Origin of the sequence: Klebsiella sp. P1954 (assembly GCF_018199955.1) — a bacterium.
GTDB lineage: Bacteria > Pseudomonadota > Gammaproteobacteria > Enterobacterales > Enterobacteriaceae > Klebsiella > Klebsiella pneumoniae.
In genome coordinates, this window is record NZ_CP073373.1 from 2,799,904 (window position 1) to 2,857,574 (window position 57,671).

The window sequence follows — 57,671 nt, forward strand, 5'->3', positions numbered from 1 at the left end:
GATGAACAGCGTCGACAGCAGCCAGACCACCAGCAGCCCGCTAAATTGCATTAACGTCATGCCTGCCCCTCCGCCGCTAACCGTAGCGCCCGCCGCCAGCCCGTCAGATAGTTCGGCCGGAAGAAGGCGATAGCGGATTTATCCACGCTCGCCAGCTGACGCTGCGCTTCGCGCACCACGCTGACGTCCAGCGCGTCGCTGGTGAACAGCACCGGCACATGCTGCTCGGCCATATCCTGCCAGAACGGGTTTTCCCGATTGAGCACGCAGGGGATGCCCGCCTGAATCAGCAGACACAGGGTGCCGATCCCCTGCTGGCGGGCAAACAGAAAATAGCCCAGATCGCAGCGGCGCAGCAGCGCCAGATAATCATGAAACTCCAGCTTCTCGCTGAGGATCTGCAGATGCTCACCGCTAAACAGCGCCGCCCCCGCCTCGCGAACCTCATTGATATAGGCGTCGTTTTTCGCTGGATAGCCCATCGGCACGATGACGTTTACCGTATCGCCAAACTGCTGATGGATTGCCTTCAGCGCGGCAATATGTTCATTGCTGCGATCCCCGGAGTTGCCCACCAGAATAGTCAGGGTATCACCGCGCGGAGCGTTAACGGCCAGGGTATTCAGCGCCGGATCCATACGGGTCGGGAAGTAGAGCAGCTCGCCCGGGACGCGCGGATGGCGGTTAGCGAACCAGCTGAGATCGCCGCGGGTGGCGAAAACGCGCCCTACCCGCCCCTGCGCCATACGGCGCAGCGGATAGAACAGGCGAAACTTCAGGCTGGCAGAATTTTCATACAGATCCGCCCCCCAGATATGCCAGTTAAACTGCGACGGGCGGATGCCGCCGCTCAACAGCGCCAGCCACAGCCCGGTATTAAACTGGCCGTGGAAGAAAAAGCGCTGCTGGCGGTTGGCTTTCGCGGTAGCAATCACTGCCTGCGCCAGCGATTTCTTCCCCGGATAGCAGGTGATGTCCAGCGCCGGATACCCATCACGCACGCTGGCCTCATCACCGACGATCATAAATCTCCTGGCCTGCGGGTCGGCGGCCAGTTCGTCGTTAAAGAACCGCAGTACGGTCTGGTTATGATGCGGGATATCCGATCCCAGTACATGTATCAGTGCTGTCATGCCCGTTTACGCCAGAGTAAAAACACGCCACTACAAAGGGCGAAATAAACAATATAAGTGGCCATATATGCCTGCGCCGCGCCAACCGCGCCGTGCGCCGGTATAAGCCAGTGTGAGAATGTGGTCAGCAGTGCGAACTGGCTGATTTCCGTCAGAATATAAAAACGCAGCGACGCTTTGGCGATCACCAGATAGCCATAGACGTAGGCGCCTACTTTTAAAACGTCGCCCACCAGCTGCCAGGCAAACAGGTCACGCATCGCGGTAAAGCGATCGGAAAACAGCAGCCAGATGGCAAAATCGCGCAGCAGCCAGACCGTCAGGCTCGCCGCCGCTACTGCCGGCAGGACGAATTTCAGCGACTTGACTATCTCGTGGGTGATATCCGTTTTGGCGCTCAGCCGCGACAGCGTCGGCAGCAGATAGACGCTAAACGAGGCGGTAATAAACTGCAGGTAGGCATCGGAGATGCTGCTAACCCCCTGCCAGATCCCGACCGCCTCCCAGCCGTAATGCGCCGCCAGCAGATTACGCATCATCACATAGGCTACCGGCAGGGTCACTGAGGTTATCAGCGCCATCAGGGTAAATTTCGATAGCTGTCCCGCCAGACCGTTATCCCAGCGCGGACGCAGGGCGCTCAGCGGGATATTACCCCGCCGCCAGAGCATAATACCCGCCGGGACCACCACCAGCGCTGGAACTAACGCCAGCCCCAGCAGCGCGCCCTGATAGCCGCCCAACACGTAGCAAGCATAGTAAGCCGCCACGCCGATCAGGCTCCCGGCAATCAGCGAGAAGGCGTTACCCGCCGCATCGCGAAAGCCTTTCATCAGCGCCAGCAGGAAATTCGCCCAGGCGATCCCCATCTGCACCAGCGCCACCAGGCGTACCAGCCCCTGATAGTGCGTATGGCCGAACAGCCCCTGGCTTATCGGCGCCGCCGCCAGTAAAAATACCAGCGCCAGCAGGGTGGAAAAGCCAAGCACCATCGCCGACGAGGTGCCCACCACCTGCTTCAGGCGCGGGGGATCGTCGTGATGCTGCGCCACCAGCTTCGTGACGCCATTAAATATCCCGGCCCCGGCCAGCACGCCGAGTACGGTGACCAGTTGCCGGAAGTTACCGGCCTGGCCAACGCCCGCCGGCCCAAACGAGACGGCCAGCAGCTTGACGACCAGCAGACCGGCGCCGATTTTGACCAGCGTCGATGCCGCCGTCCACAGTGAGGCTTTTGCTAACGACATATCAGGAGAAGTAGCTCAGCAGCGAGTTAATCACCGTCCGCTGGTTCACCACAGACAGATTGTAAAACAGCGGCAGGCGTACCAGACGCTCGCTCTCCTGAGTGGTGTAGCGGTCTTCACCGCGGAATTCGCCGAACTGTTCGCCTGCCGGGCAGCTGTGCAGGGGAATGTAATGGAATACCGCGAGGATCTCCGCCTCTTTCAGCCAGGCGATCAGTCTGCTGCGATCCTCGATATCACGCAGCTTAATGTAGAACATGTGCGCGTTTTGCCCGCAGTCGGCCGGAACCGTCGGCAGTTCGATACGCCCGGCGCGCGCCAGCGGCAGCAGCGCATCATAGTAGTTCTGCCACAGGGCCAGGCGCTGCTGGTTGATGCGCTCCGCCGCTTCCAGCTGCGCCCACAGATAGGCGGCCTGCAGGTCGGACATCAGATAGCTGGAGCCAATGTCCCGCCAGGTATATTTATCCACCAGGCCGCGAAAGAACTGGCTGCGGTTGGTACCTTTTTCGCGAATAATCTCCGCGCGTTCCACCAGCGTGCGATCGTTGATCAGCGTCGCCCCGCCCTCACCGCCGGCGGTGTAGTTTTTGGTTTCATGGAAGCTGAAGCAGCCGATATGGCCGATGGTGCCCAGCGCGCGCCCCTTGTAGGTGGACATCACCCCCTGTGCGGCGTCTTCCACCACAAACAGGTTGTATTTGTCGGCGATGGCCATGATGGTGTCCATCTCGCAGGCTACGCCGGCATAATGCACCGGGACAATCGCCCGGGTTTTATCGGTGATGGCGGCTTCGATGAGCGTTTCGTCGATATTCATCGTATCGCGACGGATATCAACGAAGACGATTTTCGCCCCGCGCAGCACAAAGGCGTTGGCGGTGGAGACAAAGGTATAGCTGGGCATAATCACTTCGTCGCCCGGCTGGATATCCAGCAGCAGCGCGGCCATCTCCAGCGAAGCCGTGCAGGAAGGGGTCAGTAGCGCTTTTGCCGTGCCAAATCGCTGCTCCATCCACTGCTGGCAGCGGCGCGTAAAGCCGCCGTCGCCGCACAGCTTGCCGCTGTTCATCGCAGACTGCATGTAATCAAGCTCGGTTCCAACCACCGGCGGCGCGTTAAATGGGATCATGGGGGTCACCTGTATAGCCAGTAGGCGGTGCTTTCCACGTTAGCACCGCTGAGAATATAACGTTTAAGCGCGGCGGTGTTGCCCATCTGGGTCGCCACCCGCAGTGTAGAAAGTCCGCGCGAGGCGGCCCAGTACCGCGCCGCCTGCATCAACTGCGCCCCGGCGCCGCGTCCGGCCAGCAGGCCGATACGCGCTTCGGTCGCAGTGATCTGCCGCAGGGAGACAAAGGCGCGAATATCGCCCTCAGGATGGCGGTAAATCAGGCACTGATGATCGAAGGTGCCGCGCACCGCATTTTCAATCCACTGGGCATAGAAGCGGCCGCTGGCGTCGGCAGCGTACCAGGGCGCGCGAAAGCGGCTCATGGCAAATGCCTGCGCCGCCTGCTCGCGCAGCGGCGCAATATCCGCTTCCACGGCGACGTCTGCGCCGGCATCTGCAGGGCTGCCCACCGGCAGCGCCAGATCGACCTCACCTTCCACCAGCTGAAAACCCAGCCGCTGCAGCGCGTCCAGCCGGACGGTGTCGCTGGCGGCGATCTTCGCCTGCACTCGCGACCACCCCGCCAGCGCCTCAGGCGTCAGCCGCGGCGCGTGCTCGTCAAAGCGCACGATCGCGCTGTTCACGGCAAAGAAGCGGTTCTCCCACTCCAGGGGGTCAATACTGGCGCGGACGGGCACGGAGCAGATCCAGCAGATATTGGCCGTAGCCGGTTTTTTCCAGCTGCTTCGCCGCACGTTTGACGCCGTCGTCGTCCAGCCAGCCGTTACGCCAGCCGATCTCTTCCAGACAGGCGATTTTAAAGCCCTGGCGCTTCTCGACGGTCTGCACGAACATGCTGGCCTCGATCAGGCTATCGTGGGTGCCGGTGTCCAGCCAGGCAAAGCCGCGTCCAAGCAGTTCGACGGTCAATGCGCCATCCTCCAGATACATCTGGTTGATGGAGGTGATTTCCAGCTCGCCGCGCTCGGATGGTTTGACCCGTTTGGCATACTCCGTCACCTTGCCATCGTAGAAATAGAGACCGGTGACCGCCCAGTTCGACTTCGGCTGCTTCGGCTTCTCTTCCAGCGATAGCGCACGGAAGTTATCATCAAACTCCACCACGCCAAAGCGCTCAGGATCCATCACCTGATAGCCAAAAATCGTCGCCCCTTCCGTGCGGGCAGCGACGCTGCGCAGCTTCGGGCTAAAGCTTTGGCCGAAGAAGATATTGTCGCCTAACACCAGACACGCCGGTTCGCCGTTAAGAAAGGCTTCACCGATGATAAACGCCTGGGCTAAACCATCCGGCGTCGGCTGTACGGCATAGTGCAGCGCAATGCCAAACTCTGAGCCATCGCCGAGCAGACGCTGGAAATCACGTAGGTCGTCCGGCGTGGTGATAATCAGGATCTCACGGATCCCGGCCAGCATTAATACCGACAGCGGGTAGTAGATCATCGGCTTATCGTAGATCGGCAACAGCTGCTTCGATACGCCGCGGGTGATGGGATGTAGCCGCGTTCCGGAACCGCCCGCCAGAATAATACCTTTCATCATTCCCCCCAGAGATGATTAGCTTTGCAGCCCAAGACGCTCGCCCTGATAGCTTCCGTCCTGAACCCGACGCCACCAGGCCTCGTTCGCCAGATACCACGCCACGGTCTTACGCATACCGGAGGTGAAAGTCTCTGCCGGCGTCCAGCCCAGCTCGCGGGCAATCTTCGAGGCATCAATGGCATAGCGCAGATCGTGGCCCGGACGATCGGCAACGAAGGCGATCAGATCGCGATAGTGCGCCACGCCCTGCGGCTTATCCGGCGCCAGCTCTTCCAGCAGCTGACAAATGGTTTCCACCACCTCGATATTTTTACGTTCGTTATGACCGCCGATATTGTAAGTTTCGCCCGGTTCGCCGCGGGTCGCCACCAGATACAGCGCTCTGGCGTGATCTTCCACGTACAGCCAGTCGCGGATCTGTTGTCCATTGCCATACACCGGCAGCGGCTTGCCCGCCAGCGCGTTAAGGATCGTCAGCGGGATCAGCTTCTCGGGAAAGTGATACGGGCCGTAGTTATTTGAGCAGTTGGTGATAAGCGTCGGCAGGCCATAGGTTCGCAGCCAGGCGCGCACCAGGTGGTCGCTGCTGGCTTTCGAAGCCGAATAGGGGCTGCTTGGCGCATAGGGCGTGGTCTCGGTAAAGAAATCATCGCTGCCGTGCAGATCGCCATACACTTCATCGGTGGAGATGTGATGGAAGCGAAACGCCGATTTTTGCGCCGTAGCCAGGGTATTCCACCAGCTACGGGCCGCCTCCAGCAGCGTATAGGTGCCCACGATATTGGTCTCGATAAACGCCGCCGGGCCGTCAATCGAACGATCGACATGGCTTTCCGCCGCCAGGTGCATCACCGTATCCGGTTGATGCTGACGAAAAATGCGATCCAGCTCGGCGCGGTCGCAGATATCCACCTGTTCAAAGGCGAAACGCGCATCCTGCGCCACCGGCGCCAGCGACATTAAATTGCCGGCGTAGGTCAGTTTATCCACCACCACCACGCGATCGGCGGTGTGCTGGATAATCTCCCGCACTACCGCCGAACCAATGAAGCCCGCGCCGCCGGTGACCAGAATGGTTCTCACCGCCACACTCCTTTGGTGTCGACGATAAACGCCTGGGTGACGCTATCGCCGCTAACGGCTTTAAATTGGTTATGATCGACCAACATCACCAGCACATCGGCGCTGGCCAGCGCCGCCTCAAGGGGCGCCAGCGTACACAGTCCATCGAGTTTCTTCGGCAGCGCGTGAATGTTGGGCTCAACCACCTGGGTCGTGCCGCTGTGCCAGCGGGCAATCTGCGCGGCAATTTCCATCGCCGGACTTTCGCGCAGGTCGTCAATATTCGGTTTAAAAGCGAGGCCAAAACAGGCGATCGTCAGTTCGCTGGCCCGCTTGTTGGTGGCATTCAGGCAGTCCGCCACCTGCGCTTTCACCTGTTCGATAACCCATTCCGGCTTGTGGTCGTTGACCTCGCGAGCGGTGCGGATCAGACGCGCCTGCTGCGGGTTTTGCGCCACGATAAACCATGGGTCGACGGCGATACAGTGGCCGCCAACACCCGGGCCCGGCTGCAGGATATTGACGCGCGGATGGCGGTTCGCCAGGCGGATCAGCTCCCAGACGTTAATCCCCTGGTCGGCGCAAATCAGCGACAGCTCGTTGGCAAAAGCGATGTTGACGTCGCGGAAGCTGTTTTCCGTCAGCTTGCACATCTCGGCGGTGCGCGAGTTGGTCACCACGCATTCGCCTTCAAGGAAGATTTTATACAGCTCGCTGGCGCGAGCGGAGCAGACCGGCGACATGCCGCCGATAACGCGGTCGTTTTTAATCAGCTCGACCATCACCTGACCGGGCAATACCCGCTCCGGGCAGTAGGCGATATTCACGTCCGCCGCTTCACCCACCTGCTGGGGGAAGCTAAGATCCGGGCGCATCTCCGCCAGCCACTCGGCCATCTGTTCGGTCGACCCGACCGGCGAAGTGGACTCGAGGATCACCAGCGACCCTTTCTTTAACGTCGGCGCAATAGATTTGGCGGCCGACTCGACAAACACCATATCCGGCTCGTGGCGATCTTTAAACGGCGTCGGCACGGCAATCAGGTAAGCATCCGCCTCCACCGGGGTGGTGGTGGCGCTTAAATACCCCTGCTCGACCGCGGTCTTCACCACGCTCGCCAGATCTGGCTCCACGATATGAATCTCTCCACGGTTAATGGTCTCCACGGCATGTTGATTAACATCAACGCCGACCACCCGCTTCTGCCGGGAGGCGAACGCGGCAGCGGTTGGCAGCCCGATATAGCCAAGGCCAATCACTGAAATGGTAGAAAAACTCATAGCGTTACCTGATTATTTTTAAGTGCAGACAAAATGCGACGACATGCTTCGCCATCGCCATAGGGATTATGCGCGCGGCTCATCGCCTGGTATGCAGCATCATCCTCCAGCAGTCGCGTCACTTCCGCGACGATGCGCTGGCTGTCGGTGCCCACCAGACACACGGTGCCGGCGGCCACCGCTTCCGGACGTTCGGTCATATCGCGCATGACCAGCACCGGCTTACCCAGCGAGGGGGCCTCTTCCTGAATGCCGCCGGAATCGGTCAGGATCAGCCAGGCGCGATCCATCAGCCAGACGAACGGCAGGTAATCCTGCGGTTCAATCAACATCACATTGTCAATATGACCAAGAATACGATTCACCGGCTCGCTGACATTAGGATTCAGGTGAACCGGATAGACAATCTGCACCTCAGGGTGGGTATGGGCTATCTCGGCCAGCGCCTGGCAGATCTGTTCAAAACCAAGCCCAAAGCTTTCCCGCCGGTGGCCGGTAACCAGAATCATCTTTTTACCGTGGCTGATGAAAGGATAGCGCTGCAGCAGGGTCTCCCGTAGCGCTTCATCACCCAGCACCCGATCCCGCACCCAGAACAGGGCGTCAATGACCGTATTCCCGGTAACCGTGATGCGACTGTCGGCAATATTTTCCCGCAGCAGGTTCTGCCGCGAGGTTTCCGTGGGGGCGAAATGGTATGTCGCCAGATGGCCGGTCAACGTACGGTTGCCTTCTTCCGGCCACGGCGAACTTAAATCGCCGGTGCGCAGGCCGGCCTCTACGTGACCCACCGGTATCCGCTGGTAAAACGCCGCCAGGCTCGCCGCCATGGTGGTGGTGGTATCGCCATGCACCAGCACCACGTCGGGTTTAAACGACTCCAGCACCGGCTTCAGCCCTTCAAGGATGCGACAGGTGATCTCGGTCAGCCCCTGCCCCGGCTTCATGATGTTGAGATCGTAGTCCGGGACAATAGAGAAAAGTTTCAACACCTGATCGAGCATCTCCCGATGCTGCGCGGTCACGCATACTTTCGCCTCAAAATGAGGATCCTTTGCCAGCGCATGGACCAGAGGCGCCATCTTGATGGCTTCCGGCCTCGTGCCAAATACAGTTAGTACTTTCACATCGATTCTCTTCGATTAGGCGATGAAGGTCATCTGCCCTTCACCACAGGCCGCAATCACAGGACACGACGACGCGATAACGCCACGCCTGCGCCGATGAGCGCACCCACAATCCCCCACATCACCATCAGAAATACACGGCGCGGGCTATCGCGTTTTACAGGTTCTTCCGGCGTCCGCAAATACCGGTAAGTCTGAAAACGCGGATCTAACGTTGGACCGACGTTCAACGTGCTCAGCATGGCGCGGTTCTGGTCGTAATCGAGGTCATATTCCGGCCCGACGGCCTGCAGGTTTTCCAGCCTGGCCTGCAGCATCGGCCTGCCCAATAAAAATAGCTCTGAATCCGGCAACTGATCGGCAGGAACATCCGTTTCGCTACGTGAAATATTGTGCTGCTGAGCCACCTTCAGCGCCTGCTCCACGCTGTGCGTCCGGCGGTTGAAGATGGCCTCGGCCACCTCTTCCTGGCGCTTCACCTGCGCCTTCATCTGCACCGTCCGCGCCGCCCAGGCGCCTTTAAGTTCGTCGTTAAGATGGCCTGCCGCCCGCTGGCTGGCGAAGGCCACATACTGACGCAACAGATTATTGGCATCCTGCCCGGTCTCGGCGGTCAGTTTGACGCTGTCGTTAATGCTCTTGGCCGCATCGCCTGGCATAAACTGGATATTGTTAATCAGGTCATCCAGCATCGCCGCATCAGCGCGGGCATTACCCGACTGACGCTGCTTGTAGTAGTCCGTTTGCAGCCAGAAATCGCGCCGGGTATCCCAGGAGGCCAGCTGCATGATGAACTCTTTATACGCTTCATCCATGGCGGAAGGCTGGTCGACCGAGGCGAGGTCGGCTTTAATGTCCAGATTGCGTAAGAACTGCTGTTGGGAATAGTATCCCCCCAACATATTGACAGTAGGCCGATCGGTGATCGCCGTGGCGCTCCACTCCTGGCGAGCAAAGAAGGTGTACACCAGCACGATGGCGGCGAAGAGTACGGCGCCGCCGACTATCCAGCCTTTTCCTGCCCATAAAGCGCGAAACAGCCCGCGAATATCCAGCTCGTTCTCAACGTTCACTGCTTGTGCTCCCGGTAATGGTTGAGTCATCACATCCCCAGCTCTACTTGGTTAGTTTCGGATTATTGCCGCTGTGTCGCCGAATTCTGCGTCTGATGCGCTTAACCAGGCGCGCCACTTTCCAGGCGCGCTTAATACAGTAGCCATAAAGAAAGAAGGCTACCAAAAAGAGAATTAACATCACCCATTCCGGCACAATGCGGGTGTATTCCGCCACGACGCCAACCAGCGCCAGCAGGGCGGCGGCCAGGGTAATCAGGACAAACGCCTGGCGGGAAGTAAACCCGGCGCGCATGATCAAATGATGAATATGCTGACGGTCCGGTGAGAAAGGACTCATGCCTTTGCGCAGGCGGCGATACATAATCGCCACCATGTCCATCAGCGGGATAGCGATAATCCACAGCGCGGTCACCGGGCTAATGGGATGCGTTTTACCTTGCGTGGTTTCCAGCAGGATCCAGATGATGGTGAAGCCAATCATCGTGCTGCCAGCGTCACCCATAAAGACTTTATAGCGGCGGCCGAGGGCGCCAAGATTGAGAAGAATATAGGGTAGAATGGCGGCGATCATCGCGAAACACCACATCGCCAGGCTGTACTGACCATCAAACCAAAGAATAATCCCGGTCGCCGCAAAAGAGACCGATGACAGTCCGCCGAGCAGGCCGTCGATACCATCGACCATGTTGAACGCATTGATAGCGGCCCAGACGGCAAACAGCGTCAGGAAGAAGCCGAAGGGCCCCAGCACCAGTTCCCACGAGCCAAAAATAAAGCCCAAACTACTCAGATGCAGATTCCCTGCCATCATCATAATCACGGCGATCGCGGCCTGAATGACCGCGCGAATTTTCACGCTGATGTCGAAGCGATCGTCAAGCGCGCCAACCAGCACCAATACCCCCGCGCAGGCCAGATACAGCGAGGCGTGAGGAATATAATAATCGGCGATGGCGAAAGTGAAACAGATACCTGCATAAACTGAGATACCACCGACCAACGGAATCAACCCCTGATGCCGTTTGCGATAGTTGGGTTTATCCACTAACCCGATCTTTTTTGCCACTTTCCGCGCGACAAAAATAAAGAGGGTCGTGAATAAGAAAATACTGATTAATTCAGTAATAGCAGTGAGTAAATTCACAACGCATGTGCTCTCAGCATAGTTAATCCGGGAAGTATAGCGATGATGCCCCAACTCCAGAAGGGGAAAAGCAGAACATTACAAATTTATTGTATAGATTTTAGTCTGTTAAAGCTGTCTCCGCCTGCTATCCGGCGCCATTATACGACAACTTTCGTCCCGCTTTCTCTGTCTCTGGATCATACAAACCCAAAAATGAAAACGCCACGCAAAGGCGTGGCGTTTTTGGCTTTTTTTACCTTACGAGCGCTTCATCATATCGAAGAAGTCATCATTCGTCTTGGTCATTGCCAGCTTATTGATGAGGAATTCCATCGCATCAATCTCACCCATCGGATGGATAATTTTGCGCAGGATCCACATTTTCTGCAGCTCTTCCTGAGTGGTAAGCAGCTCTTCTTTACGGGTACCGGAACGGTTGTAGTCGATAGCCGGGAAGACGCGTTTTTCAGCAATCTTACGAGAGAGGTGCAGTTCCATGTTACCGGTGCCTTTAAACTCTTCGTAGATAACTTCGTCCATTTTGGAACCGGTGTCGATCAGCGCCGTGGCGATGATGGTCAGGCTACCGCCCTCCTCGACGTTACGTGCCGCACCAAAGAAACGCTTCGGACGGTGCAGAGCGTTGGCGTCCACACCACCGGTCAACACTTTACCGGAAGCCGGAACCACGGTGTTGTAGGCACGCGCCAGACGGGTAATGGAGTCGAGCAGGATGATAACGTCTTTCTTGTGTTCAACCAGACGTTTCGCTTTCTCAATAACCATCTCGGCAACCTGCACGTGACGGGATGCCGGCTCGTCAAAGGTGGAAGCAACCACTTCACCTTTCACCAGACGCTGCATCTCGGTCACTTCTTCCGGACGTTCGTCGATCAGCAGTACCATCAGGACACAGTCCGGGTGGTTGTATGCGATGCTCTGCGCGATGTTCTGCAGCAGCATGGTTTTACCGGCTTTCGGCGGCGCGACGATCAGACCACGCTGGCCGCGGCCAATCGGGGAGGCCAGATCCAGTACGCGAGCGGTTAAGTCTTCGGTAGAACCGTTACCACGCTCCATACGCAGGCGAGAGTTCGCGTGCAGCGGCGTTAAGTTCTCGAACAGGATCTTGTTACGCGCGTTTTCCGGCTTGTCGTAGTTAACTTCGTTAACTTTCAGCAGCGCAAAGTAACGTTCACCCTCTTTCGGAGGACGAATCTTACCGGAAATGGTGTCACCAGTGCGGAGGTTGAAACGGCGGATTTGGCTGGGGGATACGTAGATGTCGTCAGGGCCGGCGAGGTAGGAGCTGTCTGCGGAGCGGAGGAATCCAAATCCATCCTGCAGTATCTCCAGTACGCCGTCGCCAAAGATATCTTCGCCACTCTTCGAATGCTGCTTGAGGATGGCAAAAATAATATCCTGCTTACGCATACGAGCCAGGTTTTCCAGCCCCATATTTTCGCCGAGAGTAATCAGCTCAGAAACCGGCGTATTCTTTAATTCGGTAAGATTCATAGTGGTGTGGGTTCTTAAACTCGGGGTAAATCTCGAACTTAATGTTGTGAATGGTATGGCAGGAACTTCCATGCCTGTTAACGGCCTTCATCTCGTGTCTGTACGTTGCCTGGTCACAGGAAAGAACGCAGAACTGAAACGACTAGACGGAATGAGTGAAAAGCCCGGAATTATTAGCTTCACGCGCATTTATGCGGGATGCTTCGGGTAAAACAAGATTCAAACAAGGTATGTTTAAAACGAAGTCTGTGGATTAACTTAGCACGACTCCAGCCGGGCGTCCAGAGTTCCGCAAAAAATAGGAATCTGGACGCCGGAACAGCAATTTGCTTACGCCAGGTTAGCGTCGAGGAACTCTTTCAGCTGACCCTTGGACAGGGCGCCAACTTTAGTGGCCGCCACTTCGCCGTTTTTAAACAGCAGCAGGGTTGGGATACCGCGAATGCCGTATTTCGGCGCAGTGCCCGGGTTCTGGTCAATGTTCAGCTTAGCTACGGTCAGTTTGCCCTGATACTCTTCAGCGATCTCATCCAGAATCGGGGCGATCATTTTGCACGGACCACACCACTCTGCCCAGAAATCGACGAGGGTCAGCCCGTCAGCCTTGAGTACGTCCGTGTCAAAACTGTCGTCAGTCAGGTGAATAATTTTATCGCTCATATTTAACTCCACAGGAATAAGCCTGGTGTGTTGGTGTCGTAGCCATCAACGACGCGCTGCGGCTACGTTATGCACGCTATTCTTCAGGATACCTCAATTCTCTGGCCTGCCAACTGGCGCAATCCATCATGGACTCGCCTGTTGACGCCAGGGTGCCCGAACGCGAACTGCATGCTGCAGATTTATCGCTCCCGACTCGCTTAGTAGTCTAAGCTATCCTGGATTCGTTCAGTTACCGTAGACGTACCTTGAATAATTTCGTACACCGCCAACGAAAGGTTGACGTTATTTCACCGGATACGCTTTCTTAATGCAATAGTTAGCTGATATTCTACCACACTATGAGCAAAACACATTTAACAGAACAGAAGTTTTCCGACTTCGCCCTGCACCCGGCAGTCATTGAAGCCCTTGAAAAGAAAGGGTTTCATAATTGCACACCCATTCAGGCCCTCGCCCTTCCGCTGACGCTGGAAGGCCGCGATGTCGCCGGGCAGGCGCAAACCGGTACCGGTAAAACGATGGCGTTCCTGACGTCAACGTTTCATTATCTTCTCTCTCACCCGGCTATCGCCGATCGCCAGGTTAACCAACCGCGCGCGCTGATTATGGCGCCGACGCGTGAACTGGCGGTACAGATCCACGCCGACGCTGAGCCACTGGCGCAGGCCACCGGTCTGAAGCTGGGTCTGGCTTACGGCGGCGACGGCTACGATAAGCAGTTGAAAGTGCTGGAAAGCGGCGTCGATATTCTGATCGGTACCACTGGTCGTCTGATCGATTACGCGAAGCAGAACCACATTAACCTCGGCGCCATTCAGGTTGTCGTGCTGGACGAAGCCGATCGCATGTACGATCTCGGCTTTATTAAAGATATCCGCTGGCTGTTCCGCCGCATGCCGCCGGCCACTCAGCGCCTGAACATGCTGTTCTCCGCGACCCTTTCTTATCGCGTCCGCGAACTGGCGTTCGAACAAATGAATAACGCCGAGTACGTTGAAGTCGAGCCGGAACAGAAAACGGGCCACCGTATTAAAGAAGAGCTCTTCTACCCGTCCAACGAAGAAAAAATGCGCCTGCTGCAGACGCTGCTGGAAGAAGAGTGGCCCGATCGCGCCATCGTTTTCGCCAATACCAAGCACCGTTGCGAAGATATCTGGGGCCATCTCGCCGCCGACGGCCATCGCGTAGGTCTGCTGACCGGCGACGTGGCGCAGAAAAAACGTCTGCGCATTCTCGAAGAATTTACCCGTGGCGACCTCGATATTCTGGTCGCGACCGATGTTGCCGCTCGTGGTTTGCACATTCCGGCCGTGACCCACGTCTTTAACTACGATCTGCCGGACGACTGCGAAGATTACGTTCACCGCATCGGCCGTACCGGTCGCGCTGGCGCCAGCGGTCACTCCATTAGCCTCGCCTGCGAAGAGTATGCGCTGAATCTGCCGGCGATCGAAACCTATATTGGTCACTCAATTCCGGTCAGTAAGTACAACCCGGACGCGCTGATGACCGACCTGCCTAAGCCGCTGCGTCTGACCCGTGCGCGCCCAGGCAACGGCCCGCGCCGTAACGGTCCACCGCGCAATCGTCGTCGTTCAGGTTAAGAGATCTATGCCATACGCTCAGTCATTCAGAATCTGCCAGGGCGACCTTCCTCTGGCGACCCGCTCAGTGATGTGGATCGGGCCTAAGCGCCCCGCCGACCAGGGAGCCTTCTGAACGATGAAGAGTATGAGCTCCACCTCGCTATATGCCGCCATTGATTTGGGCTCCAATAGTTTCCATATGTTGGTGGTGCGCGAGGTGGCGGGCAGCATCCAGACGCTGAGCCGCATTAAGCGTAAGGTTCGACTGGCCGCCGGCCTGAATAGCGACAACACCCTCTCCGCAGAAGCGATGGAACGGGGCTGGCAGTGCTTACGCCTGTTTGCCGAGCGCCTGCAGGATATTCCGCCGACGCAAATCCGCGTCGTGGCCACCGCCACGCTGCGTCTTGCCGTCAATGCGGGAGAGTTTCTGGCGAAAGCGCAGGAGATCCTCGGCACTCCAGTGCAAGTGATCAGCGGCGAAGAAGAAGCGCGCCTGATTTACCAGGGTGTCGCCCACACCACCGGCGGCGCCGATCAGCGCCTGGTGGTCGATATCGGCGGCGCCAGCACCGAGCTGGTGACCGGGACCGGCGCACAAACAACCTCGCTGTTTAGCCTGTCGATGGGCTGTGTCACCTGGCTTGAACGCTATTTTGCCGACCGTAGTCTGACGAAAGAGAATTTCGATCTCGCCGAAGCGGCTGCGCGCGAGGTGCTACTGCCCGTCGCCGATGTGCTGCGCTATCACGGATGGAAAGTGTGCGTTGGCGCCTCCGGCACCGTTCAGGCTCTGCAGGAAATTATGATGGCGCAGGGGATGGATGAACGAATCACCCTCGCCAAACTCCAGCAGCTTAAACAGCGCGCTATCCAGTGCGGACGTCTGGAAGAGCTGGAGATCGAAGGCTTAACCCTTGAGCGGGCGCTGGTGTTTCCTAGCGGGCTGGCGATCCTGATCGCTATCTTCAGCGAACTGAATATTCAGTGTATGACCCTCGCGGGCGGCGCGTTACGCGAAGGCCTGGTGTACGGCATGCTGCATCTCTCCGTTGAGCAGGACATCCGCAGCCGCACGCTGCGTAATATTCAGCGTCGTTTTATGATCGACACCGAACAGGCCCAGCGCGTCGGCGGCCTTGCCAGTCATCTGCTCAGTCAGTTGGATGGCAGCTGGGAGCTGGATCCGCTAAGCCGTGATTTACTCCTTAGCGCCTGTGCGCTGCATGAGATTGGGCTGAGCGTGGATTTTAAGCGCGCGCCGCAACACGCCGCCTATCTGGTCAATAACCTCGACCTGCCGGGCTTTACCCCGGCGCAGAAGAAGCTGATTGCCACGCTGCTCCTTAACCAGACTAACGCTATCGACCTCTCTTCGCTTCATCAACAGAATGCCGTCCCACCGCGGGTGGCTGAGCATCTGTGTCGTCTGCTGCGACTGGCAATCCTGTTTGCCAGCCGGCGGCGCGACGATCTGTTGCCCGCCATTCAGCTGACCGCTCAAGACGAACAACTGACGCTGATATTGCCGGGAAACTGGCTGGATGAACATCCGCTGGGTCGGGAGATGGTCGATCAGGAGTGTCAGTGGCAAAGCTACGTCCACTGGATACTTCGGGTCGCCAGCGGCGATACGCTGAAATAATATCCAGCCAGGAGGGCGGATGCGGGAAGAACTGGATTTCAAATCGCTACGCTTTTTCTCTGCGCTCTACCGCTTGGGCAATGTTTCCCCAGCAGCGGACGCGCTCGATATCAGCCAGCCCACCGGCAGCCTTTTGCTGAAAAAACTACGAGATCATTTTGCTGACCCGCTGTTTGTCCGGGTCGGGCAGCGGATGATCCCGACGCCGCGAGCGGACGCGATCGCCCCCACCATCTCGACTCTTCTCCAGCTTGCCGATAACGATTTAGCGGTCAAACCTGAATTTCTTCCCCAGCAGAGCCAGCGTAATTTTACGATCGGTATGACCGATATCAGCCAAATGACGCTGCTGCCTTTATTGCAAATTGCGCTCCAGCAGCAGGCGGCGGACGGGATCACCTTTACGGTACAGAATCTGGATGAGCAGACCCTCAACGCCCTCGAATCCGGGAAATGCGATCTCGCGATCGGCTATCTGACGCAGCTTCCGGAAAGCGTCTACCAGCAACATCTCTTCGATCAATCATATGTCTGCCTGGCTGCGGAAAACCATCCTCGCATTCGCGCACAGCTCCGCGCCGAAGACTGGCGCCAGGAAAAGCATCTGGCGATCCGCGTGGAGGGGACTGCCCATGGCGATATGGATAAGCTGCTTGATGAGCACCACATGCCCCGGCGCATTGCGCTAACGTTACCAAGTTTTTTAGGTACCGGTGAGCTGGTGGCCGAAAGCGATATGATTGCCGTCGTCCCGGAACAGGTGGCGCGGCATATCACCCGGCGCTATCCCTGCCGCAGCTGGCCGCTGCCTTTTCCCCTCGCCAAAATCGCCATCCGTCAGGTCTGGCATCAGCGGCTGCACCGCGATCCCGGACATATCTGGCTACGCTCGCTGATCGCTACGCTTGCCGATCCCGCACAGCAGAGTACTTCTATTAAAATCTAAGTAACAAAATACGCCCGTGTATTGGTTTTATTAATAACCCCTATTACGTTTGGTTTATTGCTGGTAATACGTGAAAGCTTTTATTCTCCTCGCATCAAGCCACACTGACTCATATCGCAAGGAAAATATCATGCGCGGAAAAATTGCTTTAGAAGAACACGTATCCACTCCTGAAAATAACCGTCTGTGGGATTCATCTGGTGAAGCAGGTCGTAACGGCACAGAATATATGAAAGATGTTGAACGCCGCCTGCTGGATCGCAGCATTCAGCTGGAAGAAATGGCGCAGCGTCATATTGATCATGTAATTCTTTCTCTGACTTCACCTGGCGCCCAGTCTATTTTAGATAAAGCCAAAGCCGTCTCTTTTGCCCGCGATACCAACGATTTTATCGTTGAGAATTATGTTAAGCCAAATCCGGACAAATTCAGCGCCTTCGCCACCCTGGCATTGCAGAACCCGGAAGCCGCGGCGGAAGAGCTGGAGCGCGCCGTGAAAAAGTTAGGCATGAAAGGTGCGCTGATCAACGGCTACACCAACGTTAAAGATAGCGAGCATGGCCTGTATCTTGATGACGAATCCATGCTGGTATTCTGGGATAAGGTCAACGAGCTGAACGTGCCTGTCTATCTGCATCCTCGTGAACCGCTGGAAGGCCCGGCGCGTGGCATCTATACCGGTTACGAAAGCCTGATCGGCTCTGCCTGGGGCTTCGCTCAGGAAACGGCAGTGCATGCTATTCGTCTGATGATGAGCGGTCTGTTCGATCGTTATCCTAACCTCAATCTGGTGCTGGGTCACCTCGGCGAAGGGCTGGTACATATGCTGCCGCGCACTCAACATCGTCTCTATCGTCAGCGTTTCGGCTGCGGTCTGGGTAAAGCGGAAAAACCGTTAATGCACTACCTGCAGAATAACTTCATCGTTACCACCAGCGGCCATTTCAATACCCATTCACTGAATAATGCTATTGAAGTCATGGGCGCCGATCGCGTGATGTTCTCTGTCGATTATCCGTATGAAGATATTCATCAGGCCTGCGACTGGTTTGATCCTTTAGAACTTGAAGCAGGCCTGAAAGAGAAAATCGCCTGGGGTAATGCCAGCCGCGTATTTAACATTAAATAATTAATTTAAATATTTCAGGGCCTGTATATTCAGGCCCTGATTTTTATTAGGGAAAATAAATTATGGCTATAGGTATATTTGTCTGTAGCGGCTCGCTTCTCGTTGGTGCGCTGGCGGGCGCTTCACTGAATCGTTTTATTCCGGAACATTTCAAAAAAACCTTACCGTTGATCGCCGGACTGATCTCAATCAGTATGGGCATATTCTTTGTCAATAAATTGCATAACCTGCCGCCGATTGCCCTGGCTATTATTGTCGGCACGATTATCGGCGGCCTGTTGAATATTGAAAAATGGATTGAACGAGCCGGAACAACGCTGCGCAGCCCCATTGAACGTATTTTTCCGGCGCAGTCCAGCGCCAGCGTCGGTGCGGAAGATTTTATGAATCAGTTTATCGCCGTGCTGATCCTGTTCTGCGCCAGCGGTACCGGCATCTTCGGCGCCTTAACCGAAGGGATGACCGGCGACCCGACCATTCTGCTGACCAAGTCGATCCTCGACTTTTTTACTGCCGCGATTTTCGCCTCCACGCTGGGGTATATCATCACCGTGATCTTTATTCCCCAGCTGATTGTTTTCGTTATCCTGTTTTTCGCGGCAACCTTTATCATGGCGTTAATCAATCCGTCGATGATCGCCGACTTCACCGCCTGCGGCGGCATCATTATGCTGGCGACCGGTTTCCGTCTGTGCGGGATCCGTGCCTTCCCTACCGCCAATATGCTGCCCTCGCTAATACTGGTGATGCCCTTCTCCGCCGCCTGGCAGCAGTTTATCGCCTGAGACGCTAAGCTTTTTTCGCCTTTGCCAGCATCGCCCGAATATTAGCGACGTTGGCCTGGCCTTTTTGCATCCGCTCTTCAGGCGTAATGGTTTTGCGTGCCTGCTCCCAGATAAGGTCGTCCTGAGGTAGCTCCAGCAGAAAACGACTCGGTTCAGGACGCACCAGTTCGCCATATTGCCGGCGCTCCTTACAGAGCGTAAAGGTCAGCTCTTTCTGCGCACGGGTGATGCCAACGTAGGCTAACCGTCGCTCTTCATCGACGTTATCTTCATCAATGCTGCTTTGGTGCGGCAGCAATCCCTCTTCCATTCCCACCAGATAGACGTAGGGGAACTCCAGCCCCTTTGACGCATGGAGAGTCATCAGCTGCACCTGATCCAGCTCTTCATCCGATTCGCCGCGCTCCATCATGTCGCGCAGGGTAAAGCGGGTGACCACCTGGGTCAGGGTCATCGGCTCATCGATTTCGCTGCCTTCCAGCATCTCGGTCATCCAGGTAAACAGCTGGTTGACGTTTTTCATGCGCATTTCCGCGGCTTTCGGGCTGGGTGAGGTTTCATACAGCCAGGATTCGTAGTCGATCCCGCGAATCAAATCGCGCACGGCGTTGACCGGCTCGCGTTCGGCCAGCTGCTGGATCTCGCGTAGCCAGTGGGTGAAGCGGGTGAGGGATTCATAGCCGCGCCCGGTCAGCGTCTGGCTGAGACCCATATCAAAGCTGGCGGTGAACAAGCCTTTGTTGCGGCCCATCGCCCACTCACCGAGCTTTTGCAGCGTCGCCGGGCCGATCTCGCGCTTCGGCGTGTTGACGATACGCAGGAAGGCGCTGTCGTCGTCCGGGTTGGTCAGCACGCGCAGATAGGCCAGCAGATCTTTAATTTCCGGACGCGAAAAGAACGACGTGCCGCCGGAGATTTTGTACGGGATGCGGTTCTGCATCAGCATCTTTTCAAAGACCCGCGACTGGTGATTGCCGCGATAAAGGATCGCGTAGTCTTTGTAATTGGTTTTATTAATGAAGTGGTGGGCGATCAGCTCCCCGGCCACGCGCTCCGCTTCATGATCTTCATTGTTGGCGGAGAGCACTTTCAGCTCCGCGCCATATCCCAGTTCGGAGAACAGCCGCTTTTCAAAGACGTGAGGGTTATTGGCGATCAAAATATTGGCGGCTTTCAGAATACGCCCGGATGAGCGGTAGTTCTGCTCAAGCTTGATCACCTGCAGCGCCGGGAAGTCCTGGCTGAGCAGCACCAGGTTCTGCGGCCGCGCGCCGCGCCACGAGTAGATCGACTGGTCGTCATCGCCCACCACGGTAAAGCGCGCCCGCTGACCCACCAGCAGTTTCACCAGCTCATACTGGCTGGTATTGGTATCCTGATACTCATCCACCAGCAGGTAGCGGATCTTATTTTGCCAGCGCTCGCGCACCTCCTCGTTGCGCTGCAGCAGCAGCGTTGGCAGCAGGATCAGATCGTCAAAATCGAGGACATTGCAGGCCTTCATGTGCGCGTCGTATAGCCCATAGCAGTGGGCGAAAATACGATCCCGTTCGCCTTTCGCGCCAGCGGCGGCCTGCGCCGGGGTTTTTAGATCGTTTTTCCAGTTGGAGATCGTCGAGATCAGCTGCTGAAGCACCACTTTGTCATCTTCGATCAACCCTTCGGTCAGTTCCTTAAGCAGCGCCACCTGGTCGGTATCGTCGAATAAGGAAAAGTTAGACTTCATACCCAGCGCAGCGTATTCGCGCTTAATGATATCCAGCCCCAAAGTGTGGAAGGTGGAAATCATCAGGCCACGCGCCTCTTTGCGCCCCAGCGTTTGCCCAACGCGCTCTTTCATCTCGCGCGCGGCTTTGTTGGTAAAGGTCACGGCCGCGATATGGCGCGCCTGATAGCCGCAGCCGCGGATCAGGTGGGCGATTTTATTCGTAATAACGCGGGTCTTACCGGAACCGGCGCCCGCCAGCACCAGGCACGGTCCGGTGACGAATTCGACGGCTTGTTGTTGGCCAGGGTTTAAACGCATGGGAGTCTTGCTCAATCTTCGAACGGGGTGGGGATTGTAGCAGAAAGCGGAGCCGAGATTTACTGACTGATGGTAAAGTGTCAGCCACGCAAACCATCCTGAGAATGATGTCATGGCAAAAAGCGCAGCGGCCCTGCATATCCTGGTCAAAGAAGAGAAACTGGCGCTGGAGATCCTCGCCAAACTGGAGCGGGGCGTCAGCTTCGATCATCTGGCGAAACGCTATTCTAAATGTCCGTCTGGCCGCAACGGCGGCGACTTAGGCGAGTTTCAGCAAGGCGCGATGGTCGGTCCGTTTGATCAAGCCGTCTTCAGCTGTCCGCTGCTCAAACCCTATGGCCCGGTGAAAACCAAATTCGGCTACCACATCATCAAGGTGCTGTATCGCCGCTAGCGCGTGATACTATGGCGCCCTGATTTATCCCAACTCACTCAAGGCGCAATCATGGCTAAAACCGCGGCAGCACTGCATATCCTGGTAAAAGAAGAGAAACTGGCGCTCGATCTGCTCGAGCAGCTCAAAAACGGCGCCGATTTCGGCAAGCTGGCAAAGAAACACTCCATTTGTCCGTCAGGCAAACGCGGCGGCGATCTGGGTGAGTTCCGCCAGGGCCAGATGGTACCGGCCTTCGATAAAGTGGTCTTCTCCTGCCCTGAACTGGAGCCAACCGGCCCGCTGCATACCCAGTTCGGCTACCACATCATCAAAGTGCTGTACCGGAAATAATAAAAAACCCGGGGATCTTAATCTCCGGGTTTTTGCCTGATGGCGCTTCGCTTATCAGGCCTACTAAACAAATCCATGCCTCTATGGATTTCGGCTTGCCGGAAGGCGGCAAGGAAGTACATCCCCAGGAACAAAGATTACTATGTGACTGGGGTGTACGTACCGTAGCCAACGCATCGGCAAGTCGAAAGACGACGAGGAATTAGCCGGCTACCGCGATACGCTTCATATCGGTCATATAACCGCGCAGTTTCTTACCAACCTGCTCGATAGCGTGGCTGCGAATCGCTTCGTTCACATCGCGCAGCTGCGCGTTATCTACCGCGCCTTCGGCAATCGCTGTGCCCAGGTCGCCGGTCTGCAGGGTGGTCATGAACTCTTTCAGCAGCGGTACGCAAGCGTAAGAGAACAGGTAGTTACCATATTCAGCGGTATCGGAAATAACCACGTTCATCTCATACAGACGCTTACGGGCGATGGTGTTGGCGATAAGCGGCAGCTCATGCAGTGATTCGTAGTAAGCAGACTCTTCGATGATGCCGGAGGCCACCATGGTTTCGAAGGCCAGCTCAACGCCCGCTTTCACCATCGCGATCATCAGAACGCCTTTATCGAAGTACTCCTGCTCGCCGATTTTGCCTTCATATTGCGGCGCGGTTTCGAAGGCGGTTTTGCCGGTCTCTTCACGCCAGGTCAGCAGTTTCTTATCATCATTCGCCCAGTCCGCCATCATGCCGGAGGAGAATTCGCCGGAGATAATGTCGTCCATGTGTTTCTGGAACAGCGGCGCCATGATCTCTTTCAGCTGCTCGGACAGCGCATAAGCGCGCAGTTTCGCCGGGTTGGAGAGGCGATCCATCATCAGGGTGATGCCGCCCTGCTTCAGCGCTTCGGTGATGGTTTCCCAGCCGAACTGAATCAGTTTTTCTGCATACGCCGGATCGGTACCTTCCGCCACCAGCTTGTCGAAGCACAGCAGAGAACCCGCCTGCAGCATGCCGCAAAGGATGGTTTGCTCGCCCATCAGGTCAGATTTCACTTCCGCCACGAAGGAAGATTCCAGCACGCCCGCGCGGTGGCCGCCTGTCGCCGCAGCCCATGCTTTGGCAATCGCCATGCCTTCGCCTTTCGGGTCGTTTTCCGGGTGTACCGCGATAAGCGTCGGTACGCCGAAACCGCGTTTGTACTCTTCACGCACTTCGGTGCCCGGGCACTTCGGCGCCACCATCACCACGGTGATGTCTTTACGGATTTGCTCGCCCACTTCCACGATGTTGAAGCCGTGGGAGTAACCCAGCGCTGCGCCGTCTTTCATCAGCGGCTGTACGGAGCGCACAACGTCTGAGTGCTGTTTGTCCGGCGTCAGGTTAACCACCAGGTCGGCCTGCGGGATCAGCTCTTCATAAGTGCCGACTTTGAAGCCGTTTTCAGTCGCTTTACGCCAGGAGGCGCGCTTCTCAGCGATCGCTTCTTTACGCAGCGCATAGGAGATATCCAGGCCGGAGTCACGCATGTTCAGACCCTGGTTCAGGCCCTGCGCGCCGCAGCCGACGATGACCACTTTTTTACCCTGAAGGTAGCTTGCGCCATCGGCGAATTCGTCGCGCGCCATAAAGCGGCATTTGCCCAGCTGTGCCAGCTGCTGGCGCAGGTTCAGTGTATTAAAGTAGTTAGCCATGTCTGTAACTCCGTGATGTTGTGTCGTGCTTATTGTTCGGTTCGCTTTTGCGAGAATGAACTTACTATATGACAGGAATTTTATTGCGGAAATTGATATATTCACAACGTCACGTTGCATTTTATGAAATACAAAACCGGGGAGTACGCGCCGTGGATTTACGCGATCTGAAAACCTTTCTGCATCTGGCGGAAAGCCGCCATTTTGGCCGCAGCGCGCGGGCCATGCACGTCAGCCCGTCGACGCTTTCGCGCCAGATCCAACGTCTGGAAGAGGACCTCGGCCAGCCGCTGTTCGTGCGAGATAATCGCACGGTGACCCTTACCGAAGCCGGGGAAGAGTTACGTACCTTTGCCCAACAGACTTTATTGCAGTATCAGCAGCTTCGTCACGTCATCGATCAGCAGGGCCCTTCGCTCTCCGGCGAGCTGCACATCTTCTGCTCTGTCACCGCCGCCTATAGCCATCTGCCGCCGATCCTCGACCGCTTTCGCGCCGCGCACCCCTCGGTGGAGATCAAGCTCTCGACCGGCGACGCCGCCGACGCTATGGAGAAGGTCGTCACCGGCGAAGCCGACCTGGCGATTGCCGGTAAGCCGGAGACTCTGCCAGGGTCGGTGGCGTTTTCGATGCTGGAGAACCTCGCCGTGGTGTTAATTGCCCCGGCCCTTCCCTGCCCGGTGCGCAACCAGGTGACCGTCGAGCGCCCCGACTGGTCGACAGTGCCCTTTATCATGGCCGACCAGGGGCCGGTACGTCGGCGCATCGAGCTGTGGTTTCGGCGGCATAAAATCAGCAATCCGTCGATCTACGCCACCGTCGGCGGGCACGAAGCGATGGTGTCGATGGTCGCCCTGGGATGCGGCGTGGCGCTGCTGCCGGAAGTGGTGCTGGAGAACAGTCCGGAGCCGGTACGCAACAGGGTGATGATCCTGGAGCGCAGCGATGAGCAAACGCCGTTTGAGCTGGGTGTTTGCGCACAAAAAAAGCGGCTGCATGAGCCGCTTATTGATGCTTTCTGGAAAATTCTTCCCAACCACTAACCCGCGAGGAAAAAGCGGAATGCCGGGTTATGCGTTTCGTCGTGGCACTCATAGCCCAGCTCATTGAGACGAGTTTCAAAGTCCGGCTCGTGCTCGCCCAACTCGAAGGCCGCCAGTACCCGACCATAGTCAGTGCCGTGGCTGCGGTAGTGGAACAGTGAAATATTCCAGTGGGTGCCAAGGGTATGCAGGAATTTCAGCAGCGCCCCCGGCGATTCAGGAAACTCGAAGCTGAACAGCCGCTCCTGCAGCGCTTTTGACGGCCGGCCGCCGACCATATAGCGCACATGCAGCTTAGCCATCTCATCATCAGAGAGATCCACCACGCTGTAGCCGCCGTCGTTCAGTAACTGGAGGATCTCTTTCCGCTCTTCCAGGCCACGACTCAGCCGTACCCCGACAAAAATACAGGCGTCTTTGGCATCGGCAAAGCGGTAGTTGAACTCCGTCACTGAGCGGCCCCCCAGTAGCTGGCAAAACTTCAAAAAGCTACCTTTCTCTTCCGGGATCGTCACCGCCAGCAGCGCTTCGCGCTGTTCCCCGAGCTCGCAGCGCTCGGACACGTAGCGCAGGCCGTGGAAGTTGACGTTGGCCCCGGACAGAATATGAGCCAGACGCTCGCCGCGGATGTTATGCTGGGCGATATACTTTTTCATCCCCGCCAGCGCCAGCGCGCCGGAAGGCTCCGCCACCGCCCGCACATCTTCGAACAGATCCTTCATCGCCGCGCAGATAGCATCGCTATCGACGGTGATGATATCGTCCAGATACTCCTGGCATAAACGGAACGTTTCATCGCCGATGCGTTTGACCGCCACGCCTTCGGCAAACAAGCCGACGCGCGGCAGATCCACCGGATGGCCTGCGTCCAGCGCCGCCTTCAGGCAAGCAGAATCTTCCGCCTCCACCGCGATCACTTTGATCTGCGGCATCAGCTGCTTGATCAGCACCGCCACGCCCGCTGCCAGACCGCCGCCGCCCACCGGGACGAATACGCGGTCAATATGGGCATCCTGCTGCAGCAGCTCCAGCGCCAGGGTTCCCTGTCCGGCGATGACCATCGGGTGATCGAACGGCGGCACCCAGGTAAAACCCTGCTGTTGCGCCAGCTCAATCGCTCTCGCCTTCGCTTCGTCAAAGTTGGCGCCGTGCAGCAGCACTTCGCCGCCAAAGCCGCGAACGGCATCGACTTTGATATCGGCGGTCGCTACCGGCATCACGATCAGCGCCTTAACGCCCAGCCGCGATGCGGAAAACGCCACGCCCTGGGCATGGTTGCCCGCCGAAGCGGTGATCACCCCGTGGGATTTCTGTTCGGCAGTCAGGCTGGACATCATCGCGTAAGCGCCGCGCAGCTTAAAGCTGTGTACCGGCTGGCGATCTTCACGCTTCACCAGAATAACGTTATCCAGCCGCGACGAGAGCTTATCCATTTTTTGCAGCGGCGTTTTCTGCACCGCTTCATAAACCGGCGCGCGCAGCACTGCTCGCAGGTACTCGGCGCCCTCAGGAGCGCCGGACAAGGGTTGTGAATCCGCCATGATTAGCCACCCAGCTTGGATTTATCGCGTACCGCGCCTTTGTCGGCGCTGGTCGCCAGGCTGGCGTAGGCGCGAAGGGCAAAGGAGACCTGACGCTGGCGATTCTTCGGCGTCCACGCCTGGTCGCCACGCGCTTCCTGGGCTTCACGACGCGCCGCAATTTCCGCATCGCTCAGCTGCAGCTGGATGCTGCGGTTCGGAATATCAATCGCGATCATGTCGCCATCTTCAATGAGCGCAATGTTGCCGCCGCTCGCCGCTTCCGGAGAGACGTGACCGATAGAGAGCCCTGAGGTGCCGCCGGAGAAACGGCCATCGGTGATCAGCGCGCACGCTTTGCCCAGCCCCATCGACTTCAGGAAGCTGGTGGGGTAAAGCATCTCCTGCATCCCCGGCCCGCCTTTCGGCCCTTCGTAGCGGATCACCACGACGTCGCTTTCCACGACTTTACCGCCGAGGATGGCCTCAACCGCATCGTCCTGGCTCTCATATACTTTCGCCGGACCGGTAAATTTCAGGATGCTGTCGTCCACGCCGGCGGTTTTCACGATACAACCGTTTTCTGCGAAATTGCCGTACAGCACCGCCAGGCCGCCGTCCTTGCTGTAAGCGTGTTCCAGAGAACGGATACAGCCTTCGGCGCGATCGTCATCCAGGGTATCCCAGCGGCAGTCTTGCGAGAACGCCAGGGTGGTACGGATGCCCGCCGGGCCGGCGCGGAACATTTTTTTCACCGCGTCGTCCTGGGTCACCATCACATCGTACTGTTCCAGGGTCTGCGGCAGCGTCAGGCCAAGGACGTTTTTGACCTCGCGATTCAGCAGCCCGGCGCGGTCCAGCTCGCCCAGAATGCCCAGCACGCCGCCGGCGCGATGCACATCTTCCATATGGTATTTCTGCGTGCTCGGCGCCACCTTACACAGCTGCGGCACTTTGCGGGAGAGCTTATCGATATCGCTCATGGTGAAGTCGATTTCAGCTTCCTGCGCCGCCGCCAGCAGGTGCAGAACGGTATTGGTGGAGCCGCCCATGGCGATATCCAGCGTCATAGCGTTCTCAAAGGCCGCCTTGCTGGCGATATTGCGCGGCAGCGCGGAAGCGTCATCCTGCTCGTAATAGCGTTTGGTCAGCTCCACGATACGTTTCCCGGCGTTTAGGAACAGCTCCTTACGATCGGCGTGGGTCGCCAGCAGAGAGCCGTTGCCCGGCTGCGACAGGCCCAGCGCTTCGGTCAGGCAGTTCATGGAGTTCGCCGTGAACATCCCGGAACAGGAGCCGCAGGTCGGGCAGGCGGAGCGTTCCACCTGATTACTCTGCTCGTCGGACACTTTCGGATCCGCCCCCTGAATCATCGCATCCACCAGGTCAAGCTTGATGATTTTATCTGACAGCTTGGTCTTCCCGGCTTCCATCGGGCCGCCGGAAACAAAGATCACCGGAATATTCAAACGCAGGGAGGCCATCAGCATCCCCGGGGTGATTTTGTCGCAGTTGGAGATACAAACCATGGCATCAGCGCAGTGGGCGTTAACCATGTACTCCACCGAGTCGGCGATCAGCTCGCGGGATGGCAGTGAATAGAGCATACCCCCGTGGCCCATAGCGATCCCATCATCCACTGCGATGGTGTTGAATTCTTTGGCCACGCCACCGGCGGCTTCAATCTGCTCGGCAACCAGTTTGCCGAGATCGCGCAGGTGCACGTGCCCGGGGACAAACTGGGTAAAGGAGTTAACGACGGCGATAATCGGTTTGCCGAAATCGGCATCGGTCATTCCGGTTGCGCGCCACAACGCGCGGGCGCCCGCCATATTGCGGCCATGTGTGGTGGTGGCGGAACGGTACTTAGGCATGCTCTTTTTACTCCCATCTGTGTTTATTAAATGGGACGGTGCGTGCCGTCCCATTTTTAATTACTTACTTACCGGATCCAACCAGCCCCATTTATCTTCTGTTTCACCGGTGAAGAGGCCAAAGAAGGCTTCCTGAATGCGTTTGGTTACCGGACCGCGACGGCCTGCGCCGACCTGGATGCCGTCCACGCTGCGCACCGGGGTGATTTCCGCCGCAGTGCCGGACATGAAGACTTCATCCGCCAGATACAGGGATTCACGGGACAACACCTGCTCGCGGACTTCGATACCAAGATCTTTCGCCAGCTTGATAATGGCGTCGCGGGTAATGCCCGGCAGCGCGGAAGAGGTAAACGGCGGGGTGAACAGTACACCGTCCTTCACTTCAAACAGGTTTTCCCCTGCGCCTTCGGAGATATAGCCGTTAACATCGAGGGCGATACCTTCCTGATAGCCATGGCGACGCGCTTCACTGCCAACCAGCAGCGAGGAAAGATAATTACCACCGGCTTTCGCTGCCGTCGGGATAGTGTTCGGCGCCGCGCGGTTCCAGGAAGAGACCATTGCATCGATCCCCTGCTCAAGCGCTTCTGCGCCGAGGTAGGCTCCCCATGGGAACGCCGCGATGATCACGTCAGTGTTGTAACCCGGAGGCGGGTTTACCCCCATGCCGACATCGCCAACAAACACCAGCGGACGGATATAAGCGCTGGTCAGATTATTGGTTCGAATGACTTCGCGGCAGGCTTCCATCAGTTCGTCGACGCTCTGGGAGACCGGGAAACGATAAATTTTGGCTGAATCATGCAGACGCTGCATATGTTCGCGATGACGGAACACCACCGGGCCTTTGTGCGAGTCGTAGCAACGGATCCCCTCGAATACCGAGGTACCGTAGTGCAGCGCATGGGACATCACATGAACTTTCGCTTCGCCCCACGGAACCATCTCGCCATTGAACCAAATGTAATCAGCTTTTTTCGTCGTCATTTTTCTTCCTTTGCGCTCAGGCGCGGATTTGTTGTGATGTGGGTTGCTGGATCTCGACGCAGGCAACGTCGACCAGTTTGCTTAATTGACTAAACAGTAATTCGACGGGCCGCGGGCTGGCAACGGTCAATTCGATATTTATGTTCTGTGCGTCCGGCGCGGTTTCCATGTTCATTGCGCAGATGTGGAAACCCCGGTGGCGGACAACGCGCAGCACGCGCTCTAAGGTTTCCGGGTTGAAACGTGCCTGTAAAGCGACCTGATGTTGCATCATGATAATTTCTCCAGCATTTCAGAGTTACTGGCGCCGGGCGGCACCAACGGCCAGACATTCTCAAGTTCGTCGATTGAGACATGAAGCAGGTATGGCCCCTGGCTCGAAAGCATGGTGTCGAGTGCCGCTTCAACCTGGTCTTTACGGGTGATGTGTTGGCCAGGAATACCGAAGGCGCTGGCCAGCGTGAGGAAATCAGGGTTATCAGTCAGAGTGGTTTCGCTATAACGTTCCTGGAAAAACAGCTGCTGCCATTGTCGAACCATCCCTAACCGCTGGTTGTCGAGTAACACGATCTTCAGCGGTAACTGCTTGCGTTTAACGGTGCCCAGCTCCTGTACATTCATCATGAAGGAGCCGTCACCGGAGATACAGATCACCGTATCGTTAGGGCGCGCCACCTGGGCGCCAACGGCGGCCGGCAGGCCAAAGCCCATGGTGCCTAAGCCGCTGGAGGTGATAAAGTTTTCCGGGCGGGTATAGGTCATATGCTGAGCCGACCACATTTGGTGTTGGCCAACGTCGGTGGTCACCACGCTGTCCGCCGGCTTGCGGTCGGAAAGCTGCTTCAGCAGCAGCGGCGCGTAGATTGCCTCACCGGGATGATCGTAACGCCAGGCATGCTCGGCACGCAGTGCGGCACTCCGCTCGCGCCAGCCATCGATAGCTAACGGCTGCTGCAGCGCCGGCAGCAGGCAGTTCAGATCGCCTGTCAGACCGATATGCGCCTGACGCAGCTTGTTCAGCTCCGCCGGATCGATGTCCATGTGGATCACTTTGGCATGCGGTGCGAAGGTATTGAGCTTACCGGTCACGCGATCGTCAAAGCGCGCGCCGACGGCGATCAGCAGATCGCACTCCTGTACCGCCAGGTTGGCCGCCTTAGTGCCGTGCATTCCCAGCATGCCGAGATAATAGGGATAATCAGCATCCACCACGCCCAGCCCTTTCAGGGTGCAGGTTGCCGGCATCCTGGTCACCGCCAGGAATTCGCGCAAAGCCGGTACCGCCTGCGCCATGCCGACCCCGCCGCCAACATACAGCATCGGTTGCTGCGATTGGGCCAGCATCTGCAGAGCCTGCGCCACTTCCGCCTGCGGAAATGCCATCTCATCGGCGACGGTAGAGAAATGGGGATCGAGGTCGCCCTGCGCCATCTGAATATCCTTAGGGATATCAACCAGCACCGGACCTGGACGGCCTGAGTTTGCCACCTGGAAAGCCTCGGCAATAACCCGCGGCAGTTCGTCCAGAGACTGCACAAGGAAACTGTGCTTAGTACAGGCCAGTGACAAACCGAGAACGTCTACTTCCTGGAACGCATCCGTGCCGATGAAGGGTGCGGCCACCTGGCCGGTGATAGCTACGATGGGAATAGAGTCAAGCAGGGCGTCCGCCAGGCCGGTGATCAGATTGGTCGCGCCCGGGCCGGACGTCGCGATACACACCCCGGTTTTACCGGTTGCTCGTGCATAACCAATGGCCGCCATGGCTGCCCCTTGCTCATGCCGGCACAGCAGGTGCTCCACGCCGCCGTCATACAGTGCATCGTAAACCGGCATAATTGCGCCACCCGGATAGCCAAAAACTGTGTCGACTCCCTGTGTCCGCAAAGCATGTACCACCCACTGCGCGCCATTCATAGTTAGTTCCCCGTCATAAATCGGGAGAAACAGAATTTTATGCTAAAAGTCATCATCTGCTCCTCGCTTAGGTTATTTCAGTTATAAAAAAACCCCCGGACCTTTCGGTGCGGGGGTCTTAGTTCGTTAAGGCTTGATTTCTAAGCCTTTCCTCGTCCAAGTGCAGCCCCGCACGGTGGGATAATAATCACCACCACGCTAATCACGACCAGGCTAATCACTCGTAGAAGGGCTGTCATTTTCTATACTTTCTGGCTTCTTGTTCGAAGGAATACCTAAAGAGTTACCACAGACATCACATAAAGCACAAGATTTTTTTATATCTTCGTTGCTGATCAGCCTAACGGTTTCAATAAAAATAATTGTTTTATATGAAAAAAATCAAAAATGAAAAAAATTCAGTTTTCTCACCCCTGCCGCGCTCTTCGGCGCCCTCTTTGCCAACATAGCTCTGTTTTGCGATCAAACGTCCATTTTCGGCTAAATGTAACGATGTGCCGCGAAAAGTATGGATACGCAGTTCTAAATTCGCACTTTTTCCATTCTCGCTTTACGTCATGCCAACCATAATTCTTCTCTGTCCAGGAGGTTTTATGTCGCTCGCTATCGTCTATACTCGCGCGGCGCTCGGTATCGAAGCGCCATTGATTACCGTTGAGGTTCATCTCAGCAACGGTCTTCCTGGTCTAACTATGGTCGGGCTGCCGGAAACCACCGTGAAAGAGGCCCGCGACCGGGTCCGCAGCGCCCTGATCAACAGCGGCTACGCTTTTCCTGCGAAGAAGATAACCATTAACCTGGCGCCAGCGGATCTGCCCAAAGAAGGCGGACGATACGATCTGCCCATCGCTCTCGCGCTTCTCGTTGCCTCAGAGCAGCTCAACACGACGCGACTGAATCAATATGAGTTTGTGGGCGAACTCGCCCTTACAGGTGGGTTACGAGGCGTTCCAGGGGCGATCCCCAGCGCAATGGAGGCCATCAAAGCCGGCCGGCGCATTGTCGTCTCCTCTGACAATGCGGCGGAGGTCGGCCTGATCGGCGGCAGCGATTGTCTGGTCGCCGACCATCTGCAGGAGGTTTGCGCATTTCTTGCGGGGCAGACATCGCTTTCGCCGCCTCTCGCCGAGGCGCCTGCTCGGGATGAACGCTACGAAGATCTGCTCGATGTTATCGGCCAGCAGCAGGGCAAACGAGCGCTGGAGATTGTGGCCGCCGGTGGTCACAATCTGCTCCTGATAGGCCCGCCCGGGACCGGGAAAACCATGCTAGCCAGCCGACTCCCCGGTCTCCTGCCGCCATTAAGCAATCAGGAAGCGCTGGAGAGCGCGGCCATACAGAGTCTGGTCAACCTCCACACCGCAAAGACGCGGTGGCGTCAGAGGCCGTTCCGCGCCCCCCACCATAGCGCCTCGCTGGCAGCGATGGTGGGCGGCGGCTCGATACCGGTCCCCGGTGAGATTTCCCTGGCCCATAATGGCGTGCTGTTTCTTGATGAACTGCCGGAGTTTGAGCGGCGGGTACTGGATGCGCTACGCGAACCCATTGAGTCAGGCAAGATCCACATATCACGCTCGCGCGCCAAAATTAATTATCCGGCGCGCTTTCAGCTTATTGCAGCGATGAATCCAAGCCCGACAGGACATTATCAGGGTAAACATAATCGTGCATCGCCGGAGCAGACATTGCGCTACCTTGGACGCCTGTCAGGCCCCTTCCTCGACCGCTTCGATCTTTCCTTAGAGATCCCATTGCCGCCGCCAGGAATACTGAGTCAGGGCTCGCAGGGCGAAGAATCGAGCGCAACGGTCCGGCAGCGGGTGCTGGCGGCGCGTGAACGACAAATGCTCAGGCAAAATAAACTCAATGCCCATCTTGAGAATCGTGAAATGAAGAACTGCTGTCGCTTAAGGCGGGAGGATGCTGTCTGGCTGGAACAGACGCTAACGCAGCTGGGGCTTTCTATTCGCGCCTGGCAGCGTCTGTTAAAGGTTGCGAGAACCATTGCCGATCTGGCAGAGGTTGAAGAGATTGAACGCTGTCATTTGCAGGAGGCGCTCAGCTATCGGGCAATTGATCGGATGCTCAACCATCTGCAGAAAATGATGGCGTAAAAAAAAGGGCTTACGCCCTTTTTTCTTAGTCATCGCTTTCGGTGTAATCGTCAGCGCCTTCCATCTGCGGTTTGCCGCCGGACAGAGTATGGAAACGCTTCGGCCGCTTGATACGCGCCATATACTTAATCCATACGCGTTCTGCTTCCGTCACCGGCTCACGTTCACCACGGCACACCGAGACAAATTGTTTTTCATCTTCGGTAACAGGTTCGCGCTTACCCAGTTCCAGTTCGTTAAAGGCATAACCATGACGTTCCAGCAGTTGCGCCTCTTTGATGGTGAAATCACCGTGACGGGAGAACCCGCGTGGATAATTTTTATTGTCGAAAAAACGATTAGTCGTCGTAAAGCTTTCCGCCATCCTACACGCTCCTGATTCTTTGGCCGAGCTATTTATGGCGCGGAGTATTAGTTACGCTTGACAGAGCGTCAAACAAAACATTTAAATCATCACGACAAATAATTTTGTGGAGAACGGTGTGGATACGGAATTGCTCAAGACTTTCCTGGAAGTGAGTAGAACTCGTCACTTTGGGCGAGCAGCAGAGGCGCTTTACCTGACACAGTCAGCAGTCAGCTTTCGTATTCGTCAGCTGGAAAATCAACTTGGTGTGAATCTGTTCACCCGTCATCGTAATAACATCCGCCTGACGACCGCCGGCGAAAAGCTCCTCCCCTATGCCGAAACGCTCATGAATACCTGGCAGGCTGCGCGCAAGGAGGTGGCACACTCTTCGCGACATAATGAATTCTCCATTGGGGCCAGCGCCTCCCTGTGGGAATGTATGCTTAACAGCTGGCTCGGTACCCTCTACAGCGCACCTTACAATCTCCAGTTTGAAGCCCGTATCGCGCAGCGGCAGTCGTTGGTTAAACAGCTTCACGAACGCCAGTTGGATCTGCTGATCACCACCGAATCGCCGAAGATGGATGAATTAAGCAGCCAGCTGTTGGGTAATTTTACTCTTGCCCTGTATTGCGCATCGCCTGCAAAAAACAGAAATGAATTGAATTACTTGCGCCTTGAATGGGGGCCTGATTTTCAGCAAAACGAAGTGGGACTGATAGGAAGCGATGATGTTCCGCTGCTCACTACCTCTTCAGCTGAACTGATCTATCAGCAATTATCGCGCCTGAACGGCTGCTGTTGGCTACCTGTTCGCTGGGCGAAAGAGAAGCATGGGTTACATACGGTCATGGACAGCGCTACGTTATCCCGTCCACTTTATGCGATCTGGTTACAAAATAGCGATAAGCAGGCGCAGATCCATGAGATCCTGAAAAACCCTATTCTGGAATAAACGCTACTCTCCATGGACGGAGATCAGCAAGGTATTTTCGTCGGGGATATTGCCAATGGAGATTAGAGATAAAAAAAATCCTTTGCCTGAGCAAAGGATTCTTATAAATGGCAGGGGCGGAGAGACTCGAACTCCCAACACCCGGTTTTGGAGACCGGTGCTCTACCAATTGAACTACGCCCCTAAAATTTTCTTACCACTAAGCCTGCTATTTGAGCAGGCTTAATGTTAAATAAGTGGCGGAACGGACGGGACTCGAACCCGCGACCCCCTGCGTGACAGGCAGGTATTCTAACCGACTGAACTACCGCTCCACCGAATTTCTTCGCTTTATTACCACCGGTTGTCACCCCGGCTTACTGCAATTTGATGCCTGGCAGTTCCCTACTCTCACATGGGGAGACCCCACACTACCATCGGCGCTACGGCGTTTCACTTCTGAGTTCGGCATGGGGTCAGGTGGGACCACCGCGCTAGTGCCGCCAGGCAAATTCTTTGTGCTCAGTACGCAATTCTTTATATTGCGTACTCAACTCTGAATCTAAGCTGAAAATTCTCTCAAATCGCCAAAACATCTTCGGCGTTGTAAGGTTAAGCCTCACGGTTCATTAGTACCGGTTAGCTCAACGCATCGCTGCGCTTACACACCCGGCCTATCAACGTCGTCGTCTTCAACGTTCCTTCAGGAGACTTAAAGTCTCAGGGAGAACTCATCTCGGGGCAAGTTTCGTGCTTAGATGCTTTCAGCACTTATCTCTTCCGCATTTAGCTACCGGGCAGTGCCATTGGCATGACAACCCGAACACCAGTGATGCGTCCACTCCGGTCCTCTCGTACTAGGAGCAGCCCCCCTCAATTCTCCAGCGCCCACGGCAGATAGGGACCGAACTGTCTCACGACGTTCTAAACCCAGCTCGCGTACCACTTTAAATGGCGAACAGCCATACCCTTGGGACCTACTTCAGCCCCAGGATGTGATGAGCCGACATCGAGGTGCCAAACACCGCCGTCGATATGAACTCTTGGGCGGTATCAGCCTGTTATCCCCGGAGTACCTTTTATCCGTTGAGCGATGGCCCTTCCATTCAGAACCACCGGATCACTATGACCTGCTTTCGCACCTGCTCGCGCCGTCACGCTCGCAGTCAAGCTAGCTTATGCCATTGCACTAACCTCCTGATGTCCGACCAGGATTAGCTAACCTTCGTGCTCCTCCGTTACGCTTTGGGAGGAGACCGCCCCAGTCAAACTACCCACCAGACACTGTCCGCAACCCCGGTCAGGGGCCAACGTTAGAACATCAAACATTAAAGGGTGGTATTTCAAGGTTGGCTCCACGCAGACTGGCGTCCACGCTTCAAAGCCTCCCACCTATCCTACACATCAAGGCTCAATGTTCAGTGTCAAGCTATAGTAAAGGTTCACGGGGTCTTTCCGTCTTGCCGCGGGTACACTGCATCTTCACAGCGAGTTCAATTTCACTGAGTCTCGGGTGGAGACAGCCTGGCCATCATTACGCCATTCGTGCAGGTCGGAACTTACCCGACAAGGAATTTCGCTACCTTAGGACCGTTATAGTTACGGCCGCCGTTTACCGGGGCTTCGATCAAGAGCTTCTCCTTACGGATAACCCCATCAATTAACCTTCCGGCACCGGGCAGGCGTCACACCGTATACGTCCACTTTCGTGTTTGCACAGTGCTGTGTTTTTAATAAACAGTTGCAGCCAGCTGGTATCTTCGACTGGTCTCAGCTCCACCCGCAGGGGCTTCACCTACACACCAGCGTGCCTTCTCCCGAAGTTACGGCACCATTTTGCCTAGTTCCTTCACCCGAGTTCTCTCAAGCGCCTTGGTATTCTCTACCTGACCACCTGTGTCGGTTTGGGGTACGATTTGATGTTACCTGATGCTTAGAGGCTTTTCCTGGAAGCAGGGCATTTGTTACTTCAGCACCGTAGTGCCTCGTCATCACACCTCAGCCTTGATTATCCGGATTTGCCTGGATAATCAGCCTACATGCTTAAACCGGGACAACCGTCGCCCGGCTAACATAGCCTTCTCCGTCCCCCCTTCGCAGTAACACCAAGTACAGGAATATTAACCTGTTTCCCATCGACTACGCCTTTCGGCCTCGCCTTAGGGGTCGACTCACCCTGCCCCGATTAACGTTGGACAGGAACCCTTGGTCTTCCGGCGAGCGGGCTTTTCACCCGCTTTATCGTTACTTATGTCAGCATTCGCACTTCTGATACCTCCAGCATGCCTCACAGCACACCTTCGCAGGCTTACAGAACGCTCCCCTACCCAACAACACATAGTGTCGCTGCCGCAGCTTCGGTGCATGGTTTAGCCCCGTTACATCTTCCGCGCAGGCCGACTCGACCAGTGAGCTATTACGCTTTCTTTAAATGATGGCTGCTTCTAAGCCAACATCCTGGCTGTCTGTGCCTTCCCACATCGTTTCCCACTTAACCATGACTTTGGGACCTTAGCTGGCGGTCTGGGTTGTTTCCCTCTTCACGACGGACGTTAGCACCCGCCGTGTGTCTCCCGTGATAACATTCTTCGGTATTCGTAGTTTGCATCGGGTTGGTAAGTCGGGATGACCCCCTAGCCGAAACAGTGCTCTACCCCCGAAGATGAATTCACGAGGCGCTACCTAAATAGCTTTCGGGGAGAACCAGCTATCTCCCGGTTTGATTGGCCTTTCACCCCCAGCCACAAGTCATCCGCTAATTTTTCAACATTAGTCGGTTCGGTCCTCCAGTTAGTGTTACCCAACCTTCAACCTGCCCATGGCTAGATCACCGGGTTTCGGGTCTATACCCTGCAACTTAACGCCCAGTTAAGACTCGGTTTCCCTGCGGCTCCCCTATACGGTTAACCTTGCTACAGAATATAAGTCGCTGACCCATTATACAAAAGGTACGCAGTCACACCCGAAGGTGCTCCCACTGCTTGTACGTACACGGTTTCAGGTTCTTTTTCACTCCCCTCGCCGGGGTTCTTTTCGCCTTTCCCTCACGGTACTGGTTCACTATCGGTCAGTCAGGAGTATTTAGCCTTGGAGGATGGTCCCCCCATATTCAGACAGGATACCACGTGTCCCGCCCTACTCTTCGAGTTCACAGCCTGTGCATTTTGGTGTACGGGACTATCACCCTGTACCGTCGGACTTTCCAGACCGTTCCACTAACACACAAGCTGATTCAGACTCTGGGCTGCTCCCCGTTCGCTCGCCGCTACTGGGGGAATCTCGGTTGATTTCTTTTCCTCGGGGTACTTAGATGTTTCAGTTCCCCCGGTTCGCCTCGTTAACCTATGTATTCAGTTAACGATAGTGCAACGAATTGCACTGGGTTTCCCCATTCGGACATCGCCGGTTATAACGGTTCATATCACCTTACCGACGCTTTTCGCAGATTAGCACGTCCTTCATCGCCTCTGACTGCCAGGGCATCCACCGTGTACGCTTAGTCGCTTAACCTCACAACCCGAAGATGTTTCGTAAAACATCATCGTGTCGCGAAAATTTGAGAGACTCGAACACACATTAACTGTGTGTCGTTTCAATTTTCAGCTTGATCCAGATTTTTAAAGAGCAAAACTTCGCAGTGCACCTTTTCAGGTTCACTCTGAAGTTTTCTTGTGTTCGCAGTAAAGATGGTGGAGCTATGCGGGATCGAACCGCAGACCTCCTGCGTGCAAAGCAGGCGCTCTCCCAGCTGAGCTATAGCCCCATCGTTTGCAACCTCTTCAAATTTGCTTCGCAAATTTGGTAGGCCTGAGTGGACTTGAACCACCGACCTCACCCTTATCAGGGGTGCGCTCTAACCACCTGAGCTACAAGCCTGTAGAGGTTTTTACTGCTGTTTTTCATCAGACAATCTGTGTGAGCACTGCAAAGGCAGGTTCTTTAAGGTAAGGAGGTGATCCAACCGCAGGTTCCCCTACGGTTACCTTGTTACGACTTCACCCCAGTCATGAATCACAAAGTGGTAAGCGCCCTCCCGAAGGTTAAGCTACCTACTTCTTTTGCAACCCACTCCCATGGTGTGACGGGCGGTGTGTACAAGGCCCGGGAACGTATTCACCGTAGCATTCTGATCTACGATTACTAGCGATTCCGACTTCATGGAGTCGAGTTGCAGACTCCAATCCGGACTACGACATACTTTATGAGGTCCGCTTGCTCTCGCGAGGTCGCTTCTCTTTGTATATGCCATTGTAGCACGTGTGTAGCCCTGGTCGTAAGGGCCATGATGACTTGACGTCATCCCCACCTTCCTCCAGTTTATCACTGGCAGTCTCCTTTGAGTTCCCGGCCTAACCGCTGGCAACAAAGGATAAGGGTTGCGCTCGTTGCGGGACTTAACCCAACATTTCACAACACGAGCTGACGACAGCCATGCAGCACCTGTCTCACAGTTCCCGAAGGCACCAATCCATCTCTGGAAAGTTCTGTGGATGTCAAGACCAGGTAAGGTTCTTCGCGTTGCATCGAATTAAACCACATGCTCCACCGCTTGTGCGGGCCCCCGTCAATTCATTTGAGTTTTAACCTTGCGGCCGTACTCCCCAGGCGGTCGATTTAACGCGTTAGCTCCGGAAGCCACGCCTCAAGGGCACAACCTCCAAATCGACATCGTTTACGGCGTGGACTACCAGGGTATCTAATCCTGTTTGCTCCCCACGCTTTCGCACCTGAGCGTCAGTCTTTGTCCAGGGGGCCGCCTTCGCCACCGGTATTCCTCCAGATCTCTACGCATTTCACCGCTACACCTGGAATTCTACCCCCCTCTACAAGACTCTAGCCTGCCAGTTTCGAATGCAGTTCCCAGGTTGAGCCCGGGGATTTCACATCCGACTTGACAGACCGCCTGCGTGCGCTTTACGCCCAGTAATTCCGATTAACGCTTGCACCCTCCGTATTACCGCGGCTGCTGGCACGGAGTTAGCCGGTGCTTCTTCTGCGGGTAACGTCAATCGCCAAGGTTATTAACCTTAACGCCTTCCTCCCCGCTGAAAGTGCTTTACAACCCGAAGGCCTTCTTCACACACGCGGCATGGCTGCATCAGGCTTGCGCCCATTGTGCAATATTCCCCACTGCTGCCTCCCGTAGGAGTCTGGACCGTGTCTCAGTTCCAGTGTGGCTGGTCATCCTCTCAGACCAGCTAGGGATCGTCGCCTAGGTGAGCCGTTACCCCACCTACTAGCTAATCCCATCTGGGCACATCTGATGGCATGAGGCCCGAAGGTCCCCCACTTTGGTCTTGCGACATTATGCGGTATTAGCTACCGTTTCCAGTAGTTATCCCCCTCCATCAGGCAGTTTCCCAGACATTACTCACCCGTCCGCCGCTCGTCACCCGAGAGCAAGCTCTCTGTGCTACCGCTCGACTTGCATGTGTTAGGCCTGCCGCCAGCGTTCAATCTGAGCCATGATCAAACTCTTCAATTTAAGTTTGATGCTCAAAGAATTAAACTTCGTAATGAATTACGTGTTCACTCTTGAGACTTGGTATTCATTTTTCGTCCGAGGACGTTAAGAATCCATGTCACTTTGAGTGCCCACACAGATTGTCTGATAAATTGTTAAAGAGCAGTTGCAACGCGGCTTTCAGCTCACCGTTGCGAGGTCCCGTATAATACGTTTTCCTCATTCAGAGTCAAGCCCTTATTTTGCTTTTCTCTGTCAGTTTTTAGCGCTGAACTTCACCGCTAAAACCCTGCTGACCCGGCGGCTTGCTTGCCGTTGTTCCGTGTCAGTGGAGGCGCATTATAGGGAGTTCTGAGACGTTGACAAGCCCTGTTTTCAAAAAATTATTCAACCGTCTCTTTTTTGTGCAAAACGCCCTTAGAGCGGTAATTTTTCCAGCGTCGAGAAGCCATAGCGACGCAGAACGGGTAAAAGCTGTTCTGTTTCTGCCGTCAGCGCCATGCAGAATGCTTTATTCTCGTCGCTGGACTTCGCATCCGGCGCTTCATGCTCTAACAGCCAGGCGGTGCGTCGGGCAATCGCCGCGCCGGAATCGATCAGCCGTGTGCCTTCCGGCAGAACGCGCTGCAGCTCCTCCTGTAAAAGAGGAAAGTGGGTGCAGCCCAGCACCACCGTATCCGGCGGCTCCTGCATCCGCAGCCATGGGCGCAGGATACGGCGCAGCTCTTCTAACGGCACAGGCTCGCCGTGCAGCTTCGCTTCCGCCAGCTCCACCAGCTCCGCCGACCCCAGCATTTCAATCCGACATTCATTGGCAAAGCGGTCGATCAGCTCACGGGTATAAGGACGCTTTACGGTTCCGCGCGTCGCCAGCAGGCCAACAATGCCGTTCGCCGTTAAACGGGCGGCGGGCTTGATCGCCGGCACCACGCCAACGACGGGGAAAGCGAACTTTTCACGCAGGGCAGGCAGGGAGACGGTACTGGCGGTATTGCAGGCGATCACCGCCAGCGCCAGGGGATAACGCTGCTGGACAGCGGTGACGATTTCCACAACGCGCTCAACGATAAACTCCTCGCTCTTCTCGCCATAGGGGAAGGCAACGTTATCGAAAGCATAGATGTAATGCAGATTCGGCAGCAGCTGCCGAATCTCATTATAAACCGACAACCCACCGACGCCGGAATCAAACACCAGCACGGTGGGACGTGGATCAGAAGGTGTAGCTGCCAGACAAGGTGTATTCCCGTCCTGCAGATTGGTAGCCATAAACTGTCTCGTAATCTTTATCGAACAGGTTGGCTATTTTACCACGAACTGTCAGGTGTGAGGTGACGGGATACGATAAACCGACATCCCAGAGGCTCAACCCACCCATATTGACGGTACGCGAGTTGTCGTAGTCATAATCGTAACGCTTGCCGATGTAGTGATACGTCACATCCCACCCCAGATCGTAGACCTGGCCGTTCAGCTCGTATTTCACCTGCTGCTTCGCCCGGCGATAGAGGATCTTATTGGTTTCATCATCGCGAGGGTCAACATACTGCAGCGTCAGATGGTGCTCCACCGGCCCGGTGGTTATATTCCCCGTCCACTCCAGCCCCTTAATCGTCGCCGACTTGACGTTGTAATAGGCGTTGTTGTCGTAATCGATGAGGTTTTGAATCTCATAGCGATACGCGGAGAGGCGCCAGTCGACCGGCCCAGTTAACCCTTCAAGGCCCGCTTCCCATTGCTTCGACTCCTCTGGCTTCAGATTCGGGTTAGAGGCGATGCCAAAGCGTTCTGCCCCGTACTGCTGCCCGAGGGAGGGGGCGAGGAATCCTGTGCCGTACGAGAGCGTTGTCCGATAACCGTCGATAAATTCCCAGCCTGCGGCCGTCTGCCAGGTACCGTGCCAGCCAAACTGCTCGTCATGATCCTCACGGCCGGAAGCTTCCAGCGTCACGCTGTCAATCTGCTGCTGTCCCGTCAGATAAAGACCGGTGGTGTCACGCTTATACACGTCGGTACTGGTCGTTCCGCTGGATTTCAGCTTCTCTTGTTTCCAGTCAACGCCGCCGCTCACTGCCCCATGGCCTACCACAACATTATTTCCCCACTGGATATAGCGCTGTTCCATATCATCCAGGGTGGTGCCCGCGGCATAGCGGCCAGCGTCGCTGCTGTAGTTGTAATCTTTGATGCGCTGATAGTTAGCAATCAGCTGGGAGGAGTAAATTCCGGAGTGGTAGTGCAGACCGGTATCCCAGGATTGGGTATAGGATTGATCTTCATCGTTTCCACCTGCGTAGCCCCAGTTACCCTGGTCATAGTCAGCGTTGGCGGAATAACCATAGCCGCGGAAGAACCCCGAGAAGTTGTCATCGAACTGATGCTGTACCCCGCCCCACAGCATTTTATTGCGGTAGCCGTCGCGATCGCTGTCGCCGCTGTAAGAGGAATTCGGCTGGACGTTAAACCCTTTGGTGGTCTGATAGGCGCCAGCAGCGGTAACCAACGTATCGCCAAACCGCTTGTTAAAGGCGCCGTCATAGGACTGATAGCCGTTCGTACCCGCGCCGGCGTTGATCTGCGAACGCTCAGCGTCGGTCATGGTGATGATGTTCACCACCCCGCCGATCGCTCCGGAGCCGTACACCGCGGAGCGCGGGCCGCGGATGTATTCCACCCGCTGGACCAGTGAGATAGGGATCTGACTGATATCTACGCCGTTGGAGATCCCCGGACGCGCCATCGGCACACCGTCGATCAGCACCAGCACGTGACGAGCCTCCGTCCCCCGAACATACAGCGAAGCGCTCTGCCCCATGCCGCCGTTGCGGGCAATATCGACCCCGGGAAGACGACGCATGACATCGTTTAAATCTTTGGACTGCCAGCGGTCGATGTCATCGCGCGTCACAATGTCGGTCGGCGCCAGCACGGTATTGACCGGCTGTTGAAAACGGTTTGCTGTCACCACCAACGTATCTGAATTGCTATCCTGCGCCCAGCCGGAAAATGCCGTGACGGATAAGGCCGTCATCAGCGAAGCTTTTTTAATCATTGTAAAAGCATCCGAAACAGAAAAAGGATGCCGCAGGTTTTATCAGTTGCTCGCGACGATAAAACCCAGTGCGACGTATTCCGGCAGGTCTTCGGGCTTGGAGGCTGTTTCAAGAAATAATGACTTCCCACGGCTAGCCGCAGTGTCTGCACCGAGTGCGCTCATTTCTCATCTTCCTTACCGCTGCGCGTCAGCCCCAGATTTCCACTGGGTTCCCTTTTAACTCACAGGACCGGTAGGCGAATGCTACAATCAGAACCATATAGATGTCCAGACTGCTAATTATATTTCCCGCGGCATTCGAGGCTGGACATCCCCGGCGCTTTCCCTACAATCCCCGCGTACTTATTTTATTCAGGATACATCATGACCCCCGAACACCTTCCTACCGAACAATACGAAGCGCAGCTGGCAGAAAAAGTCGTCCGTTTGCAAACCATGATGGCGCCTTTTGCCGCGCCGGTTCCGGAAGTGTTTCGTTCGCCGGTCAGCCACTACCGTATGCGCGCCGAGTTCCGTCTGTGGCACGATGGCGACGATCTGTACCATATTATTTTCGATCAGCAGACCCGGTCGCGGATTCGCGTTGACAGCTTCCCGGCCGCCAGCGCGCTGATCAATCAGCTGATGACCGCCATGCTGGAGGGCGTACGCAACAATCCCGTGCTACGCCAGAAGCTGTTCCAGATTGACTATCTGACCACCCTCAGCAACCAGGCGGTCGTTTCGCTGCTGTATCATAAAAAGCTGGACGATGCCTGGCGTGAGCAAGCGGAGGCGCTGCGTGACGCCCTGCGAGCCCAGGGGCTCAATGTGCATCTGATTGGGCGGGCGACCAAAACCAAAATCGAGCTCGATCAAGACTATATAGATGAACGCCTGCCGGTTGGCGGGCGGGAGATGATCTACCGTCAGGTGGAAAACAGCTTTACCCAACCGAACGCGGCCATGAACATTCAGATGCTGGAGTGGGCACTGGATGTCACCAAAGGGGCGACTGGCGACCTGCTGGAATTGTACTGCGGCAACGGTAACTTCTCGCTGGCGCTGGCGCGTAATTTCGATCGCGTATTGGCCACCGAAATCGCCAAACCGTCGGTGGCGGCGGCGCAGTACAACATCGCCGCTAACCATATCGACAACGTGCAGATTATCCGCATGGCGGCGGAAGAGTTTACTCAGGCGATGAACGGGGTGCGGCAGTTCAACCGGCTGCAGGGTATCGATCTGCATAGCTATCAGTGCGAAACCATCTTCGTCGATCCACCGCGCAGCGGGCTGGACAGCGAGACGGAAAAAATGGTGCAGGCCTATCCGCGTATTTTGTACATTTCGTGCAACCCGGAAACGCTGTGTCGCAATCTGGAAACGCTAAGCCAGACGCACAACGTTACCCGGCTGGCGCTGTTCGACCAGTTCCCGTATACCCATCACATGGAGTGCGGCGTCCTGCTGACCCGCAAATAGGCCCAAAAAAACCGGCAACGTCATATTGCCGGTTTTTTTACCGCTGGCGGCTTACTCGGCTGCGGTATCTTTGCGGTTACGCATCTTGTAGCCGATCCAGAAGACCATCGCGACGGACAGAACGGCCGGGAAGAAGTTAGAACCGATATCCGGGTACTCCGCACGCACGACGGTGCTGTACAACAGCACCCCGAGAATAAAAAAGGCGGCGGCCAGGCCCGGTAGCCCAACGGGCATACTGCGATTCTGATAGCGCTGATGCAGACAGTAGACCGTCAGCAGCAGGGATAAAATGGGGAAGACGGAAAACGGAACTATCGAACTGAACAGCGCCGCAAAGGCGCCATTAATGGATAACCCGGCAATCAGCGCCAGCAGCAGCGTACCTTTATCTTGAACTGAGTGTTTCATTGCTCGTCCTTCACGTTATTCGGAATGATGTGACATTTTTTCTTGTTCACGGCGATACCAGTAATACGCGCCTTTCGAGATCATTCGAAGCTGCAGTACCAACCGTTCCTCCAGCTGCCGGCGCTGCTCAGGGCCGACATCCAGCGCTTCCGCGCCAGCGCTAAAAACGATGGTGACCATAGCTTCAGCCTGCGCTTCGGTAAAGGCGCGCGGCATATGGTTTTCGAGTTCTAAATAGTCGGCGAGTTCCGCAATAAAGTGCTGGATCTCGCGTGCGACGGCGGCGCGAAACGCCGCAGAAGTTCCCGAGCGCTCGCGCAGCAGCAGGCGGAAGGCGTTCGGGTTGTTACCGATAAATTCCATAAAGGTGGAGACCGAGGTGCGGATCACGCTGCCGCCTTTGGCTATCCGCTGGCGCGCCTGGCGCATCAGCTGGCGCAGCATCAGTCCGCTCTCATCGACCATCGTCAGGCCCAGCTCATCGACGTCGCGAAAATGACGATAAAAGGACGTCGGCGCGATCCCTGCTTCCCGGGCCACTTCACGCAAGCTCAGGCTGGCGAAACTCCGCTCAGCGCTAAGTTGGCTGAATGCCGCTTCCACCAGCGAACGGCGGGTTTTTTCTTTTTGTTGTGCTCTTACGCCCATCACGATGTATGAATCCTTCCAATAGCCCTGCTGGCACTATACCAGAGATTAAAACTAATCGGTTTGCCCTGGATTGTGAATGATTGTTTACGAGCCGTTTCTGCTTTTATGCTGCAAAAAAGCACAACGATAATTGGGTTAAAGCGCAGCGAATGTTATCATCGTGTTTATTTTATGTATAAAACAGGTGAGTAATGCCATGTCACACTCTTGGGATTATGATGCAATAGTGATTGGTTCCGGTCCTGGCGGGGAAGGCGCCGCCATGGGACTGGTGAAACAGGGAGCACGCGTTGCCGTCATCGAGCGCTACCATAATGTCGGCGGCGGTTGCACCCACTGGGGCACCATCCCGTCGAAAGCCCTCCGCCATGCCGTCAGCCGTATTATCGAGTTTAACCAAAACCCCCTCTACAGCGACCACTCCCGCCTTCTTCGCTCTTCTTTCGCCGACATCCTTAACCATGCCGACAGCGTCATCAACCAGCAGACTCATATGCGCCAGGGATTCTATGAGCGCAACCACTGTGAAATTCTGCAGGGCAATGCCCACTTCGTGGATGAGCATACTCTGGCGCTGGAGTGCCATGACGGCACGGTCGAGACTGTGACCGCGGAGAAATTCGTTATCGCCTGCGGATCGCGCCCCTACCATCCGGCGGATGTCGATTTCCACCACCCGCGCATCTATGACAGCGATTCGATTCTCAGCCTGCAGCATGAGCCGCGCCATGTGATCATTTACGGCGCCGGGGTGATCGGTTGTGAATATGCGTCGATCTTCCGCGGCATGGAGGTGAAGGTCGATCTGATCAACACCCGCGATCGTCTGCTGGCCTTCCTCGATCAGGAGATGTCAGACTCGCTCTCTTATCACTTCTGGAACAGCGGCGTGGTTATTCGCCACAACGAGGAGTATGAGAAAATTGAAGGGGTGGATGACGGGGTGATCATGCACCTGAAGTCCGGCAAAAAGCTGAAGGCCGATTGCCTGCTGTACGCTAACGGCCGCACCGGCAACACCGACACCCTGGCGCTGGAAAATATCGGTCTGCAGACCGACAGCCGCGGTCAGCTGAAGGTCAACAGCATGTATCAGACCGCCCTCCCGCACATCTATGCGGTTGGCGATGTCATCGGCTATCCAAGCCTGGCTTCTGCCGCTTACGATCAAGGACGCATTGCCGCCCAGGCGCTGGTGAAAGGCGAAGCCTCAGCGCATCTGATTGAAGATATCCCGACCGGGATCTATACCATTCCGGAAATCAGCTCCGTCGGGAAAACCGAGCAGCAGCTGACGGCGATGAAAGTGCCGTATGAGGTGGGCCGCGCCCAGTTTAAACACCTGGCGCGGGCGCAAATCGTCGGTATGAGCGTTGGTACGCTGAAGATCCTGTTCCATCGTGAAACCAAGGAGATCCTTGGCATTCACTGCTTTGGCGAGCGCGCGGCCGAAATTATTCATATCGGCCAGGCGATCATGGAGCAGAAAGGCGGTGGCAACACCATTGAGTACTTCGTCAACACCACCTTTAACTACCCGACCATGGCGGAAGCGTACCGGGTTGCCGCGCTGAACGGCTTAAACCGCCTGTTTTAACGCCTTGTCGAAATGGCCATCCATCGTGCCGCGGATGGCCTCCGCCAGATGTTCATAGCGGCTGCGCAGCGGGGAGCCTGGACGATAAACCAGACCGATGGTGCGTCTTGGCTCTGGCTTAATGCACGGCAGGTAGACTACGCCATCGCGTTTTCTCTCCTGCGGCACCGCCAGCGCCGGCAGCAGGGTAATGCCGCTGCCTGCCGCCACCATATTGCGCAGCGTTTCCAGGCTGGTCGCGCGGAAGTGGGTATCCTCATCCGCCCCCGCTTCAAAGCAGAAGCCCATCGCCTGATCGCGCAGACAGTGGCCATCCTCCAGCATCAGCAGCTTTTCACCGGCCAGATCCGACATCGGCACCCGATCGCGGTTCGCCCACGGATGATCCTCATAGATAGCCAGCATCATCGGCTCATCGAACAGCGGCACCTCGATAAAGGCCTCGCTCTCTTTGACCAGCGCCAGGATGGCGCAGTCGAGCTTACCGCTGTCGAGCTGAGCCAGCAGCTGATGGGTCTGCGCTTCGTGCAGATACATTTCCAGCTTCGGGAAGGTCTGATGCAGCATCGGAATGATGTGCGGCAGCAGGTACGGGCCAATTGTCGGGATCAGGCCGATATGCAGCGGCCCGGACATGGTTTCCCCTTGTTGGCTTGCCATTTCCTTGAGCACTTTTACTTCGCGTAACACGGTACGCGCCTGATCCACCAGCAACAGCCCCGCCTGGGTAAACAGAACCTTACGGCTGGTGCGCTCCAGCAGCATGACGCCAAGCTCATCCTCCAGCTTGCGGATCTGTCCGCTGAGCGTCGGTTGGCTCACATGGCATGAGTCAGCCGCCCGCCGGAAGTGGCGGTGTTCGGCGAGCGCTACCAGGTATTCAAGATCGCGAATATTCATTATTCATCCTCCATCGCCACGATAGTCCATGGCGATAGATAGCATAGCAACGAACGATTATCCCTATCAAGTTTTCTGTTCAATAATACGCCCATAAAGACGGTCTACCTGTGAAAATCACTGACCCGTCACACTGTTTCTCTACCCGAACAACTAAAGCCAACGTGAACTTTTGCGGACCTTGCGTCCGCTTTTTTTTTGCATAAAAAACCCGGCGTCGCTGGGCTTGGCCGGGTCAGGGAGGGCAGATATCTAAGGATTAGCTTAAACGAGCCTTCGCCTCGTTGATAGCCTGGGCTACCTGCTGCGGCGAGACGCCGCCTTTCGCTGCGCGTTTCTCGAGGCAAGACTGCAGCGACAGGATCGGATACACATCGTCCGCAATCACCGGGCTGAATTTCTGCAGATCGGCCAGGGTCAGCGCTTCCAGCGGTTTCCCTTGCGCAATGGCTTCCACTACCGCTTCACCGACAATATGGTGCGCCTCGCGGAACGGTACGCCTTTCGCCACCAGATAATCCGCCAGCTCAGTGGCGTTGGCATAGCCCTGCTGCGCCGCTTCCGCACAGCGCGGGCGTTTTACCTGAATGCCGTCCAGCACCAGGGCCGCCATATGCAGGCAGTCGAGCCAGGTATCCAGGGCGTCGAAAAGCCCCTCTTTATCTTCCTGCATGTCTTTGTTGTAGGCCAGCGGCAGTCCTTTCAGCGTCATCATCATGCCGGTCAGCGCACCCTGCACGCGGCCGCATTTGCCACGGATAAGCTCCAGGGCGTCCGGGTTTTTCTTCTGCGGCATCAGCGAGGAGCCGGAGGTCACGCGGTCGGAAAGCTCGACGAAGTTCGCCTCGCCGGAGTTAAAGAAAATCAGATCTTCCGCAAAGCGCGACAGATGCACCATACCGATAGCCGCATCGGAAAGCAGCTCCAGCACATGATCGCGATCGGACACGCTGTCGAGGCTGTTGCGGGTGGCGGAGGCAAAGCCCAGCCAGCCGGCCAGCTGCTCGCGGTCGATCTCATACGCCGTCCCCGCCAGCGCGCCGCAGCCCAGCGGGCTGACATCGAGGCGCTTCAGCGCGTCCTGCAGACGGCTTTCGTCACGCGCCAGCATTTCAACGTAGGCCAGACACCAGTGCGCGAAGGTCACCGGCTGGGCGCGCTGCAGGTGGGTGTACCCCGGCATTACCGCGTCCTGATTCTGCTGGGCGGTCTCCACCAGCGCGCTCTGCAGCTGGCGGTTCGCCGAGAGCAGTTCGACAACGGTATCTTTGCACCACAGTTTAAGATCGGTGGCGACCTGGTCGTTACGGCTGCGCCCGGTGTGCAGTTTCTTGCCCAGCTGGCCCACTTTATCGATCAGCTTGCCTTCCACCCAGCTGTGAATATCTTCGGCATCGCTGGCGAGGATTTGCTGCGGATTGGCGCGCACCTCTTCCAGCAGCACGTTCAGCGCTTCTTCCAGCTGCTGCTGTTCAGCGGCACTCAGAACGCCGACCGTTACCAGCGCTTTCGACCAGGCGACAGAGCCAACGATATCCTGCTCCGCCAGACGATAGTCGAAGCGCAACGAGTCGTTGAACTGTTTGAACCGTTGATCTGCTGCCTGTGTAAAACGCCCGCCCCAAAGTGCCATAACATGCTTCCTTTATTCGTTAGTTCCGCCGGCGGCATTGTGCCGCTCGGCCTACGGTCTTGTAAGCCCGGCAGACGACGCGCCGCCGGGCATGAAATCTTAAGCCAGAATACGTGTGCCGATCGGCGTGCCGTTAAATAACGCCGGCAGCTGCTCGGCGTGACGCCAGGAGGCGATATCCACCGGACGGCCCAGAGCACGTGCGGCGTCAAGGGCCGCATTCACTTTAACAATCATGCCGTCGGTGATAATCCCCTGCTCGATCAGCTGTTCCGCTTTCTCGGCGGTCATCTCGGCAATGCGCTGCCCTTTACCGTCGAGGATACCGCTAACGTCAGACAACAGGATCAGATCCGCCCCCAGGGTGGCCGCCAGCGCTGTCGCCGCCTGGTCAGCGTTGACGTTCATCAGCTGGCCTTCATCGGTCACCCCGATAGAGCTCACCACCGGCAGGTAACCGCCGGCCAACAGGGTGTTGATCAGTGCCGGGGAGCCCGGCTGCGCCAGCCCGACATGGCCCAGCTCAGCATCCAGTTGCGTGACTTTCACGCTATCGCCATCGCCGAGGAACAGGCCTACCGAGGAAATACCATGTTTTTTCGCCCACGCCAGCAGCGTCTTGTTGGCGGTTCCCGCCAGCGCGCCGGTGATGATGTCGATTTGCTCAGCCGGCGTAACGCGCAGGCCATTTTTCTTCTGCACCGGCAGGTTGAGCTGCTTCATCAGCTCATCCACCACGCAGCCGCCGCCGTGGACGATAATCAGCGGACGCTGGTACGCTTCACGGTAGTTAACCAGCGCGGTAAACAGGCGCTCCAGCGCTTCTTCGCTATCGAGTAATACGCCGCCAAGTTTGATAATTAATGGGTTCATCATCACACCTTAAATAAGAGACTGCGTCTCAGCGAAGCCGAAACGAATATTCGCGCACTGCACCGCCTGCGCTGCGGCGCCTTTCAGCAGGTTATCCTCTGCCGCGACGACGATGAGATGATCGTCCTGCACGGCAAAACCGATATCACAGAATGGCAGGCCTTCGACGCTTTTCAAAGCGGGCACGCCTTTATCATATAAACGTACCAGTGGTTTATCGGCGTAAGCCTGCTGGTAAACCGCCGCGATCTGCGCATGGCCGACGCCCGGCTTCAGGCGGCAGGTAATGGTTTCCAGGATGCCGCGCTTAAAATTACCCAGGTGCGGGGTAAAAATTACCTTTGCCCCGAGGTGGCTGGCAATCTCCGGCTGATGGCGATGGTTAAATATGCCGTACGGCTGCAGGCTAACTTCACAGAAGCTGTTGCCGATCGCGGCTTTACGACCCGCGCCGCTCACCCCGCTGGTAGCGTTGATTACCGGCCACTGGTTGAGATCCAGCAGATTGGCCTCAATCAGCGGCTTCAGCGACAGCTGCGCCGCCGTCGGATAGCAGCCTGGCACTGCGATTAACTGCGCGTCTTTAAGCGCATCCGCGCTCCACTCCGCCAGACCATACACCGCCTGTTTGAGCAGGTCGGGATGCTGATGAGTGAAACCGTAATATTTTTCGTAGAACGCCCCATCGTTAACGCGGAAGGCACCGGAGAGATCGAACACCACGCAGCCAGCGGCAAGGAACTGCGGCGCCAGATCGTGACTCACTTCGTGCGCGGTGGCGAGAAACACCACGTCCACGCCAGCGCTGAATTCGCTGATATCGGACATCGGCTGCAGCGGCATATCGACAATGCCTTTGAGCTGCGGATGCAGGTCGGAAATTAATTTTCCCGCATCATTGCTTTGCGCGGAGACCGTCAAAGCGGTTATGTTCATATGCGGATGACGATTGATATAGGTCACCAGCTCTGCGCCGGCATAACCACTGGCACCCACAATCAGCGTATTTAACATTGGAAGCGCATCTCCTTACATTCGATGGGTTTTCTTACGCTCAACGATACTGTATTTTTATTCACAATAAATGCATGAATATTGATACTATCACGACCCAAGGTGTGTCAACAATGAAAAACAATTTACCGCCCTTTATCGAGATTTACCGCGCGTTGATCGCCACACCGTCCATCAGCGCGACTGAAGAGGCTCTCGATCAAAGCAATGAGTCTTTAATCAATTTGCTGGCAGGCTGGTTCCGCGATCTCGGCTTCAATGTTGAGATACAGCCGGTGCCGGATACGCGCCATAAATTCAACCTGCTGGCCAGCACCGGACACGGCGCCGGCGGCCTGCTGCTCGCCGGGCATACCGATACCGTGCCGTTCGATGATGGCCGCTGGACGCGCGACCCGTTCACCCTCACCGAACACGATAACAAGCTCTACGGCCTCGGCACGGCCGATATGAAAGGCTTCTTCGCCTTTATTCTCGACGCCCTGCGCGATGTCGACGTCACCACGCTGAAAAAGCCGCTGTATATTCTGGCCACTGCCGACGAAGAGACCAGCATGGCCGGCGCGCGCTACTTTGCCGAAACCACCCGGCTGCGCCCGGACTGCGCCATCATCGGCGAGCCCACCTCCCTGCAGCCGATCCGCGCCCACAAAGGCCATATGTCCAACGCGATCCGTATTCAGGGCCAGTCCGGCCACTCCAGCGATCCGGCGCGCGGGGTCAACGCGATTGAGCTGATGCACGACGCCATCGGCCGGATTATGCAGTTGCGCGATCTGCTTAAAGAGCGCTATCACTTCGAGGCGTTTACGGTCCCTTACCCAACCCTCAACCTGGGCGCTATCCATGGCGGCGATGCCTCAAACCGTATCTGCGCCTGCTGTGAACTGCATATGGATATCCGCCCGCTGCCGGGGATGACCCTAAACGATCTTAATGGTCTGTTGGGCGAAGCGCTGGCCCCGGTCAGCGAACGCTGGCCGGGCCGCCTGACGGTCTCTGAGCTGCATCCGCCGATCCCCGGCTACGAGTGCCCGCCGGACCATAAGCTGGTGCAGGTGGTCGAGAAACTGCTTGGCGCGCAGACCGACGTGGTGAATTACTGCACCGAAGCGCCGTTTATCCAGACGCTGTGTCCGACGCTGGTTCTCGGCCCGGGCTCCATCAATCAGGCCCATCAGCCTGACGAGTATCTGGAGACGCGCTTTATCAAGCCGACCCGGGAGCTGATTAGCCAGGTGGTTCATCACTTCTGCTGGCACTAAAATCGCCCTCTTTTTCCGCCCCGTTCTCCCGGGGCGGAACGGTGACGATCGTCACATTTCCATAAGCGATACTTATCCAGCGCTCCCTGAATTAAATTTCGCAAATTACGGCGATTTACTCGTTTGCTGAAGCGATTTCGCAGTAATTGACGTGGGGGTATTTACGTGGCTTTATAAAAGACGGGTTGCTTATCCGTTGCTCACGTTCCAGCGCAGCGGATATAACAAAATAAAATGAGATGGGGTGTCTGGGGTAACATGAACGAACAATATTCCGCATTGCGTAGTAATGTCAGTATGCTCGGCAAGGTGCTGGGCGATACCATCAAGGATGCATTGGGAGAAAATATTCTTGATCGTGTCGAAACTATCCGTAAGTTGTCCAAATCTTCACGCGCCGGCAACGAAGCTAACCGCCAGGAGCTGCTGACCACGCTGCAGAATTTGTCAAACGACGAACTGCTGCCGGTGGCCCGTGCCTTCAGCCAGTTTCTGAATCTGGCCAACACCGCTGAGCAGTACCACAGCATTTCGGCCAATGGCGAAGCGGCCAGCAATCCGGAAGTCATTGCGCGTACCCTGAGAAAGCTCAAAGACCAACCCAATCTCAACGAAGAGACCATCAAACAAGCGGTGGAATCGCTGTCTCTGGAGCTGGTGTTAACCGCCCACCCGACCGAGATCACCCGCCGGACGCTGATCCATAAAATGGTGGAAGTGAACAACTGCCTTAAGCAGTTGGACAACAAAGATATCGCTGACTACGAGCACCATCAGCTAATGCGCCGTCTGCGCCAGCTGATCGCCCAGTCGTGGCATACCGATGAAATTCGTAAGCACCGCCCTTCCCCGGTCGATGAAGCCAAATGGGGCTTCGCGGTGGTGGAAAACAGCCTGTGGGAAGGGGTGCCTAACTATCTGCGCGAGCTGAACGAACAGCTGGAAGCCAACCTTGGCTATCAGCTGCCGGTGGACTTCGTCCCGGTGCGTTTCACCTCGTGGATGGGCGGCGACCGCGACGGCAACCCGAACGTGACTGCCGACATCACCCGCCACGTGCTGCTGCTCAGCCGCTGGAAAGCGACCGACCTGTTCCTCAAAGACGTGCAGGTGCTGATCTCCGAGCTGTCGATGGTGGAGTGTACCGACGAGCTGCGCGCCCTGGCTGGCGCCGAGGGCGCTCAGGAACCTTACCGTTATCTGATGAAAAAACTGCGCTCTCAACTGATGGAGACCCAGGCCTGGCTGGAAGCGCGTCTGAAAGGTCAGAAGCTGCCGAAACCGGCGGGACTGATCACTCAGAACGAGCAGCTGTGGGAGCCGCTGTACGCCTGCTATAAATCGCTGCAGGCCTGCGGCATGGGCATTATCGCCAACGGCGAGCTGCTCGACACCCTGCGCCGCGTGAAGTCTTTCGGCGTACCGCTGGTGCGTATTGATATTCGTCAGGAAAGCACCCGCCATACCGAAGCGCTGGGTGAAATGACCCGTTACCTCGGGATCGGCGACTACGAAAGCTGGTCGGAAGCCGACAAACAGGCTTTCCTGATCCGCGAACTGAATTCCAAACGTCCGCTGCTGCCGCGCCAGTGGGAGCCAAGCGAAGAGACGCGTGAAGTTCTCGACACCTGCAAGGTGATCGCCGAGGCGCCGCGCGGATCGATCGCCGCCTACGTGATCTCGATGGCGAAAACGCCGTCCGATGTGCTGGCGGTTCATCTCCTGCTGAAAGAAGCCGGGATTGGCTTTGCTCTGCCGGTGGCCCCGCTGTTCGAAACGCTGGATGACCTCAACAACGCCAACGACGTCATGACCCAGCTGCTGAATATCGACTGGTACCGCGGCTTTATCCAGGGCAAGCAGATGGTCATGATCGGCTACTCTGACTCCGCTAAAGATGCCGGCGTGATGGCCGCCTCCTGGGCGCAGTACCAGGCGCAGGACGCGCTGATCAAAACCTGCGAAAAAGCCGGTATTGAACTGACGCTGTTCCACGGTCGCGGCGGCTCTATCGGCCGCGGCGGCGCGCCGGCCCACGCCGCGCTGCTCTCGCAGCCGCCGGGAAGCCTGAAAGGCGGCCTGCGCGTTACCGAGCAGGGCGAGATGATCCGCTTTAAGTACGGCCTGCCGGAAGTCACCATCAGCAGCCTGTCGCTGTATACCAGCGCCATTCTGGAAGCCAACCTGCTGCCGCCGCCGGAGCCGAAAGCAGAATGGCGCGACATCATGGCCGAGCTGTCCGACGTGTCGTGCAAGATGTATCGCGGCTACGTGCGTGAAAACAAAGATTTCGTCCCTTACTTCCGCTCTGCGACCCCGGAGCAGGAGCTGGGCAAACTGCCGCTGGGTTCGCGTCCGGCAAAACGTCGTCCAACCGGCGGCGTCGAGTCGCTGCGCGCCATTCCGTGGATCTTCGCCTGGACCCAGAACCGCCTGATGCTGCCAGCCTGGCTGGGCGCTGGCGCTGCGCTGCAGAAGGTGGTCGAAGGTGGAAAACAGAGTGAACTGGAAGCCATGTGTCGCGACTGGCCGTTCTTCTCTACCCGCCTCGGCATGCTGGAGATGGTTTACTCGAAGGCCGACCTGTGGCTGGCGGAGTACTACGATCAGCGCCTGGTGAAGCCGGAGCTGTGGGCGCTGGGTTCCGAGCTGCGCAAGCTGCTGGCTGCCGATATCAACGTCGTGCTGGCCATCGCCAACGACTCCCATCTGATGGCCGACCTGCCGTGGATCGCCGAGTCTATCCAGCTGCGTAATATCTATACCGACCCGCTGAACGTCCTGCAGGCGGAACTGCTGCACCGTTCACGCCAGGCTGAAGAAGAGGGCAAGGACCCGGATCCGCGCGTTGAACAAGCGCTGATGGTCACCATCGCCGGCGTCGCCGCCGGTATGCGTAACACCGGTTAATCTATCTCCCCCCGGCCGCCCGGCCGGGGGTTTTCCGCCCGTTCTAGTGGTGCAGCATCTCATCAACGATCTGTTCTTTATGCAGCGCATACGGATAATAGGTCGGCCAGTTATCCATCTCTTTCAGCAACGCCTCCTGTGATTCATTGCCCATGAAAATATGGAAATGCTGTGATTTACGCGGGCCAATGATATGGTCGCTGAATTGCACAAATTTCGGCGCGTTGGCATCGCCCTGCTGGCACTCGAACAGATAACGCACGCCCTTCTTACCGGAGGCGTAATGCAGAATTTTATAGCCTGAATAGCGGTATTTGCAGCTATTGACGGTCTGGCCAACGTGGAACTCAATCACGTCATCTTCAATGCCAATCTGCTCCACATCGGTGGCGTAGCCCTTCTTATAATAGGCGCGATACTCCTCCACGCTCTTGCCGCCGGGCTTTTTCGCCTTCTGCTCCAGCACCGGATCGAGATCGCCGTTGAGCAGATACGGGTTCACCGACTGCCAGACGCCCTCCCAGTCGCTCAGCGCGCGGTCCTGCACATCTTTATCCGCAAAAATGCCTTCGCTGGCCTGACGCTCCACTTCGGTTAACGCCGGGCCATGGCTATGGTTGCCGTGGGCGAACGCCTGGGCGCTGGCTAAAGCCATGCCGAATCCTAAGGCCAGCAGGGGGATCATTCTGGTCATTACTCTCTCCTGAGTTTGCTATCAATGGCGACAAATTGTTACGATATAACATATCTTATCCGGGAGGCAAGAGCGACAGGCAAGCGCTTTTACCGCTGGAATAATGTCCGGTATGATGAAAAGGGTGATGCGCTGAACGGAAGAATGATGGACAACGATATCAATCAGCTTATTGATGCATTGCTAAAAAAGCAGACCAGCCTCGGCCGGGTTTATTTCGCCGGCGAGACGCGCTCGCCTGCTGAGCCGGTGGTGCAGGTTGATTTTCCCCGTCTGAATATTCTCCTTGATGGGCAGTTGCCCGACCAGGCGCTCGGCGATAACGCCCCGCTCCTTGAGGCCCATGACGTGCTCTATATTCCTGGCGATAGCTGGAACTGCCCGCAGTGGCAAGCGCCTTGCCTGCTGTTAAGCATCCTGTTCGATAAGCAGCAGCTGGAGTGCTCGCTGCAGCACTGGAATGGCAAGGCGATAACTGTTGTCGACAAGCGGCAGGCGCTGCGCCGCGGGCCGCGCGTCGGATCATTTCTGCTGCAGGCGCTCAATGAACTCCGGATGCAACCGCAGGAGCAGCAAACCGCCCGCAGCATCGTCGTCAGCCTGCTCAGCCACTGCCATGATCTTCTCGGCAGCCAGGCGCAAACCTCCTCGCGCAGCCAGGCGTTGTTCGAAGCGATCCGCCAATATATGGACATCCATTATGCGGAACCGCTGAGCCGGGAATCGGTGGCCCAGGCGTTCTACCTCTCTCCCAACTATCTTTCCCATCTGTTCCAGAAATGTGGGCCAATGGGCTTCAATGAATATCTAAACCATATTCGTCTCGAACAGGCCCGTATGCTGCTGAAGGGCCACGATATGAAAGTGAAAGACATCGCCCACGCCTGCGGCTTCGCCGACAGCAACTACTTCTGCCGCCTGTTCCGCAAAACTACGGAACGCTCGCCGTCTGAATACCGCCGCCAGTACCATAGCCAGCTGACGGAAAAAGCATCCCCGGTAAAAAACTAGATTTTTGTGTGTTAAACCTGACTTTTGTGCGCGCTATAGTTACCTCCCATCCCAGCCAGCGCCGATAAATGTGATCTAAATCATCCTTAATCACGATGCGTACATTTATCCAGTTTTTGGCAAATTTGTCATCTGGCTATCCTTCGAACGAAAGCCGTATGCTTACCTCAACGACAGCACCGAATTAAGCATTGAGGAAAACACAATGGAACTCTATCTGGATACCGCCAACGTCGCCGAAGTGGAACGCCTGGCCCGCATCTACCCGCTGGCCGGGGTAACCACCAACCCGAGCATTATCGCCGCCGGTAAAGTCCCGGTCTGGGATGTGCTGCCGCGCCTGCAAAAAGCCGTCGGTCCGGAGGGCACCCTCTTCGCGCAGACCATGAGCCGCGACGCGCAGGGCATGGTGGAAGAGGCCAAACGTCTGAGCAATGCCGTGCCGGGCCTTGTGGTCAAAATCCCGGTCACCGCCGAAGGGCTCGCCGCTATCAAACTGCTGAAGAAAGAAGGCATCCCGACCCTTGGCACCGCCGTCTACAGCGCTTCGCAAGGCCTGC

General features: G+C 56.5%; 48 protein-coding genes, 4 tRNA genes, 3 rRNA genes and 1 riboswitch (2 of these 56 only partly in view). Of the genes, 16 read left to right on the forward strand and 39 right to left on the reverse strand.

Translation table 11 applies throughout. The features are described 5' to 3' along the window. The 13 genes from wzyE to trxA form a co-directional block, all read right to left on the reverse strand. On the reverse strand, positions 1 to 60 hold the 5' end (the start) of the coding sequence (gene wzyE, locus KB890_RS13410) for an ECA oligosaccharide polymerase (RefSeq protein ID WP_004146500.1). It extends 1,287 nt beyond the left edge of the window; 60 of the gene's 1,347 nt are visible here — the first part of the coding sequence; its start codon is at positions 58 to 60; its stop codon lies off the left edge, out of view. Beyond that, complete coding sequence (locus KB890_RS13415; protein WP_020324054.1) at positions 57 to 1,133, reverse strand: TDP-N-acetylfucosamine:lipid II N-acetylfucosaminyltransferase; 1,077 nt, start codon at positions 1,131 to 1,133, stop codon at positions 57 to 59. The genes wzyE and KB890_RS13415 overlap by 4 nt, the downstream gene beginning before the upstream one ends. After that, complete coding sequence (gene wzxE, locus KB890_RS13420) at positions 1,130 to 2,380, reverse strand: lipid III flippase WzxE (protein WP_004150424.1); 1,251 nt, start codon at positions 2,378 to 2,380, stop codon at positions 1,130 to 1,132. The genes KB890_RS13415 and wzxE overlap by 4 nt, the downstream gene beginning before the upstream one ends. 1 nt (position 2,381) lies before the next feature. Continuing rightward, positions 2,382 to 3,512, reverse strand: coding sequence for a dTDP-4-amino-4,6-dideoxygalactose transaminase (rffA, locus tag KB890_RS13425; RefSeq protein ID WP_002883310.1), 1,131 nt, complete (start codon positions 3,510 to 3,512; stop codon positions 2,382 to 2,384). A gap of 5 nt (positions 3,513 to 3,517) precedes the next feature. After that, the gene (gene rffC, locus KB890_RS13430; RefSeq protein ID WP_004146507.1) at positions 3,518 to 4,192 is read right to left on the reverse strand and encodes a dTDP-4-amino-4,6-dideoxy-D-galactose acyltransferase; all 675 of its coding nucleotides are present in this window, start codon (positions 4,190 to 4,192) and stop codon (positions 3,518 to 3,520) included. Next, positions 4,170 to 5,051, reverse strand: a complete 882-nt coding sequence (rfbA, locus tag KB890_RS13435) for a glucose-1-phosphate thymidylyltransferase RfbA (protein ID WP_004181646.1) — start codon at positions 5,049 to 5,051, stop codon at positions 4,170 to 4,172. The genes rffC and rfbA overlap by 23 nt, the downstream gene beginning before the upstream one ends. An 18-nt stretch (positions 5,052 to 5,069) precedes the next feature. Continuing rightward, positions 5,070 to 6,137 carry a dTDP-glucose 4,6-dehydratase gene (gene rffG, locus KB890_RS13440; protein ID WP_004181645.1) on the reverse strand — a complete coding sequence of 356 codons (1,068 nt, stop codon included), beginning with the start codon at positions 6,135 to 6,137 and terminating at the stop codon, positions 5,070 to 5,072. Continuing rightward, the gene (gene wecC, locus KB890_RS13445; protein WP_004181644.1) at positions 6,134 to 7,396 is read right to left on the reverse strand and encodes a UDP-N-acetyl-D-mannosamine dehydrogenase; all 1,263 of its coding nucleotides are present in this window, start codon (positions 7,394 to 7,396) and stop codon (positions 6,134 to 6,136) included. The genes rffG and wecC overlap by 4 nt, the downstream gene beginning before the upstream one ends. After that, positions 7,393 to 8,523 carry a non-hydrolyzing UDP-N-acetylglucosamine 2-epimerase gene (wecB, locus tag KB890_RS13450; protein ID WP_002883297.1) on the reverse strand — a complete coding sequence of 377 codons (1,131 nt, stop codon included), beginning with the start codon at positions 8,521 to 8,523 and terminating at the stop codon, positions 7,393 to 7,395. Before wecB ends, wecC begins: the two co-directional genes overlap by 4 nt. A 56-nt stretch (positions 8,524 to 8,579) precedes the next feature. Further along, complete coding sequence (gene wzzE, locus KB890_RS13455; protein WP_002883296.1) at positions 8,580 to 9,626, reverse strand: ECA polysaccharide chain length modulation protein; 1,047 nt, start codon at positions 9,624 to 9,626, stop codon at positions 8,580 to 8,582. Between the two features lie 13 nt (positions 9,627 to 9,639). Beyond that, positions 9,640 to 10,743, reverse strand: a complete 1,104-nt coding sequence (gene wecA, locus KB890_RS13460; protein WP_002883295.1) for a UDP-N-acetylglucosamine--undecaprenyl-phosphate N-acetylglucosaminephosphotransferase — start codon at positions 10,741 to 10,743, stop codon at positions 9,640 to 9,642. A gap of 240 nt (positions 10,744 to 10,983) precedes the next feature. Then, a complete protein-coding gene (rho, locus tag KB890_RS13465) occupies positions 10,984 to 12,243 on the reverse strand; it encodes a transcription termination factor Rho (protein ID WP_002883293.1) in 1,260 nt (419 codons plus the stop codon). A 330-nt stretch (positions 12,244 to 12,573) separates the two neighbouring features. Continuing rightward, entirely contained in the window at positions 12,574 to 12,903 is a 330-nt protein-coding gene (gene trxA / locus KB890_RS13470) for a thioredoxin TrxA (RefSeq protein ID WP_002883224.1), read from the reverse strand. A 341-nt stretch (positions 12,904 to 13,244) separates the two neighbouring features. Between trxA and rhlB the strand changes: the two genes are divergently transcribed. From rhlB to KB890_RS13495, 5 genes are all read left to right on the forward strand, one after another. Continuing rightward, on the forward strand, positions 13,245 to 14,510 hold the full coding sequence (gene rhlB / locus KB890_RS13475) for an ATP-dependent RNA helicase RhlB (RefSeq protein WP_002883222.1): 1,266 nt from the start codon (positions 13,245 to 13,247) through the stop codon (positions 14,508 to 14,510). A gap of 118 nt (positions 14,511 to 14,628) precedes the next feature. Further along, a complete protein-coding gene (gppA, locus tag KB890_RS13480; protein ID WP_004150419.1) occupies positions 14,629 to 16,137 on the forward strand; it encodes a guanosine-5'-triphosphate,3'-diphosphate diphosphatase in 1,509 nt (502 codons plus the stop codon). Positions 16,138 to 16,156: 19 nt separating this feature from the next. After that, the gene (locus tag KB890_RS13485) at positions 16,157 to 17,083 is read left to right on the forward strand and encodes a LysR family transcriptional regulator (RefSeq protein ID WP_002883211.1); all 927 of its coding nucleotides are present in this window, start codon (positions 16,157 to 16,159) and stop codon (positions 17,081 to 17,083) included. A gap of 130 nt (positions 17,084 to 17,213) precedes the next feature. Beyond that, on the forward strand, positions 17,214 to 18,212 hold the full coding sequence (locus KB890_RS13490) for an amidohydrolase family protein (protein ID WP_004181642.1): 999 nt from the start codon (positions 17,214 to 17,216) through the stop codon (positions 18,210 to 18,212). Positions 18,213 to 18,274: 62 nt separating this feature from the next. Continuing rightward, complete coding sequence (locus tag KB890_RS13495) at positions 18,275 to 18,997, forward strand: DUF554 domain-containing protein (protein WP_002883185.1); 723 nt, start codon at positions 18,275 to 18,277, stop codon at positions 18,995 to 18,997. Positions 18,998 to 19,001: 4 nt separating this feature from the next. Here the strand turns inward: KB890_RS13495 and rep are convergent, their stop codons facing one another. Further along, positions 19,002 to 21,023, reverse strand: coding sequence for a DNA helicase Rep (gene rep / locus KB890_RS13500; RefSeq protein WP_004181641.1), 2,022 nt, complete (start codon positions 21,021 to 21,023; stop codon positions 19,002 to 19,004). Between the two features lie 112 nt (positions 21,024 to 21,135). Here rep and ppiC (KB890_RS13505) point away from each other — a divergent pair, with 112 nt between their 5' ends. Both ppiC (KB890_RS13505) and ppiC (KB890_RS13510) read left to right on the forward strand, forming a co-directional pair. Next, on the forward strand, positions 21,136 to 21,417 hold the full coding sequence (gene ppiC, locus KB890_RS13505; protein WP_002883181.1) for a peptidylprolyl isomerase PpiC: 282 nt from the start codon (positions 21,136 to 21,138) through the stop codon (positions 21,415 to 21,417). Positions 21,418 to 21,468: 51 nt separating this feature from the next. Next, positions 21,469 to 21,750, forward strand: coding sequence for a peptidylprolyl isomerase PpiC (ppiC, locus tag KB890_RS13510; RefSeq protein WP_002883180.1), 282 nt, complete (start codon positions 21,469 to 21,471; stop codon positions 21,748 to 21,750). Positions 21,751 to 21,952: 202 nt separating this feature from the next. Here ppiC (KB890_RS13510) and ilvC read toward each other — a convergent pair whose 3' ends face one another. Further along, on the reverse strand, positions 21,953 to 23,428 hold the full coding sequence (gene ilvC, locus KB890_RS13515) for a ketol-acid reductoisomerase (RefSeq protein ID WP_002883178.1): 1,476 nt from the start codon (positions 23,426 to 23,428) through the stop codon (positions 21,953 to 21,955). 152 nt (positions 23,429 to 23,580) lie between these two features. On the opposite strand from ilvC, the gene ilvY reads away from it, so the two are divergent. Beyond that, positions 23,581 to 24,471, forward strand: coding sequence for an HTH-type transcriptional activator IlvY (gene ilvY, locus KB890_RS13520; RefSeq protein WP_002883176.1), 891 nt, complete (start codon positions 23,581 to 23,583; stop codon positions 24,469 to 24,471). Here the strand turns inward: ilvY and ilvA are convergent. From ilvA to ilvL, 7 genes are all read right to left on the reverse strand, one after another. Then, entirely contained in the window at positions 24,468 to 26,012 is a 1,545-nt protein-coding gene (ilvA, locus tag KB890_RS13525; RefSeq protein WP_002883174.1) for a threonine ammonia-lyase, biosynthetic, read from the reverse strand. The genes ilvY and ilvA overlap by 4 nt on opposite strands. 2 nt (positions 26,013 to 26,014) lie before the next feature. Further along, entirely contained in the window at positions 26,015 to 27,865 is a 1,851-nt protein-coding gene (gene ilvD, locus KB890_RS13530; RefSeq protein ID WP_211778001.1) for a dihydroxy-acid dehydratase, read from the reverse strand. A 60-nt stretch (positions 27,866 to 27,925) separates the two neighbouring features. Continuing rightward, positions 27,926 to 28,855, reverse strand: coding sequence for a branched-chain-amino-acid transaminase (ilvE, locus tag KB890_RS13535; RefSeq protein ID WP_002883171.1), 930 nt, complete (start codon positions 28,853 to 28,855; stop codon positions 27,926 to 27,928). A gap of 16 nt (positions 28,856 to 28,871) precedes the next feature. Further along, on the reverse strand, positions 28,872 to 29,129 hold the full coding sequence (gene ilvM / locus KB890_RS13540) for an acetolactate synthase 2 small subunit (RefSeq protein WP_002883170.1): 258 nt from the start codon (positions 29,127 to 29,129) through the stop codon (positions 28,872 to 28,874). Next, a complete protein-coding gene (gene ilvG, locus KB890_RS13545; RefSeq protein ID WP_002883142.1) occupies positions 29,126 to 30,772 on the reverse strand; it encodes an acetolactate synthase 2 catalytic subunit in 1,647 nt (548 codons plus the stop codon). Before ilvG ends, ilvM begins: the two co-directional genes overlap by 4 nt. Positions 30,773 to 30,774: 2 nt before the next feature. After that, positions 30,775 to 30,828: a peptide IlvX gene (gene ilvX / locus KB890_RS27820; protein WP_201281575.1), complete on the reverse strand. Its 54-nt coding sequence runs from the start codon at positions 30,826 to 30,828 to the stop codon at positions 30,775 to 30,777. A gap of 84 nt (positions 30,829 to 30,912) precedes the next feature. Beyond that, positions 30,913 to 31,011: an ilv operon leader peptide gene (gene ilvL, locus KB890_RS13555; RefSeq protein WP_001311244.1), complete on the reverse strand. Its 99-nt coding sequence runs from the start codon at positions 31,009 to 31,011 to the stop codon at positions 30,913 to 30,915. A gap of 354 nt (positions 31,012 to 31,365) precedes the next feature. Between ilvL and KB890_RS13560 the strand changes: the two genes are divergently transcribed. After that, complete coding sequence (locus tag KB890_RS13560; protein ID WP_004181640.1) at positions 31,366 to 32,886, forward strand: YifB family Mg chelatase-like AAA ATPase; 1,521 nt, start codon at positions 31,366 to 31,368, stop codon at positions 32,884 to 32,886. Between the two features lie 25 nt (positions 32,887 to 32,911). Here the strand turns inward: KB890_RS13560 and KB890_RS13565 are convergent, their stop codons facing one another. Continuing rightward, a complete protein-coding gene (locus KB890_RS13565) occupies positions 32,912 to 33,250 on the reverse strand; it encodes a MaoP family protein (RefSeq protein ID WP_004146520.1) in 339 nt (112 codons plus the stop codon). Positions 33,251 to 33,368: 118 nt separating this feature from the next. Between KB890_RS13565 and hdfR the strand changes: the two genes are divergently transcribed. Further along, positions 33,369 to 34,190: an HTH-type transcriptional regulator HdfR gene (hdfR, locus tag KB890_RS13570; RefSeq protein WP_004181639.1), complete on the forward strand. Its 822-nt coding sequence runs from the start codon at positions 33,369 to 33,371 to the stop codon at positions 34,188 to 34,190. A 108-nt stretch (positions 34,191 to 34,298) separates the two neighbouring features. On the opposite strand, the gene KB890_RS13575 is transcribed toward hdfR, so the two are convergent. The 9 genes from KB890_RS13575 to btuB all read right to left on the reverse strand — a co-directional run bounded on the left by KB890_RS13575 (position 34,299) and on the right by btuB (position 42,685). Then, positions 34,299 to 34,374: transfer RNA gene (locus KB890_RS13575), tRNA-Trp, on the reverse strand. Positions 34,375 to 34,427: 53 nt separating this feature from the next. Next, positions 34,428 to 34,504: transfer RNA gene (locus KB890_RS13580), tRNA-Asp, on the reverse strand. 57 nt (positions 34,505 to 34,561) lie between these two features. Then, positions 34,562 to 34,677, reverse strand: a 5S ribosomal RNA gene (gene rrf / locus KB890_RS13585). A 100-nt stretch (positions 34,678 to 34,777) separates the two neighbouring features. Beyond that, positions 34,778 to 37,679 (reverse strand): 23S ribosomal RNA (locus tag KB890_RS13590). A 177-nt stretch (positions 37,680 to 37,856) separates the two neighbouring features. Beyond that, positions 37,857 to 37,932, reverse strand: a tRNA-Ala gene (locus KB890_RS13595). Between the two features lie 36 nt (positions 37,933 to 37,968). Beyond that, a tRNA-Ile gene (locus tag KB890_RS13600) sits at positions 37,969 to 38,045 on the reverse strand. A 69-nt stretch (positions 38,046 to 38,114) separates the two neighbouring features. After that, positions 38,115 to 39,654, reverse strand: a 16S ribosomal RNA gene (locus tag KB890_RS13605). Together the 16S, 23S and 5S rRNA genes with 4 tRNA genes alongside form the textbook arrangement of a ribosomal RNA operon. A 396-nt stretch (positions 39,655 to 40,050) precedes the next feature. Then, positions 40,051 to 40,902 (reverse strand): glutamate racemase, encoded by an 852-nt coding sequence (murI, locus tag KB890_RS13610; RefSeq protein WP_002883026.1) that lies wholly within the window; start codon positions 40,900 to 40,902, stop codon positions 40,051 to 40,053. Next, positions 40,847 to 42,685 (reverse strand): TonB-dependent vitamin B12 receptor BtuB, encoded by a 1,839-nt coding sequence (btuB, locus tag KB890_RS13615; protein WP_004146288.1) that lies wholly within the window; start codon positions 42,683 to 42,685, stop codon positions 40,847 to 40,849. Before btuB ends, murI begins: the two co-directional genes overlap by 56 nt. A 64-nt stretch (positions 42,686 to 42,749) precedes the next feature. After that, positions 42,750 to 42,937: riboswitch (cobalamin riboswitch) on the reverse strand. Positions 42,938 to 43,051: 114 nt separating this feature from the next. Between btuB and trmA the strand changes: the two genes are divergently transcribed. Beyond that, positions 43,052 to 44,152, forward strand: a complete 1,101-nt coding sequence (gene trmA, locus KB890_RS13620; protein WP_002883023.1) for a tRNA (uridine(54)-C5)-methyltransferase TrmA — start codon at positions 43,052 to 43,054, stop codon at positions 44,150 to 44,152. Positions 44,153 to 44,203: 51 nt separating this feature from the next. Here the strand turns inward: trmA and KB890_RS13625 are convergent, their stop codons facing one another. Next, positions 44,204 to 44,563, reverse strand: coding sequence for a YijD family membrane protein (locus KB890_RS13625; protein WP_002883021.1), 360 nt, complete (start codon positions 44,561 to 44,563; stop codon positions 44,204 to 44,206). A gap of 15 nt (positions 44,564 to 44,578) precedes the next feature. After that, a complete protein-coding gene (gene fabR, locus KB890_RS13630) occupies positions 44,579 to 45,214 on the reverse strand; it encodes an HTH-type transcriptional repressor FabR (protein ID WP_004151856.1) in 636 nt (211 codons plus the stop codon). A 196-nt stretch (positions 45,215 to 45,410) separates the two neighbouring features. Here fabR and sthA point away from each other — a divergent pair, with 196 nt between their 5' ends. Continuing rightward, positions 45,411 to 46,811: a Si-specific NAD(P)(+) transhydrogenase gene (gene sthA / locus KB890_RS13635; protein ID WP_002883016.1), complete on the forward strand. Its 1,401-nt coding sequence runs from the start codon at positions 45,411 to 45,413 to the stop codon at positions 46,809 to 46,811. Here sthA and oxyR read toward each other — a convergent pair. From oxyR to argC, 4 genes are all read right to left on the reverse strand, one after another. After that, positions 46,794 to 47,711 carry a DNA-binding transcriptional regulator OxyR gene (gene oxyR / locus KB890_RS13640; protein WP_002883015.1) on the reverse strand — a complete coding sequence of 306 codons (918 nt, stop codon included), beginning with the start codon at positions 47,709 to 47,711 and terminating at the stop codon, positions 46,794 to 46,796. The two genes, sthA and oxyR, sit on opposite strands and share 18 nt — an antisense overlap. 259 nt (positions 47,712 to 47,970) lie before the next feature. Then, positions 47,971 to 49,344, reverse strand: a complete 1,374-nt coding sequence (gene argH, locus KB890_RS13645; RefSeq protein ID WP_004146283.1) for an argininosuccinate lyase — start codon at positions 49,342 to 49,344, stop codon at positions 47,971 to 47,973. Between the two features lie 99 nt (positions 49,345 to 49,443). After that, positions 49,444 to 50,220: an acetylglutamate kinase gene (gene argB / locus KB890_RS13650; RefSeq protein WP_086529014.1), complete on the reverse strand. Its 777-nt coding sequence runs from the start codon at positions 50,218 to 50,220 to the stop codon at positions 49,444 to 49,446. Between the two features lie 6 nt (positions 50,221 to 50,226). Further along, positions 50,227 to 51,231, reverse strand: a complete 1,005-nt coding sequence (gene argC / locus KB890_RS13655) for an N-acetyl-gamma-glutamyl-phosphate reductase (protein WP_004181637.1) — start codon at positions 51,229 to 51,231, stop codon at positions 50,227 to 50,229. A 113-nt stretch (positions 51,232 to 51,344) separates the two neighbouring features. Here argC and argE point away from each other — a divergent pair, with 113 nt between their 5' ends. Together argE and ppc are read left to right on the forward strand one after the other, a co-directional pair. Next, on the forward strand, positions 51,345 to 52,496 hold the full coding sequence (gene argE / locus KB890_RS13660; protein WP_004177969.1) for an acetylornithine deacetylase: 1,152 nt from the start codon (positions 51,345 to 51,347) through the stop codon (positions 52,494 to 52,496). 258 nt (positions 52,497 to 52,754) lie between these two features. Further along, complete coding sequence (gene ppc / locus KB890_RS13665) at positions 52,755 to 55,406, forward strand: phosphoenolpyruvate carboxylase (RefSeq protein WP_004181636.1); 2,652 nt, start codon at positions 52,755 to 52,757, stop codon at positions 55,404 to 55,406. A 43-nt stretch (positions 55,407 to 55,449) separates the two neighbouring features. On the opposite strand, the gene zinT is transcribed toward ppc, so the two are convergent. After that, positions 55,450 to 56,100 carry a metal-binding protein ZinT gene (zinT, locus tag KB890_RS13670; protein ID WP_004181635.1) on the reverse strand — a complete coding sequence of 217 codons (651 nt, stop codon included), beginning with the start codon at positions 56,098 to 56,100 and terminating at the stop codon, positions 55,450 to 55,452. 24 nt (positions 56,101 to 56,124) lie between these two features. Here zinT and KB890_RS13675 point away from each other — a divergent pair, with 24 nt between their 5' ends. Both KB890_RS13675 and fsa read left to right on the forward strand, forming a co-directional pair. Beyond that, positions 56,125 to 57,111, forward strand: a complete 987-nt coding sequence (locus tag KB890_RS13675; RefSeq protein ID WP_004181634.1) for an AraC family transcriptional regulator — start codon at positions 56,125 to 56,127, stop codon at positions 57,109 to 57,111. A gap of 205 nt (positions 57,112 to 57,316) precedes the next feature. Further along, positions 57,317 to 57,671, forward strand: partial view of a fructose-6-phosphate aldolase gene (gene fsa, locus KB890_RS13680; RefSeq protein ID WP_004181633.1) — the 5' portion only. It continues 308 nt past the right edge of the window; 355 of the gene's 663 nt are visible here — the first part of the coding sequence; its start codon is at positions 57,317 to 57,319; the stop codon falls past the right edge of the window.

Bases quoted from the DNA above. Each gene is read 5' to 3' on its own strand.
- rho (WP_002883293.1), bottom strand. From the start codon at position 12,243: ATGAATCTTACCGAATTAAAGAATACGCCGGTTTCTGAGCTGATTACT.
- ppiC (WP_002883180.1), top strand. From the start codon at position 21,469: ATGGCTAAAACCGCGGCAGCACTGCATATCCTGGTAAAAGAAGAGAAA.
- KB890_RS13485 (WP_002883211.1), top strand. From the start codon at position 16,157: ATGCGGGAAGAACTGGATTTCAAATCGCTACGCTTTTTCTCTGCGCTC.
- btuB (WP_004146288.1), bottom strand. From the start codon at position 42,685: ATGATTAAAAAAGCTTCGCTGATGACGGCCTTATCCGTCACGGCATTT.
- oxyR (WP_002883015.1), bottom strand. From the start codon at position 47,711: ATGAATATTCGCGATCTTGAATACCTGGTAGCGCTCGCCGAACACCGC.
- sthA (WP_002883016.1), top strand. From the start codon at position 45,411: ATGTCACACTCTTGGGATTATGATGCAATAGTGATTGGTTCCGGTCCT.
- KB890_RS13625 (WP_002883021.1), bottom strand. From the start codon at position 44,563: ATGAAACACTCAGTTCAAGATAAAGGTACGCTGCTGCTGGCGCTGATT.
- zinT (WP_004181635.1), bottom strand. From the start codon at position 56,100: ATGACCAGAATGATCCCCCTGCTGGCCTTAGGATTCGGCATGGCTTTA.
- wecC (WP_004181644.1), bottom strand. From the start codon at position 7,396: ATGAGTTTTTCTACCATTTCAGTGATTGGCCTTGGCTATATCGGGCTG.
- ppiC (WP_002883181.1), top strand. From the start codon at position 21,136: ATGGCAAAAAGCGCAGCGGCCCTGCATATCCTGGTCAAAGAAGAGAAA.
- gppA (WP_004150419.1), top strand. From the start codon at position 14,629: ATGAAGAGTATGAGCTCCACCTCGCTATATGCCGCCATTGATTTGGGC.
- ilvM (WP_002883170.1), bottom strand. From the start codon at position 29,129: ATGATGCAACATCAGGTCGCTTTACAGGCACGTTTCAACCCGGAAACC.
- argE (WP_004177969.1), top strand. From the start codon at position 51,345: ATGAAAAACAATTTACCGCCCTTTATCGAGATTTACCGCGCGTTGATC.
- argC (WP_004181637.1), bottom strand. From the start codon at position 51,231: ATGTTAAATACGCTGATTGTGGGTGCCAGTGGTTATGCCGGCGCAGAG.
- argH (WP_004146283.1), bottom strand. From the start codon at position 49,344: ATGGCACTTTGGGGCGGGCGTTTTACACAGGCAGCAGATCAACGGTTC.
- ilvA (WP_002883174.1), bottom strand. From the start codon at position 26,012: ATGGCGGATTCACAACCCTTGTCCGGCGCTCCTGAGGGCGCCGAGTAC.
- wzxE (WP_004150424.1), bottom strand. From the start codon at position 2,380: ATGTCGTTAGCAAAAGCCTCACTGTGGACGGCGGCATCGACGCTGGTC.
- ilvL (WP_001311244.1), bottom strand. From the start codon at position 31,011: ATGACAGCCCTTCTACGAGTGATTAGCCTGGTCGTGATTAGCGTGGTG.
- ilvE (WP_002883171.1), bottom strand. From the start codon at position 28,855: ATGACGACGAAAAAAGCTGATTACATTTGGTTCAATGGCGAGATGGTT.
- rffA (WP_002883310.1), bottom strand. From the start codon at position 3,512: ATGATCCCATTTAACGCGCCGCCGGTGGTTGGAACCGAGCTTGATTAC.
- argB (WP_086529014.1), bottom strand. From the start codon at position 50,220: ATGATGAACCCATTAATTATCAAACTTGGCGGCGTATTACTCGATAGC.
- rep (WP_004181641.1), bottom strand. From the start codon at position 21,023: ATGCGTTTAAACCCTGGCCAACAACAAGCCGTCGAATTCGTCACCGGA.
- rfbA (WP_004181646.1), bottom strand. From the start codon at position 5,051: ATGAAAGGTATTATTCTGGCGGGCGGTTCCGGAACGCGGCTACATCCC.
- KB890_RS13495 (WP_002883185.1), top strand. From the start codon at position 18,275: ATGGCTATAGGTATATTTGTCTGTAGCGGCTCGCTTCTCGTTGGTGCG.
- KB890_RS13675 (WP_004181634.1), top strand. From the start codon at position 56,125: ATGGCGACAAATTGTTACGATATAACATATCTTATCCGGGAGGCAAGA.
- trmA (WP_002883023.1), top strand. From the start codon at position 43,052: ATGACCCCCGAACACCTTCCTACCGAACAATACGAAGCGCAGCTGGCA.
- ilvG (WP_002883142.1), bottom strand. From the start codon at position 30,772: ATGAATGGCGCGCAGTGGGTGGTACATGCTTTGCGGACACAGGGAGTC.
- KB890_RS13560 (WP_004181640.1), top strand. From the start codon at position 31,366: ATGTCGCTCGCTATCGTCTATACTCGCGCGGCGCTCGGTATCGAAGCG.
- trxA (WP_002883224.1), bottom strand. From the start codon at position 12,903: ATGAGCGATAAAATTATTCACCTGACTGACGACAGTTTTGACACGGAC.
- ilvD (WP_211778001.1), bottom strand. From the start codon at position 27,865: ATGCCTAAGTACCGTTCCGCCACCACCACACATGGCCGCAATATGGCG.
- wzzE (WP_002883296.1), bottom strand. From the start codon at position 9,626: ATGACTCAACCATTACCGGGAGCACAAGCAGTGAACGTTGAGAACGAG.
- KB890_RS13490 (WP_004181642.1), top strand. From the start codon at position 17,214: ATGCGCGGAAAAATTGCTTTAGAAGAACACGTATCCACTCCTGAAAAT.
- KB890_RS13415 (WP_020324054.1), bottom strand. From the start codon at position 1,133: ATGACAGCACTGATACATGTACTGGGATCGGATATCCCGCATCATAAC.
- ilvC (WP_002883178.1), bottom strand. From the start codon at position 23,428: ATGGCTAACTACTTTAATACACTGAACCTGCGCCAGCAGCTGGCACAG.
- ppc (WP_004181636.1), top strand. From the start codon at position 52,755: ATGAACGAACAATATTCCGCATTGCGTAGTAATGTCAGTATGCTCGGC.
- murI (WP_002883026.1), bottom strand. From the start codon at position 40,902: ATGGCTACCAATCTGCAGGACGGGAATACACCTTGTCTGGCAGCTACA.
- rhlB (WP_002883222.1), top strand. From the start codon at position 13,245: ATGAGCAAAACACATTTAACAGAACAGAAGTTTTCCGACTTCGCCCTG.
- KB890_RS13565 (WP_004146520.1), bottom strand. From the start codon at position 33,250: ATGGCGGAAAGCTTTACGACGACTAATCGTTTTTTCGACAATAAAAAT.